This is a genomic window from Paenibacillus xylanexedens (assembly GCF_017874615.1).
Classification (GTDB): domain Bacteria; phylum Bacillota; class Bacilli; order Paenibacillales; family Paenibacillaceae; genus Paenibacillus; species Paenibacillus xylanexedens.
Map to the genome: position 1 here is coordinate 57672 of NZ_JAGIKV010000011.1, position 57671 is coordinate 115342.

At 44.5% G+C, this 57671-nt stretch carries 52 protein-coding genes, 1 pseudogene and 1 riboswitch (2 of these 54 cut by a window edge); of the genes and pseudogenes, 8 read left to right on the forward strand and 45 right to left on the reverse strand.

The features are described 5' to 3' along the window. The 3 genes from murB to J2Z28_RS15890 form a co-directional block, all read right to left on the reverse strand. Positions 1-287: the beginning of a UDP-N-acetylmuramate dehydrogenase gene (gene murB, locus J2Z28_RS15880; RefSeq protein ID WP_415841472.1), read on the reverse strand. It extends 622 nt beyond the left edge of the window; only the first 287 of its 909 coding nucleotides appear in the window; the start codon lies at positions 285-287; its stop codon lies beyond the left edge, outside the window. Between the two features lie 115 nt (positions 288-402). Then, complete coding sequence (locus tag J2Z28_RS15885; protein ID WP_211083210.1) at positions 403-2439, reverse strand: methyl-accepting chemotaxis protein; 2037 nt, start codon at positions 2437-2439, stop codon at positions 403-405. A gap of 234 nt (positions 2440-2673) precedes the next feature. After that, positions 2674-3654, reverse strand: a complete 981-nt coding sequence (locus tag J2Z28_RS15890; protein ID WP_211083211.1) for an SDR family NAD(P)-dependent oxidoreductase — start codon at positions 3652-3654, stop codon at positions 2674-2676. A 194-nt stretch (positions 3655-3848) separates the two neighbouring features. Here J2Z28_RS15890 and J2Z28_RS15895 point away from each other — a divergent pair, with 194 nt between their 5' ends. Then, a complete protein-coding gene (locus tag J2Z28_RS15895; RefSeq protein ID WP_074094996.1) occupies positions 3849-4523 on the forward strand; it encodes a class I SAM-dependent methyltransferase in 675 nt (224 codons plus the stop codon). A 68-nt stretch (positions 4524-4591) separates the two neighbouring features. Here J2Z28_RS15895 and J2Z28_RS15900 read toward each other — a convergent pair whose 3' ends face one another. The 5 genes from J2Z28_RS15900 to J2Z28_RS15920 all read right to left on the reverse strand — a co-directional run bounded on the left by J2Z28_RS15900 (position 4592) and on the right by J2Z28_RS15920 (position 11352). Then, entirely contained in the window at positions 4592-5995 is a 1404-nt protein-coding gene (locus J2Z28_RS15900) for an outer membrane protein assembly factor BamB family protein (protein WP_211083212.1), read from the reverse strand. Between the two features lie 191 nt (positions 5996-6186). After that, positions 6187-8238, reverse strand: a complete 2052-nt coding sequence (locus J2Z28_RS15905; protein ID WP_211083301.1) for a serine hydrolase domain-containing protein — start codon at positions 8236-8238, stop codon at positions 6187-6189. A gap of 110 nt (positions 8239-8348) precedes the next feature. Continuing rightward, positions 8349-9647: a GHKL domain-containing protein gene (locus tag J2Z28_RS15910; RefSeq protein ID WP_036670839.1), complete on the reverse strand. Its 1299-nt coding sequence runs from the start codon at positions 9645-9647 to the stop codon at positions 8349-8351. Between the two features lies 1 nt (position 9648). Then, positions 9649-10389 carry a LytR/AlgR family response regulator transcription factor gene (locus J2Z28_RS15915; protein ID WP_211083213.1) on the reverse strand — a complete coding sequence of 247 codons (741 nt, stop codon included), beginning with the start codon at positions 10387-10389 and terminating at the stop codon, positions 9649-9651. A 198-nt stretch (positions 10390-10587) separates the two neighbouring features. After that, on the reverse strand, positions 10588-11352 hold the full coding sequence (locus tag J2Z28_RS15920; RefSeq protein WP_244988334.1) for a YheC/YheD family protein: 765 nt from the start codon (positions 11350-11352) through the stop codon (positions 10588-10590). A gap of 202 nt (positions 11353-11554) precedes the next feature. Between J2Z28_RS15920 and J2Z28_RS15925 the strand changes: the two genes are divergently transcribed. Beyond that, complete coding sequence (locus tag J2Z28_RS15925) at positions 11555-12364, forward strand: DUF6492 family protein (protein WP_211083215.1); 810 nt, start codon at positions 11555-11557, stop codon at positions 12362-12364. 17 nt (positions 12365-12381) lie between these two features. Further along, positions 12382-13755, forward strand: coding sequence for a sugar phosphate nucleotidyltransferase (locus J2Z28_RS15930; RefSeq protein ID WP_211083216.1), 1374 nt, complete (start codon positions 12382-12384; stop codon positions 13753-13755). A gap of 106 nt (positions 13756-13861) precedes the next feature. Here the strand turns inward: J2Z28_RS15930 and J2Z28_RS15935 are convergent, their stop codons facing one another. From J2Z28_RS15935 to J2Z28_RS15955, 5 genes are all read right to left on the reverse strand, one after another. Beyond that, positions 13862-16672 carry a glycoside hydrolase family 2 TIM barrel-domain containing protein gene (locus J2Z28_RS15935; protein ID WP_211083217.1) on the reverse strand — a complete coding sequence of 937 codons (2811 nt, stop codon included), beginning with the start codon at positions 16670-16672 and terminating at the stop codon, positions 13862-13864. 186 nt (positions 16673-16858) lie between these two features. Then, positions 16859-17653, reverse strand: coding sequence for an SDR family NAD(P)-dependent oxidoreductase (locus J2Z28_RS15940; protein ID WP_211083218.1), 795 nt, complete (start codon positions 17651-17653; stop codon positions 16859-16861). Between the two features lie 130 nt (positions 17654-17783). Beyond that, a complete protein-coding gene (locus J2Z28_RS15945; RefSeq protein ID WP_211083219.1) occupies positions 17784-18782 on the reverse strand; it encodes a helix-turn-helix transcriptional regulator in 999 nt (332 codons plus the stop codon). A 192-nt stretch (positions 18783-18974) separates the two neighbouring features. Then, positions 18975-19547, reverse strand: a complete 573-nt coding sequence (locus tag J2Z28_RS15950; RefSeq protein ID WP_211083302.1) for an alpha/beta fold hydrolase — start codon at positions 19545-19547, stop codon at positions 18975-18977. Positions 19548-19734: 187 nt separating this feature from the next. Continuing rightward, positions 19735-20043: a hypothetical protein gene (locus J2Z28_RS15955; protein ID WP_211083220.1), complete on the reverse strand. Its 309-nt coding sequence runs from the start codon at positions 20041-20043 to the stop codon at positions 19735-19737. A 163-nt stretch (positions 20044-20206) separates the two neighbouring features. Between J2Z28_RS15955 and J2Z28_RS15960 the strand changes: the two genes are divergently transcribed. Then, the gene (locus J2Z28_RS15960) at positions 20207-21439 is read left to right on the forward strand and encodes a GAF domain-containing sensor histidine kinase (protein ID WP_211083221.1); all 1233 of its coding nucleotides are present in this window, start codon (positions 20207-20209) and stop codon (positions 21437-21439) included. Next, complete coding sequence (locus J2Z28_RS15965; RefSeq protein ID WP_211083308.1) at positions 21440-21625, forward strand: hypothetical protein; 186 nt, start codon at positions 21440-21442, stop codon at positions 21623-21625. Positions 21626-21791: 166 nt separating this feature from the next. Here J2Z28_RS15965 and J2Z28_RS15970 read toward each other — a convergent pair whose 3' ends face one another. Continuing rightward, positions 21792-22214, reverse strand: coding sequence for a hypothetical protein (locus J2Z28_RS15970; RefSeq protein WP_211083222.1), 423 nt, complete (start codon positions 22212-22214; stop codon positions 21792-21794). 265 nt (positions 22215-22479) lie between these two features. Between J2Z28_RS15970 and J2Z28_RS15975 the strand changes: the two genes are divergently transcribed. Then, positions 22480-23754: a stalk domain-containing protein gene (locus J2Z28_RS15975; protein WP_211083223.1), complete on the forward strand. Its 1275-nt coding sequence runs from the start codon at positions 22480-22482 to the stop codon at positions 23752-23754. Positions 23755-23840: 86 nt separating this feature from the next. Here the strand turns inward: J2Z28_RS15975 and J2Z28_RS15980 are convergent, their stop codons facing one another. The 9 genes from J2Z28_RS15980 to J2Z28_RS16020 all read right to left on the reverse strand — a co-directional run bounded on the left by J2Z28_RS15980 (position 23841) and on the right by J2Z28_RS16020 (position 33244). After that, the gene (locus J2Z28_RS15980; protein ID WP_211083224.1) at positions 23841-24059 is read right to left on the reverse strand and encodes a hypothetical protein; all 219 of its coding nucleotides are present in this window, start codon (positions 24057-24059) and stop codon (positions 23841-23843) included. A 43-nt stretch (positions 24060-24102) separates the two neighbouring features. Further along, positions 24103-25278, reverse strand: a complete 1176-nt coding sequence (locus J2Z28_RS15985; protein ID WP_211083225.1) for a Ger(x)C family spore germination protein — start codon at positions 25276-25278, stop codon at positions 24103-24105. Between the two features lie 30 nt (positions 25279-25308). Continuing rightward, a complete protein-coding gene (locus J2Z28_RS15990; protein WP_211083226.1) occupies positions 25309-26412 on the reverse strand; it encodes a GerAB/ArcD/ProY family transporter in 1104 nt (367 codons plus the stop codon). A gap of 40 nt (positions 26413-26452) precedes the next feature. Then, complete coding sequence (locus J2Z28_RS15995) at positions 26453-27862, reverse strand: spore germination protein (RefSeq protein ID WP_017688596.1); 1410 nt, start codon at positions 27860-27862, stop codon at positions 26453-26455. 199 nt (positions 27863-28061) lie between these two features. Beyond that, positions 28062-28943: a carbohydrate ABC transporter permease gene (locus J2Z28_RS16000; protein WP_017688597.1), complete on the reverse strand. Its 882-nt coding sequence runs from the start codon at positions 28941-28943 to the stop codon at positions 28062-28064. A gap of 15 nt (positions 28944-28958) precedes the next feature. Further along, positions 28959-29849, reverse strand: a complete 891-nt coding sequence (locus J2Z28_RS16005) for a carbohydrate ABC transporter permease (protein WP_074094979.1) — start codon at positions 29847-29849, stop codon at positions 28959-28961. 46 nt (positions 29850-29895) lie between these two features. Then, entirely contained in the window at positions 29896-31161 is a 1266-nt protein-coding gene (locus J2Z28_RS16010; RefSeq protein ID WP_211083227.1) for an ABC transporter substrate-binding protein, read from the reverse strand. 85 nt (positions 31162-31246) lie between these two features. Further along, the gene (locus J2Z28_RS16015) at positions 31247-32131 is read right to left on the reverse strand and encodes an AraC family transcriptional regulator (RefSeq protein ID WP_211083228.1); all 885 of its coding nucleotides are present in this window, start codon (positions 32129-32131) and stop codon (positions 31247-31249) included. A gap of 117 nt (positions 32132-32248) precedes the next feature. Then, entirely contained in the window at positions 32249-33244 is a 996-nt protein-coding gene (locus J2Z28_RS16020) for a LacI family DNA-binding transcriptional regulator (protein WP_211083229.1), read from the reverse strand. Between the two features lie 164 nt (positions 33245-33408). Between J2Z28_RS16020 and J2Z28_RS16025 the strand changes: the two genes are divergently transcribed. Continuing rightward, the gene (locus J2Z28_RS16025; protein WP_211083230.1) at positions 33409-33834 is read left to right on the forward strand and encodes a MaoC family dehydratase; all 426 of its coding nucleotides are present in this window, start codon (positions 33409-33411) and stop codon (positions 33832-33834) included. Positions 33835-33902: 68 nt separating this feature from the next. On the opposite strand, the gene J2Z28_RS16030 is transcribed toward J2Z28_RS16025, so the two are convergent. The 13 genes and pseudogenes from J2Z28_RS16030 to J2Z28_RS16090 form a co-directional block, all read right to left on the reverse strand. Next, a complete protein-coding gene (locus tag J2Z28_RS16030) occupies positions 33903-35093 on the reverse strand; it encodes an aminotransferase-like domain-containing protein (RefSeq protein ID WP_076317962.1) in 1191 nt (396 codons plus the stop codon). Positions 35094-35271: 178 nt separating this feature from the next. Further along, on the reverse strand, positions 35272-36420 hold the full coding sequence (locus tag J2Z28_RS16035; RefSeq protein WP_211083231.1) for an NAD(P)/FAD-dependent oxidoreductase: 1149 nt from the start codon (positions 36418-36420) through the stop codon (positions 35272-35274). A gap of 6 nt (positions 36421-36426) precedes the next feature. Then, positions 36427-37146, reverse strand: coding sequence for a methyltransferase domain-containing protein (locus tag J2Z28_RS16040; RefSeq protein WP_017688605.1), 720 nt, complete (start codon positions 37144-37146; stop codon positions 36427-36429). After that, entirely contained in the window at positions 37133-38290 is a 1158-nt protein-coding gene (locus J2Z28_RS16045; protein ID WP_211083232.1) for a type III polyketide synthase, read from the reverse strand. Before J2Z28_RS16045 ends, J2Z28_RS16040 begins: the two co-directional genes overlap by 14 nt. 243 nt (positions 38291-38533) lie before the next feature. Continuing rightward, positions 38534-39415, reverse strand: coding sequence for an alpha/beta hydrolase (locus J2Z28_RS16050; RefSeq protein ID WP_211083233.1), 882 nt, complete (start codon positions 39413-39415; stop codon positions 38534-38536). 163 nt (positions 39416-39578) lie between these two features. Next, positions 39579-40271: a hypothetical protein gene (locus J2Z28_RS16055; protein ID WP_211083234.1), complete on the reverse strand. Its 693-nt coding sequence runs from the start codon at positions 40269-40271 to the stop codon at positions 39579-39581. A 29-nt stretch (positions 40272-40300) separates the two neighbouring features. After that, complete coding sequence (locus J2Z28_RS16060; RefSeq protein WP_211083235.1) at positions 40301-40654, reverse strand: MmcQ/YjbR family DNA-binding protein; 354 nt, start codon at positions 40652-40654, stop codon at positions 40301-40303. Between the two features lie 142 nt (positions 40655-40796). Then, a complete protein-coding gene (locus J2Z28_RS16065; RefSeq protein WP_211083236.1) occupies positions 40797-42203 on the reverse strand; it encodes a DEAD/DEAH box helicase in 1407 nt (468 codons plus the stop codon). Between the two features lie 117 nt (positions 42204-42320). After that, a complete protein-coding gene (locus J2Z28_RS16070) occupies positions 42321-42635 on the reverse strand; it encodes a DMT family transporter (RefSeq protein ID WP_211083237.1) in 315 nt (104 codons plus the stop codon). Beyond that, positions 42635-42973, reverse strand: coding sequence for a DMT family transporter (locus J2Z28_RS16075; protein WP_036608190.1), 339 nt, complete (start codon positions 42971-42973; stop codon positions 42635-42637). The genes J2Z28_RS16070 and J2Z28_RS16075 overlap by 1 nt, the downstream gene beginning before the upstream one ends. A gap of 102 nt (positions 42974-43075) precedes the next feature. After that, positions 43076-43176, reverse strand: a riboswitch (guanidine-I (ykkC/yxkD leader). A 69-nt stretch (positions 43177-43245) separates the two neighbouring features. Further along, complete coding sequence (locus J2Z28_RS16080; RefSeq protein ID WP_211083238.1) at positions 43246-43875, reverse strand: pentapeptide repeat-containing protein; 630 nt, start codon at positions 43873-43875, stop codon at positions 43246-43248. Continuing rightward, complete coding sequence (locus J2Z28_RS16085) at positions 43872-44651, reverse strand: class I SAM-dependent methyltransferase (protein ID WP_211083239.1); 780 nt, start codon at positions 44649-44651, stop codon at positions 43872-43874. The genes J2Z28_RS16080 and J2Z28_RS16085 overlap by 4 nt, the downstream gene beginning before the upstream one ends. 187 nt (positions 44652-44838) lie before the next feature. Further along, positions 44839-45051: pseudogene (locus tag J2Z28_RS16090) on the reverse strand (aldo/keto reductase); the annotation flags it as partial. 347 nt (positions 45052-45398) lie between these two features. On the opposite strand from J2Z28_RS16090, the gene J2Z28_RS16095 reads away from it, so the two are divergent. Further along, positions 45399-45719: an AraC family transcriptional regulator gene (locus J2Z28_RS16095; protein WP_342357510.1), complete on the forward strand. Its 321-nt coding sequence runs from the start codon at positions 45399-45401 to the stop codon at positions 45717-45719. An 80-nt stretch (positions 45720-45799) separates the two neighbouring features. Here J2Z28_RS16095 and J2Z28_RS16100 read toward each other — a convergent pair whose 3' ends face one another. From J2Z28_RS16100 to J2Z28_RS16140, 9 genes are all read right to left on the reverse strand, one after another. Continuing rightward, entirely contained in the window at positions 45800-46879 is a 1080-nt protein-coding gene (locus J2Z28_RS16100; RefSeq protein WP_211083241.1) for a threonine aldolase family protein, read from the reverse strand. Further along, on the reverse strand, positions 46876-47298 hold the full coding sequence (locus tag J2Z28_RS16105) for a MarR family winged helix-turn-helix transcriptional regulator (RefSeq protein WP_036670809.1): 423 nt from the start codon (positions 47296-47298) through the stop codon (positions 46876-46878). The genes J2Z28_RS16100 and J2Z28_RS16105 overlap by 4 nt, the downstream gene beginning before the upstream one ends. Before the next feature lie 457 nt (positions 47299-47755). Next, the gene (locus J2Z28_RS16110) at positions 47756-49474 is read right to left on the reverse strand and encodes an ABC transporter ATP-binding protein (protein WP_211083242.1); all 1719 of its coding nucleotides are present in this window, start codon (positions 49472-49474) and stop codon (positions 47756-47758) included. 2 nt (positions 49475-49476) lie between these two features. Beyond that, positions 49477-49845 (reverse strand): hypothetical protein, encoded by a 369-nt coding sequence (locus J2Z28_RS16115; protein WP_211083243.1) that lies wholly within the window; start codon positions 49843-49845, stop codon positions 49477-49479. Between the two features lie 175 nt (positions 49846-50020). Next, positions 50021-50962, reverse strand: a complete 942-nt coding sequence (locus J2Z28_RS16120) for an alpha/beta hydrolase (RefSeq protein ID WP_211083244.1) — start codon at positions 50960-50962, stop codon at positions 50021-50023. Between the two features lie 57 nt (positions 50963-51019). Then, positions 51020-53146 carry a serine hydrolase domain-containing protein gene (locus J2Z28_RS16125; protein WP_211083303.1) on the reverse strand — a complete coding sequence of 709 codons (2127 nt, stop codon included), beginning with the start codon at positions 53144-53146 and terminating at the stop codon, positions 51020-51022. Between the two features lie 195 nt (positions 53147-53341). Continuing rightward, positions 53342-54703: a sensor histidine kinase gene (locus tag J2Z28_RS16130; RefSeq protein ID WP_211083245.1), complete on the reverse strand. Its 1362-nt coding sequence runs from the start codon at positions 54701-54703 to the stop codon at positions 53342-53344. Continuing rightward, a complete protein-coding gene (locus J2Z28_RS16135; protein WP_047842858.1) occupies positions 54700-55374 on the reverse strand; it encodes a response regulator transcription factor in 675 nt (224 codons plus the stop codon). Before J2Z28_RS16135 ends, J2Z28_RS16130 begins: the two co-directional genes overlap by 4 nt. A gap of 281 nt (positions 55375-55655) precedes the next feature. After that, a protein-coding gene (locus J2Z28_RS16140) for a serine hydrolase domain-containing protein (RefSeq protein ID WP_211083246.1) crosses the window boundary here: on the reverse strand, positions 55656-57671 show its 3' portion. 72 nt of this gene lie beyond the right edge of the window; only the last 2016 of its 2088 coding nucleotides appear in the window; its start codon lies beyond the right edge, outside the window; its stop codon occupies positions 55656-55658.

A 57671-nucleotide genomic window follows, 5' to 3' on the forward strand; every position in this document is an offset into this window, starting at 1 on the left:
TCACTCACTTTAATTTGATCGAAGTGGCTAAGAGAAATCGTTACTCCCCGGATGCCCCCGTCTTTAATAATGACGTTTGAGCCTTTTCCAATGACCGTCAGAGGTAACTGATGTAAGTTGGCAATTTCCACGATTTTAGTGATTTCGTCTATCGTTGTTGGATGGATGAGAATATCTGCGTTGCCACCTATTTTAATAAACGTGTGATTTTTTAGTGGTTCATTGAATTTCACTTTTTCCAAAGGTATCTGATGCTCAAAAATATTCATGATTTTCTCTCCCTGAATTCATAAAGAAATGATTGCACCATCGCGAAAATGAGATGCTCCTTCTTTATTATATGCTAAATAGGAGATTTTGTTTGAATTTATGTTGTTTTCATTATAATTAATCGCATTCTCTTTAGATTTTGAACTTTTCCGTGAGTTCCTGAAGACGTGATGCCATCCGGGCCAGATAAGAAGAAGATGAGCTGATCTCCTGCATGGAAGCAAGCTGTTGCTCTGTTGCCGCAGATACCGTCTGTGCTCCTTCCGCCGTTTCCCGGGAAACATGAGAAATGTCCTCGATTTTCGCCACCACATGGGAGGTTTCTTGAACGATATCATCGGCCATGGTGGACACTTCGTTGGCTTTGCTGTTCACCGTATCCACGGACAAGGTGATTTCGTCAAAGAGCTGGCCCGCCGTATTCATCACGTTCATCCCTTTGGAAACTTCACCAATCGCCTCAACCATGGATTGATCCGCATGCTGGATTCCTTCGTTAATGCTGCCAATTAGTGTGGTGACTTGCTTCGCTGAATCAGCAGCTTGCTCCGCGAGTGCACCTACTTCTCTGGCTACAACAGCAAAGCCTTTACCATGCTCACCTGCACGTGCAGCTTCAATGGACGCATTCAAAGCCAGTAAATTGGTCTGACGGGAGATGTCCGAGATCACCTTAATGATTTGCCCGATCTCCAACGAAGTCTGAACCAGATGGTTAATGCCATCCGACACACGGTTGACGGAATGGTGGATGGTTCCCATTTGCGTCACAGCGCCATTTATAGCCTGTCCACCTTCCTTGGATTTCTCCGCAACCTGTTCTGTAGCTATAGCTGTTGCTGAGGCGTTATTGGCGATATGACCGATTTGCTCAGCCACATGATGAATAGTACGCAGACTTTCTTCAACCAGCACGACCTGTCTATCAGTGCCTTCCGCCATCTGTTCAATCGTTGCAGCAATATGCCCTGTTGCCGTAGCACTTTGACCGGCATTAGCAGATAACTGTTCCGAAGCGGCGACCAGTTGATTAGACGAATTTTTCACCTCGGATACAATGGAATTCAGGGAACCGACCATAAGGTTGAAGGCATCCCCCAACTGGCCCAATTCGTCATTGGAATGAATGGCTGCGATTCGGCTCAAATCTCCCCGACTGACTTCCCCGGATACATCATTTAATGTTTTGAGCGGTTTGGTGATCGAACGCACGATCAAAATCGTCATGCCTATACCTAGCAGGGCAAACACGGCGATGACCATTAATGTATTGTTCCAGATGGGTTTGGCTGCTTGCACGACCTCGATCGGTGAGCGATCCCCTGCGATTTTCCAGCCCGTAAGCTGATTGGTAATATAGACAAGCTTACGAGTCTCTCCTTCTCCTTCAGGAGAGCTTTGCTCAATTTGCCCGGAGTCACCCTCAAACATCGTTGTCCCGGGTCCTCCGTCACCTTGAGAGTTGTCTTGTTCTGCATCGGAAGAAGAGTTGAGCGGTGCTGCATCACCAATTTTCGCATCCTCACCCTGAGAACCTTCAGTACCCCACGGCGGATTTACAATCATGGAGCCATTCGCACTAAAAATGATAACAAAACCGTTATCTCCAATTTTGATCTTGCCTACAGTCTCTTGCAAAGCGCTTAAATCTAGGGTTACGGCGACGACTGACTTGCTGTCACTGGACGCTTTCGCTAAAGTCATTACCGTGTTACCCGACTGCTTCGAAGTGAACGGCTCTGTCAGAACAACCTGTCCTGGAACAGCAATCGCCTTCGTATAAAATTCGCTCTCCAGAGGTTTATCGTTGTCTGGCTGGCTCTGACTGGAAGAAGCATACACATGCTGTCCGTCGCTCTTAACGAAAATAGCTGATTCGACCTCCGAATGGTTATTGGTATAGGCTTTTAATGCGGCTTCAGGATTCGTAGATGTAATGGATTCGGCTAAGAGACCCACATCTGATTGTTTAGCTTGTATGTACTGGTTGACCATGCTGCTAACGAGTGATATGTCTGTGTCGGCCATGTTGGCTAGTTGTGTATCTACTTGCTGTTTGGCGGTAAGATAGGCGAATCCTCCGATAACCAGACTGGGAAGCAACAATACGATTAAAAATGATGCTACCAGACGGTTCCTGACCGTACCGATTTTTTTCTTGAATTTCATAGGCGTTTCTCCTTATGTATGATGTATCGTAGCTTATCCTCTATTAAACATGAAATAGATGAGAGTAGGATTAATTTCAACTTAAAGATATATGAAAATTTTTCATGAAAATAAATATTTCCTTTCAAAAAATAAACAAAAAAAACGCCTTACGGAACCAGCATCTGGGCTGGATGAACACCGCAAGGCGTTTCTCATGCAATATCGTTATCTCGTGGACAAGTAACTACATGATTATGAGAGTTCTATGTCTGTTTGAGTCAGTTTGGCCGATAGCTCCCATAAACGAATAGCTTGCTCGGGGTCGATAGCATACTTCTTGACCCCATAGAAACCTCCATCCTCGGGAGCCAATTCACTAATGTCACAATCCTCACAATAGACACCGCCTTTTCTCTCAAGCTGAGGTGAAGTTGCTGCCCAGACTTGCGTCGCTGCACCCTGCTCAGGTGTTTTGAACGCAGGATTGGCCACTTGTCCAGATTCATCAATCCAGCCCAGAGCAATCATTTCCTCTTTGGGCATATGACGCTGTAGTGGTGTCATAATTCCGCCTGGATGAACGGAGAAAGCCCGTATTCCGTGCTCTGCACCTCGACGATCCAGCTCAAGGCTGAATAAAATCGTTGCTGTTTTGGACTGTCCATAGGCAGGGAATTTTTCATAGCCATGTTCAAATTGGATGTCATCCCAACGAATCGGTGAGAAATGATGTCCCGCTGATGCCAAGGAAACAACACGTGCTCCCCCCTGACTAGTGAGTGCTGGCCATAACAGATTAGTCAGGGTAAAGTGGCCCAGATGATTTGTTGCAAATTGAGCTTCCCAGCCAGGACCAACCCGCGTTTCCGGGCAAGCCATGATGCCCGCATTAAGAATCAACATGTCAATGTTCCGATCACTCGCCAGAAACCGCTCGGCAAAAGCACGAACGCTGGATAAATCAGCGAGGTCCAATGCATCTATTTCAACACCTTCCAGACCAGAAAGTGCTTCCTTCGCAACCGCTGGACGACGTGCAGTCACCACTACACGGGCTCCCGCATTAACAAGCGCACGTGTCGTCTCCAACCCGAGGCCGGAATATCCACCCGTTACAATAGCAAGCTGTCCTGACAAGTCCAGATCTCTCAATACATCCTCCGCTGTACTGTTATGGTTGAAGCCAGAGCCTATTTTATGTTGTAAAGTTCTAATATTATTTTCCTGTGTCATTCTCTTCATCTCCTTGGCAATATTTCTTCTTCAAAGTCTACACCCTAGAGCGTACTCTAAGTCAAATCGGTTATTACCCATGGCAGAGACTCGGAACCCATAGGTCCAACCTATGAGTTTATCCATAATCAGTATTTCCCTTGATGCCTTTAAGTTTGTAAAATATGGAGAAAACCTCAAGGAGTGATGAGCACATGGAATTCTCAGTAAAGCAGCTGTTTGATAAGGTAGCCCAAGATTATGATGTGCAGCGAAAGCAGCTTATCCCTTGTTTTGATGATTTTTATGGAATGGCTCTGGATCTAATGAAAAGCCCGCTCGATTCTCCACGTATTCTTGATCTGGGTGCAGGAACGGGACTGCTCTCCGGATTGGTCCTGCAAAAGTATCCCAACGCGCGATTAACCCTGATCGATATTAGTGATCAAATGCTCGAAGGAGCACGTCGAAGATTTGCTGATGCAAACCAAGTACAGTATGTGATCGGGGATTACTCCAAGTACGATTTCACCAGTTCCTACGATATGATTATTTCCTCCCTGTCTATTCACCATCTGCCCCACGCTGACAAGAAAAAGGTGTTTGACTCTGTACACAAGTTGTTAGAGCCAGGTGGATGCTTCATCAACGCAGATCAAGTTCAGGGAAGAACCCCCGATACGGACACGTATTACCGCCAGCGCTGGTTAGAAGCGATTCATCAAAGTGGTTTGTCTGAGGAAGCCATCTCGGCTTCAATAGAAAGACGCAAGGTGGATATCAATGCCACGCTGGAGGATCAATTGGTGTGGTTGGAGGAAGCGGGGTTTCGCGTGGCAGATTGCATGTACAAATACTTGGACTTTGCAGTGTTTTATGCGCAAAAATAAAAAAAGACCGGATTATGGGCAGCTATGCCGTAATCCAGTCTTCTCACATATTTTTCATCTTAAATCACTTATTTCAGCGATGCTGGCAGCTTAACGCCGAGAAGTTTGCCTTCGGTTTGGATGATGATCATTCCGTTTGTCTTTAACGTCGTGTTATGCAGATCTCCACCGGTGGAGACGCGGAAGACCGACTGACCCGACATCATGTTGAGGACAAGCAGGGTGCCGTTACGTTGCGCTCGATACATTCCTTTACCGTAAACATCAATCTGAGAGACGGGGGCATCACCATGCCACTGGACCTCTTGACCATTAGCCAGCTTGATGCCTGTAAGTTCTCCCGTGTTTCCGTTTTTGAAGATCAACCTTTCCTGTGTAACGCCAAGCCATACCATATTTTCGCCGTAAGGACGGTGAAAAGTTCGAAGTGGCGCGGTTCCCGGATTGCTTGAGGTCAACGGATACTCCGCTATCGCATCGCCTTGTAGAATGTATAGTTTGTCTTTATTGGAAAATATCCCTCCATACCCATTCACATACGGTGGATCCCCCGGCATGGTCCACTTATACTCCTGACTTCCTTTCAACACACCGGTCTTCAAGTTGTACGCATTAACTTTCCATTTGCGTTCTGGTGAAGACTCGTCATTTTCCAAAATCGAAGAATAGTAGTCCGCTGAGTATACAAGACCGTCTTTAATCTGAATAGCTTCCCCCTGACCAAAATGACCCCATAGCTTCTTGCCCGTTTTCTTGTCATATGCATTAAGCTGTAAGGATGTAAGTGCCCCTTGGACAAAAAAGGTTCTCAGCACCACACCATTAGATTCTCTCAGATACTCAGTACCATTACCTTCACCTAATGGTTCATCTGCTTCCCAGCGCAGTTTGCCTGACTGGATATCCAGTGCGAACGTTGTACTCCCCTTAATCACGTAGAGGGTATCCACCGTTGGAATCAGAGCTTCCGTACGGTTATACGTATCAATCCAGGTGGATGTACCTGACTGCCATATTGCTTTGCCTGTCTTCGCATTCAAGGCATATGGCTTGTGATCAATGGTCAGTCCGTAGAGAATCCCGCTTTGATAGGTAATATAAGGAGTCAGGTCTTTGGCGTAAGTCCACAGCCGTTTACCTGTTGTCGCATCAAGTGCAATCAACTTCGATCCAGCAAACGTGAATACTTTGCCTTCTTCTGCGATGGCATTAACTCCAACATACGTCTCGTTCATATTCAGATAGTTATCTACTTTTGCTGTCCAAGAAGGTTTCAGTTCAGGTACAGTGATTCGTTGATACGAATACCAGTTACGGATGGATACATCCGATGCTTCAGCATGTGCCTGCGATGGCAACACGCCGATAACGCCGTGAACCATCAGCATTCCGGCAGTAATGCCTGCAATGATGGGTCTTCCTGCTCTTCTTTTCCATTCCTTATTCATTTGACGTTTATGTATATTGACCATGGTAAATCCTCCTGTTATTAAAATCCTGAGATATAACTACATAAACATAACGTGTGATAAGTCCAAATAGTTACCGGATTGTTAAATTATTCAAAGGAAATATCAAAAAAAGCCGCCACCAGGCGACTTCTTGATAACTGTATTTTTTCGGAGATAAGTTGCGAACGTGACTCATTAATGAAGTTTCTGCTTTACTTTAGTTGGATCTGGAATACATCACCGGAGTCCCCACCAAAAACGATAAAACCACTTTTCGGGAGTTTCGTCGATTCCTGATTGGTTGCTACAGAGAAGTCAACCATTTCCCCTTTATCATTATACACTGCATAACCTCCGGTCTTGGGAGAATCCACCGTGATGGATTTGTTACCCGAGCGAGCGTCGATCGCATACCACCGGGCTTGACCGTTTGCCGGAATAGTCGTAATTCCTTTTTTTCCACCAAAGATTGGAGTAATCGCTTCCTCGGCAATGTATTCCTGCCCATCCTGGAGAAGAATCTCGGCGCCATTCTTTGTGTAAAATTGCAGATCAAACGCGTCTCTTCCGTTCATTACAGGGATCTCGGCGATATTCTCTGCGTTGTTTGCATCCATGATTTGCGTGCCATTAGCATAGCCATTTTTGGCATCAACAGACAGGTTCTTGATCAGCATCGATGGAAGCAGATAAAAGATCGATGTTATTTTTTCATCCAATGCGTAATATTTCGAGCCGTCACGAGCTGTCCATTTCTCTTTCGTTGCTGCGTCAAGCGCATTATGATCCAGTTTTTGATAATCATACGTGTTCATTACCGTTTGACCTATGCCGGGTAACGTTATCATACCCTGAACTTTAACATATACCTTGTCATTACGTTCCTTCACAAAACTAGCTTTCACACTGCCATCCGCACTTGTAAAATATTCGTCGCCTGTGTACACATATTTCTGCTCTGGAATAATTCCACCCAGCAAAGCAGGCAGTTGCATCTCACCATCCTTAATCGTTATATCCAATGTCTCTCCTACCGTACCATAGAGACCGGAGTACGCGCTTAATTCTGTTGGCATCTTCACTTTGTCGGGTGATGAGAAGGTCTGATCGGGTTTAACCTTGTCAATGATGCCTTGATCCGCCAGAACTTCCAGCAGCACTTTGCTGGCAAACATCTGATTGTAGATGGAAGATCCGCCAGATGATAGAACCGCCATTGAAATATCATGTTCAGGTATAGTGATTAACACGGCATGGTACAACATGGTATCCCCACCTTTGGCAAGCGCGGTAACCCCATAATCGCTGAAAGGTGCAAGGTCAACCGAATCCCATCCCAAGCCATAATTGATCGTATTTTGCTCATCAGATACCCATATGCCCTTACGATATTCATGAGATTGCATGGCCTTCACAGCAGATTCGGACAGAATATCCGGTCTGTTCCCCATTAAAACCTCTCCGAATTGACTCAATTCTTCTGCCGTAGAGTACACTCCGCCTGTGCCGATAATGTTGGCATTTTCGGTAGGCATCTTCATCTCAAGTGTAGGCCAATAGGTTTCGGATAATTGCGCTCTGTCAAAGGAATCTAGTGGTGTCTTCGTTGATTCCAACTTCAACGGCTCGCTGATGAACTTGGCGATATATTCGCTGTAGCTTAATCCACTCACCCGTTCAACCAGGATTTCAAGCAATTGAAAACCGTCATTGGCGTAGACGGAGTATGCACCAGGTTTGGATTTCAGTTTTTCGGACTGAAGTTTGAGCAATAACTCATCATGATTGCGGGTGTCATTATCTTCAAACAACATGCTGTTTCCATAATGTGTACCGTAAAGACCGGATGAATGATTCATCAACATGCGCGGTGTGATTTGAGTATAGCGCGCATCTGCCATTTTAAAGTCCTTGATATACGAAGTAAGCGGCTCATCCAGATCTATTTTACCGGAATCAACCAGCTTCATGGCGGCTGCCGTAACAACCATTTTGCTAACCGAGCCTATGCCATACATGCTATCCTTGTCTATTGGCTTCTGTGATGCCTTATCGTGCAGTCCGACACTATCTGATAAAATATATTCCCCTTCATCCATGATAGCATATTGCACACTGGTGACACCGTAGTTTTGCACCATCTCCTTGGCGATCTGCTCCGCCCGTGCCTCAATCGTACCGCTGTTATTCGCCTCTGCTCTGACATCTGCCAGCGGTGTAATTACAAGCACCGCTGTACATAAAAAACTAATTAGTTTCTTCATCATATGTCCTCCCTCAAATGTTCTTATGAATGAATTCATCATATCCGGGAAGAGACTGATCAAACGCAAACGGACCCTGAATGGAAAAAAACAACCCCTGAACGGCAGGTTCAGGGATTGTCGGTGTGGAACGGAAGCACGACCATGTTGTTAAATTTCCGATGCTGATGCTCAATACTCATATGTCCACCATATTTCTCGCACATTCGCGATATATTGGTTAGACCGATCCCATGATACTCCGGATTGGGCTTGTCACTTTTCAAGTCAACGATCGGTTGCTCCACATGATTCATAATCTGGATGACCAGTGTAGATGATGTGGAGTGAATGGCAATCAGGATATATCGATCCTCAGCCTGTCTAACCTTCTTGGAGGCCTCAATTGCGTTATCGAGCATGTTACCCAGCACCACACACAGATCGTACCGATCGATCTGGATATGCTGCGAGTGGAGCTGGATTTTGGTGTCGATTTTGATCCCGTTTGCCTGCCCCATAGCCAAGGTATTTGTAACGAGTGCATCAATGACCAGATTACCGGAGTTCACCCGCTGGTACGCACCTTCAATGGTATTTAATGTTGACTTGATATGGTCACCTGCCGCTGCCAGTTCGTTACGCTGGATACATTCATCAATATACAGAAATTGCTGATTGATATCATGGATGATGGATTTAATGTTTTTGAAACTGTGAACGGTTTTCTCATAGTTGGCATCCTGGTAGTCCATCTGACGCTGTAACTGGGTATTTTCATGCGCAAGCTGTACCTTTTCCACCATGTTATCGAATACATATACAATGAACACGTTGAGAAATAGCGAGCCTAGTACAGAAAAGACGTAGAATATGTTTTTTTCACTATATATGGAGGCCACATTGATCTGATAGATCGTAATAATGGGTACGATAAGAAACAGCAAATAATAACGATAATGCACGGCAAAACTTCTGCGTTTAGCCACTAAACGTACAATTTGAATAACAATAAACATGATACTGCAACCAACCAGCATTACCTTGGAAAGAATCCAGTGGTTTTCTCCGTTGAACTGTTCCCATGAAATGAATTCTGTGGATTCCAAAACTCCGAGGATATATACGGCTATTGTATTCGCCATCGTAATCAGAACCGCATACAGGATGGTAAAAACAAGCTTGATTTTGAACTCCACTTCATAGGATTGTGCCAGACTGAAGATTAATAGCAGAGCAACAGCAGTAGAAATGATATCAGAGAAGGAAGAGACCAAATAAAAATAACCCAACATGAGAAATACCATGAAATAGATCGCTCTGCGCGGCTTTCGTCTGGACTTGCCCAACACAGAATCAAAATAAAAATTCGCCTGAAATGCCATAAGTAAGGTCACAAAAATGATGGAAAAGATCATATAGGTACCCATATCATTGAATCCTCATGATCATATATTTGGTGTAAGCATCCTTGATTTCTTTGACCTTGGATCGACCTATGGGCAGTTCCGTTCCATTCAACATAACGACCTGGGTACCGGAAAACTTCTGAACATGCATCAGGTTGATGATAATCGAGCGATGAATCTGCAAGAAACCATGGTCTTTCAAACCGCTAGCGTAGCTGGATAAAATGCCTTTGGTCTCATGTACATTTTCCTGTGTCACAAAATTCAACTTGTTCTTGATCGTTAAACTTTTGACGACCTCAATCCAGAGAATATCATCATATTTCAGCAGCAATTCATCATAGTCTGATTTGATTAGTACATACTTTTTGTCCAATGCCTGAAAATATTGACACAGCTTAATCATCTTTTCCTCGAAAACTTGCGGCTGGATTGGCTTGATCAGATATTGAAAGGTGATGACATCAAAGCTCTCCACCATATATTCCGGGTAACTGGTCAGAAACATAATCTGTACATCCAGAAACTTCATGTTCCTGATCTCTTTAGCGGTCTGAATCCCGTTCATTCCGCCCATCTCCACATCCAAGATGAGAATATTGAATGTATCCCCAACCTCTCTGTAGTGTGAGAGCAGTTGTTCACCAGATGTGAATAGGCTAATTTGAAAATCAAAATTGGTTTTTAGAGATAAGGAGACCAGCATCGTTTTCACACGTTCTCGTTGCTGCTCCTCATCATCACAGATTGCAATATTGAACATGGGGGGACATCCGCCTTTCATCGACATCGACTCTGAATTTCACTCTCGAATATACTATTTTAGCATAGGTTTCGGAGTCGAATGGGGATGAAATGCATTATTCCGACCCTAAAACGCAGATCAACAAAAAAAGTCGCCACATTGGCGACTCTTGAGCTTGAAACCTTCTCCAGCCATTCCTATGAAAAGTCCGGTCTGTTATTTTGTTTTTTTGGGGAAAGCATGGCGGTAATACCGTATTACCTTGCGATACATCGTCTTGTCCTTTAATTGATTGAATATATATGGGTCAGGTTTGACATTCACTTCAATAATCCAGGGTTTCAGACTGTGGTCAAGGCCGATATCTACACCGATTTGCATTAGATACGGGTACTTTTTTTTCATATGACGAGCTATGCGCAGGCTAAGCTCATTCATCTCTTGAACCAGTTCATTCCTGCGTTTGGTGGATGCATGTGATTTTAGCAGCTTGTGAATATCCATCGGTGTACCACCACTATGATAATTGGTTACGATTTTCTTTGGATGACCCAGTCGGCCGATGATTCCAGTAGCTTCCCAATGTTTGGTCGGGCTTAGCTGTATCATGACACGGATGTCAAAACGTCTGTTATTGTGCTTAAGCAGATGGATTCCTCTCTGAATCAGATAACTTCTTTTATTCACCAGACGAGTCAGACTGTTATAAAACGATTCAAAGCTGTCAAACGTCAGGCGTTTTTGCTCAATCTGATAGACAAAATGTTGATGACTTTCCATCTCGGCCTTAATAACACCCATCCCGAAAGTACCTCTCTCGGGTTTGACATAGACCATTCCATATTTGCTGATCATGGATTTCAGATTCGTCTTATTATATTTCTGTGTGTCGGGGATAAACGGTTTAATTAATTCATTATTAATGATCAATTTTGTTTTTAACCACTTGCTTCTTAACGGCTGCAACTTATCAACTCCCATGTCGTAAACTCTCCCTTCAGCAACCGCATCAAAGCCTGCTGTTTGATCAAGATCCTGCAAGCATTATATGTAATACCGATAAAGGAACCCTCAACAAAAGCCCCTATTCGTAAAAATGTATATTTGCACATGCCCTGACCAAAACACTTTTGCACACATACCATATAATGAGTCATCACGATTTGTGCAAGGAGTTGAGAAGATGTCTGTCCAGCCTGGAATCCGGTTGAACAATGCGCCTAAGATTGATGTTCTTATACCAGCGATCGAGAAAGATTTGGCTACCCTTCCCCTCGTCATCGATAACATTCGCCGTTATGTAAAACATCCCATTGGAAGCATATATATTGTTTCTCCGGTCAGCACCAAGATCAGAAAACTCTGTTCCCTTAAAAACTGCATTTTTGTTAATGAGCGATCCGTCCTGCCTATAACCAAAAACGACATACACTACCAGTCCTCCCGATGGAATCGGTCAGGCTGGTTATATCAGCAGTTGCTCAAAATGAACGGAGATTCCATTGTGAAGGCAAAGTACTTTCTAGTCATGGATGCAGATACCGTACTGATTAAACCTCATTCATTTCTTGTAGAAGGCAAAACAGTCTTTTACTGCCGTGACTGGAGCCAGCCGGAATATTTCAAAACCTACCGCAAGTTGTTAGGCATGAAAGCTCCGCGTCCCCGCTCTTTTGTCACCCATTATATGCTGTTCGACAAATCGAAACTCGCTGCCTTAAAACAGAAAATTGAAGCGGTTCATAAACTGCCATGGTACAAAGCCATCATCTCCAATATCAATAAGAAAAAGCAGTTTGGTTTCTCCGAGTATGAAACGTATGCCAATTTTATGTATACGAAAAACCCAGGCAGCATGATCCTTAGAAGTTCCAAGAATAAAAGTCTGAATGTGAACGCTTCTTCGTTAAAAGAGCAACAAATCCGCAATCTGGCTCTTAAATATCGTTCTCTTTCCTTTCATAAACGGAAAATCTATAGTAAAGCTCCCTGAGCTTAAGGAGGAAGCCCATGCATATCGTAATGCTGTGCGGCGGCTCTGGCAAAAGGCTCTGGCCGTTATCCAATGAGCTTCGCTCCAAGCTGTTCATAGATATACTTCCATCACCCGCTGGAGGTAGGGAATCCATGATCAGCAGAGTATGCCGCCAGCTTGACAGTTCATCCCTAACGGATTCAACACTCATTATTTCACATCAAGATCAGGCTAATATTACGGCACGACATACTCAAGGCAAAATACCAGTCATTGGGGAACCTTATAAACGAGGCACTTTTACTGCGGCGGCCTTAGCGACGTTATATCTGCAATCCTTCCGAATGGCCAAAGATGACGATGTGATCTGTATCGCACCAGCTGATGTGTTCGCAGGTGAAGATTTTTTCAGCAACTTCCAATTACTGCCGGATATACTGAAACACTCTCAAGCCGATATCGCTTTAATTGGGACAAGGCCTACACATGCTTCAGAACAGTATGGATACATCCTGCCGGGTGGGGAAGAACGTAATGCTTATGCGCCCATAACACAATTTATAGAAAAACCCGAAGCCTCCATTGCTGAAACGCTGCTACAACGTGGGGCACTATGGAACTGCGGTGTGTACGCGTTCACCATCGCGTTTATGATATCCCATATTAAAAAAATGGGGCTTCCGGTTCATTATGATCAAATGTTGTCCCTGTATGAAGCGTTGCCTGAACGGAGTTTTGACAAGCATGTTGCAGAAAAGGCACAGCGAGCCGTAGTCCTGCCTTATGAGGGAGTATGGCAGGATATCGGAAGCTGGGATACGCTGTGCGCACAGTTAGATACCCATGTAATAGGACACGGTGGAATCTCGGGTTCTTCCTCCGATTCCTATATTATTAACGAGCTTCCCTACCCCATCCAAGTCATTGGCGTGCCAGGTATTATCGCTGCCGCAAGTCCGGATGGCATTCTCATTGCCAACAAAAATAATTCAAATGAAATTAAAGCGCAATTGGGTAACTTGCCATTAAAACCGATGTATGGTGAAGCAACCTGGGGCAGTTATCGTGTCATTGAGAGTTCGTTAGACGATGAGAATACAACAGTAACCACATTAAACATAACGGTTTTACCGGGCAAACATATCGGGTTGAACTGGCATAGAACTGGGTGTAGAGCATGGACCGTGCTTGCAGGCAGTGGGCAAGTGCTTGTCAACGGAAAGGTCATGCAAGTGAGTATGGGCAATCAGTTCGCGATTACCAAGGAGAGTCTCTTTTCTATTCTGGCTGAAACCAGGATGGTGATCCTTGAGGTCCGGATCGGAGTAACAGAGGATAAAGACAACATACTTTTTGAAGAAGAAGATTGGAATGTAATCCTAAAAAGTGCAGGTTCATCTAACGCTTAATGGGAGAATGAACCGATTCAATCTGCATGTCTTATAGCCCCTTCCATTCGCGGAAGGGGCTCATTGGCATAATTAAAGGAAACCTGACACTTCTTCTCCCTACATCTTAGTTAAACAACTTGCGAAGTTCCTCTACTTCCAGACGTGCAACTGGCTGGTAAGCGGAACTTTGTACATAACGCTGGAAGCTGTATAACAACTGTCTGCCCTCCAATGTAGTCATCAGACGCTCCAGATTCAGCGCTCCCATCAGCACTCTCCCCTTCCGGACCCGACACTCCATCAACAGGCCGAGCTTGTGGTTTCGCTCAAAATTGTCAATGGTCTGCACGATCGGATTCAAGTCTTTATCCAACTCATCCAAGATGATCGATGACGACTCGGACACGATGCTCCACCACGGATAAGTTGAGTGCTCCTCTGTGACAAAATGTTCGAAGGCCGGATGATCCTGTTGAATTAACAAGCCCATTGTGCCCACAGGAACTTCTCTTTTCATATTCTCCGAGATGGATCGGAACATAGGGTAAGACCAGAAATCGGTGCTATAGAAACCTTGAATCGCATGTTGAATCTGGTCGGGATTTGGGAAAAGCATGATATCCTCTCCCTGCTCTAGCAACACCAGCGCTGCTTCGGAGAGTTCGGTAAAGAGATTCAAACCGCTCAGGTCCACGTCCAGTTGGCTCGGGTAGGCCCAAAGGTCATAGGACTTACGGATATCCGTACCTGGAATGGACAGTAACAGTTCCATCTTGGTCATCTTGGAGACTATTGGGATATGCATACAGAGATTTGTGATACTCACATAATGTTCTCCATGGAATGATGGAAGGTCTGCTTTTCCTTCTGCAAGGGTGGAATCCTCACCATGTAGCTCCCACTTCAGATGAAGTCCGTCCAATGCCTGTCTGCGGAAGTAACTTAATTCAATGCGTGCTTCGAACAATTCACCCGCTTGATAATTATATTTGGGGAATCTCGCCAACAACACAGCGTCGGAACAAAACGTTCTCCACTCCTCAGGTGTAATCATGCCTTTGGAATCCATGAATGCGTCCAGTACACCCACCAGCGCTGTTCCCTGACCACTGAAATCCTGAAGATCCAGCAGCTGGAACCCGGCTAGTTGCTGCGAACGAAAAGCAGCTTCCAGTTCTTCCTTGTAACATGCGACCGCGAGTTTACCAGAGGCTCTGAAGTATGCTTCCGCCAGATGTCCCAGTCCTTTGGCATTCAGACGCTCTCGAAATACTTCGAAATTCTTGGCTTTGAGAGAACCCGTATACTTGTTGATCTCCTCAAAATTAGGAAACGTGGCGTACTGTCCAATTTCATGCGAGATGATTGGTACGTGTGAGACAAGTTGATCACTTCCAGCTTCGGCCTGCACCGTTTTGGAACCTGTCCCATACTGAATCTGAATCTCTTTGTCCCCAGTCTGACCAGAAGGGTCAGCATCGCTGCCTTGCTCAGGTACAATGTTTGAATCGTAATCTTTCAATGTATTTGGCAGATCGGTCTGCACGTGACCGAGCGGAGCATCACACATCGCATATGAACCTCTGAACAGGCGCTCTTTGGAGAAACGAACCCCGCAGAAGAATTCACTTTCCTCCAGAATATCCGGCACAAACTGAAAGTTATTCGAACCTTCGGTGTATAGATGACGATGATCATATGCTTTGTATGCCTTCAGGATCGAATTCAATCTGTCCTTGCTTCCCCATAGTTCATTCCCCATGGACATCATGACAAACGAAGGATGATTACCAAAAGCACGCAGCATCGCAAATCCTTCGCTAATCAAGTAATCCTGCTCTGCTTGATTATGCCCATCCGAAGATTCATCCGTAATGGTTCCCCAGAACGGAAGCTCAGGCTCCATGTAGATGCCGAGCAGATCCGCTGCAATAAAAGCAGCCTCCGGAGGACAACAGGTATGGAAACGGTAGTGATTGATACCGTAGGACTTGGAGATAGCGAGAATACGAACCCATTCATCCACATCTGTTGGCGCGTATCCCGTGAGCGGAAAGATTAGCCCGTCATGTTTGCCTCGAAGAAACGTTTTGCGACCATTAATGGTGAATTTGTCTCCAGCAGCCCGGAATTCCCGTAATCCCGCCCATACTTCGGTGGAATCCAGCACTTCGCCGTCCTGATCTTGCAGATGAATATGAAGTTGGTACAGGTTAGGTTCATCATCACTCCATAACATCGCATCTTCGCCAATCTTGTACGTCAGCTGGATCTCATGCGAATCCGGTATGAATGTCTGCTCCTCCGTCGTATACACCGGGTCTGCACTGACAGCAACAGCTGACACCACGGTTTGCACTCCTTGCAGGTCACCAACAAGTGCTGCCTTGATCTCGAAAGATCGAGTCGCAAGATCGGGATAGACCTGAACATTATCCAGGAAAACACGCTCGAAAAATTGAAGTTCCAATTTCCCAGTGATGCCGTTCCAATTCGTCTGCGTGTCTTCGGATGTAAGGTGGCCACCTTTGGTTGGATAATTGGTATTGTCCACTCGAATGTTAATTGTATGAGTCCCAGTGGTTAGCCCTCCCTCAATCTTATAACGGTGAGGTGTGTTCAGACTGTTTTGTGTTCCGCATTCCACCCCATCGATCCAAACTGTGGTTACTCGTGTTCGTTCCAGATGCAAGAAGCAACGTTTGCCAGCCAAGTGTTCGGGAATTTCAATCTCTCGTGAAAACCAGGCATAACCCTCAAATAAGTACTCAACCGTCAGCGCACCGATTAACACATTCTCGTTTTTCTTGCCCTTGGCCGCATGAGATGTAGTATTTGGCAATGTAATAACGTCTGAGAAATTCAGACCACGTTCCACCTTATGTTCATCGAGTTGGAGTTTCCATATGCCTTCCAGATTTATTGCAGCTATCATGATAGTGTCCCCTTTTAGATTCAACTAATCGATAAAAGTAATCGCTTCCAATAAACAGAAATCGTTTTCGAAAATCATACCTGTATTATAAACTCGATTGACGCCCTCGCATAGATCATTTACAAATAAAAAAGTCGCCAATGCTGGCGACATCTTATGGATACATATCCTGTATCCTCAAAAATTTTAAAATATGGTGGGAACCATGCCCCCGTCCATTCGGATGGGAGAACCTCTGAAGGCTGAAGCATATGGGCTGCATACAAATGCTGCGAGTCTGCCTATTTCACTTGGCTTGATGAATCGCTGTAATTCAGACTGAGGCAGATTGGTCTTCATAAAATCTTTCTCTTTTTCCTCGAAAGTCAACGTCTCATTAAGGTATATGCCCTCAATGATTTCTTGTACGTTTTCGGACAGTGTTGGCCCTGGCAGGATCGTATTGATCGTAACCTCGGTCCCCGCTGTCAGTTTGGACAAACTTTTGGATAATGACAGCAGCATTGACTTGGTCATGCAATACTGGGGCATCTGGCCTGAGGGCATAAGGGCTTCTTCACTTGCGATGAAAATAATACGCCCGTCATTGTTCTTCACCATTTTAGGTAAATAAAATTGAGACAAGCCATTGGCAGCGAGTACATTCGTACGGAAATATTTCTCCCACACTTCATCATTTACGTCTTCATAACTCATGATTTCATATATACCCATGCTATTGATTAATATATCAACCTCAGGAAATTTCTCGAATAAAGCTTGGCGTTGCTCCAGATCCACAAGATCAGCCGTGGCATTTTGCAGAGAGGTCTCCGGAAAAGTGGACTTGATTTCACGAACTGTTCGTTCTACCTCTTCATCATTGCGTCCATTAATCAGAACATGAACACCTTCTCGAGCGAGTTCTATAGCAATCGCTTTGCCGATCCCTTTTGTTGATCCTGTAACTAAGGCTGTTTTCTCTTTTAGTCCCATATCCATGCTGCATTTCTCCTTCTTGATTACAACTATCCGGCAGCCGTTTCTTGAACATTGCCAACAGCTTCATGCACCGGATAGATATAATATTACGCAGTCTGAAGGGCCTCGTAACTAGCACTTTGCGCCAGAATTATTGCCTTACACGCCAATTTGAAGGTGTATCCCCTTCCCAGGTCTTGAAAGCACGATAGAACGAATTCTGGTCTTCATATCCAACCAGAAATGCCACTTCTTTGATATCGAGCGAAGGATCTGCAAGGTACGCTCGGGCCTGCTCACGTCTGGCTTCGGTTAATAACTGCTTGAAGTTTGTGTTCTCCTCCGTCAGTCGCCGCTGCAAGGTACGATCACTCATGCGAAGCTCTTTGGCGACCGTCTGGATGTCAGGGCGCTTTCCTGTGAGGCTGCGTTTCATAATCCATTTGACCACTTCAGTAACGGAACGATTGCTCTCTTGTTCGTCCAGCGACCGATCCAGAGCCGGGGTCAGAATCTCCAGTAACTCCTCGTTATACGATAGAAATGGAAGACTCAGATCTTTCCGTTCTAGCGTCAGCCGATTATAGTTAGAATTCGTATCAACTCGGCAGCCGAAGTAAGCCTCAAGGGTGGCTACGTCACCCATCGGTTGGGAGAACTCAACCCTTTTGGCAGTCAAAGGTTGTCCTGTGCCCCTCCGTCCAAGTTCGATCAGAAATGCCAGCGTAATACCAACCAGTAATGGCGGACCTTGTTGCTCCTTATGTAACCATTCGAGTTCAATGATACATTCCTCCCCTGCTTCGGTAATCTGCAAGCTTTCGGGAGGACACATTTGCTTGTAACGCACCATGCGATTCAACGCATCACGATAATCACGAGCATGGTACATCGCCAGTACAGGCGGAGGATACTTCGATATTTCATATCCGGTTGCAAGTTTGATGATGCCCTCGGCCGTGTCCCCATTGAGATCAGAGTAGGCCTGCCAGATTGCGAAGTAGTGAGATTGGGTCACTACAGGTTTATTGATTGTCTCAAGAGATAGTTGTGCTGTACGAGCGATGTCGTCAGCACCAATTCCTAATTGTTGTAATCCAGCCCAAAAGCCTGGATGAACCTTAATTCGATCATTCGGTTGAAATTGCATGTACACAGACTCCTTTAACTTGTTCCATTTTTATTCTGATTTCTAATTATAGAATGGATGTACCTATTTTTGAATCTTACCTCAGTGAGCCATTTTCGGGTAATACGAAAACACGACTGCCCATGAATGGTCAGTCGTGTTCAAGTCAATCATTCAGTATATTTTGAAAGAATGCACATTTTGTATGTTCAGCTACTCATTCAACGCAGTTTTGATCAGGGCATTCACCCGTGAGTTAAACAGCAGACCAATATGGGATACGAGGGAAACCGAAACGTTGTTCGCCCCGTTCAACCGCGAAAGTGCCGGGGACACAATCGTGTCACTGGTGGAATAGATCGAAGTCACCTTTATTCCACTCGGAGCTGTCGTTGTGGTCAATCGATTAGCCCCGCCAAGGGTAATCAATTTATCCACTTTGGAAGCGCCTCCACGGTTAAGTATGTAATAGAGACTATTAGCTCCACCCATGCTATGAGCTATAATATTCACTTTCGTGTGACCCGTTTGGTTTAGAACATCATCTACGAATCGACTAATTGCTGCGGAGTTCAACAGCTGGTTTCCTTGTTTGCTAGGAAGGTCAATCGCGAATAATTCGTCTCTTGTCCACCCTTGGCTACGCAAATAACTCTCAATTGCTGTAAAATTGCTATCTGAACCGGTCAATCCATGTACCAATACAATGGGTGTACGTGCCGTAGCTGCAGAAGCCTTTGAACTCGATCCTATTCCAGTTATTGATAAGGCAAGGATCATACTCATGAACACAACTAGTATTAATTTGGTCTTTTTCACTTCATTCACTCTCCTGTAAAATGTTTTATATTCCATATATTACAATCTAACATATGGAATATAAATGAACCTTTAGTCTCATTTTTACAGGAATGTCTAAAATAGACTACAACTAACATGATAACATTTTAATCAAACTCTAGTTCTCTACTTCTTATCCTTCAACGATATCTGCACGTAGTTCCGTTGCAATCTCAATCATTTTGGGTACAATAGCTTCGTTAGAAATAGCTACATACAGATCCCCCATGTACAAACGAAAAGCAATCTGTGCACCCTCAAGGTCCCACATAAAAAAGTCCCCTTCGATGGTCATGGTGCTCTCAGCTCCTACAATGTTAAGAACCGGTGAATAGGTAAAATCGGGTTGGGATTCGAAGTAGAGTTTGCACTCTTCCAGCGAGATGGATTGCTCGGCATTACTATCTTGCATGGATCGGGTAATTCGAAAACGCTGATTCATTGATTTGCCTCCAAAACTTTATTAATATATACATGTTGCACAGCATTATATTTTCTCATTTCCGTCTCCCACTGTCAAAACCATACATGATCGATTCTTCAAATTCATATATAATGAATACAGTGCACAACGAATTTCTACAATCAGGAGGAGTCAAATCAATATGTTAAAAACAGAATTCATTGATGTACTATCCATTGTCTCACATAAATTATATGATTCGGCTGCTAATGTCATGGACACGGCAAGCAGGTTAATTCCTGCAAATACGTTCTGTATTGCGCAGTTGGATCATCTATCCACCAAAGTTCTAAACGTATATAATCGTGACAAACTAATTCTGGGTGAGGGGCTGGTCGTTGATAACGCCGAGTCATACTGTGCACTTGTGACTGAACATTCCGAAGGCCCGCTAGTAATCAATAATAATCTAACACATCCATTAACCAGACATATGGACGCAACCGAATTCGTAGGTGGGTGTTCATTTGTCGGTGTGCCTATACATAATGAGAACGGAGAAATCTACGGCTCCCTTTGCTCATTTGATCAGGATTTCTATTCCTATCAACAAAAGGACGTGGATCTGCTTCTCTCCTTGTCTTCATTTTTCACGAGACTTCTTGAGATGGAAACAACTCTGCGACAGTTAAAACAAGCGGAAGAGACCGCTGCAAAAGTGCTTGAAGAAAAGAAAAATCTGCTGGCCGTTCTCAGCCACGAAATCCGGACGCCAATGAATGGTGTTCTTGCAATGGCCAATCTGTTGCAATCGACCAGGCTGAGTGATGATCAATCGTTATATGTTAATGTCATTGAGTCGAGTGGTACCAGCCTTCTGTTGATGATGGATCAAATTCTGGACTACTCCAAAGCAGAAGCGGGTGCGATCTCTCTGGAGATCAAGCCCTATAGTGTCACTGAAACAGTTGAACATGTATTACAATTATTCTCTTCTGAAGCACAGAAAAAAAGAATTAGGTTGTACGCAGAATATAATATTAATGATCATCTGATGCTTATGGGCGATCAGCACAAAGTTCGTCAGATTCTAATCAATCTCGTTGGGAATGCGCTTAAATTTACGGAGAAAGGTGAAGTATGTATCTCTACTCAGGTATCTGCTGATACAGAAGGTACTCTCCATGCATCCTACGAAATAAAGGATACGGGCATCGGCATCCCGCAGGATCGTCAGGATCTGTTGTTCAAGTCCTATTCCCAGATTCATGGTAATTCAGGAAAGTATGGCGGAGCGGGGCTTGGCCTGTCCATCTGTAAACAACTCGCTGAATTAATGGGTGGCATTGTATGGCTTAAAGAGTCCAGTCACTTGGGCAGTCAGTTTGTCTTTAATATTTCTAGCGCTGCATCCACTGTCCATACAAATATCTGAATGATGAATATATTATTCTATGGTCTGGATGGTCTGCTTAACCCTGAAGTGATTGTCTTCACTGCCACTGACTTTAATCCACCGCTCATGCCCCAATTAACCTACACCGCATTTATCAGCACAAATCTGCTCGGAACTATTCGGGTTGGACCCGAAAGCTTCGATGGATTAGTCGTTTCAGATTAAAAAAACACGTGCAACCCCATACCTCTAATCGGTTTCCCGTAGATTAGAGGTATGGGGTTGTTTTTACGATTAACACAACTATTTTTAGAGAGAGCTAATTAATAGTACCCATTACCTCACCAATTTGATATTGATGAGGTATAAAGGTATTGAAGCGTTGTCCTTATTAATCAGAGACAACAAATCCATCAAAATTCTCGGGACCAACACGGATTGTACCCAACAAGTTGGAGCTTACAAAAGCAGTGTAGGTTAATTGTGGTAAAATCGGTGGATTGAAATCATCACCTGAGAATGTGATTACTTGTGGTGCCAGTACACTTAAATCAAATGTGGATGTAGCAGAATAAATAACCGGGTCCGTTGACAAGGTACCTCTTACAACGGTGATCGTTATTCCAACAAGAGCTAAAGGTAATTGTACAGAAACCGTCCCTTTAAATTGAACTCTGGGATTCGCTCCTGCTCCGGCAGTTTGCAGACCGATTTGGCCAAAGAGCTGTGGGGTGTTCAAGAATAATATTGGAATAGCTATTGAGTTGGCCAAACTGGCATTTTGTGATGTTCTTGCATCCAGAAATGTGCTCATTAATCTACCTCCTAATGTTGGGATAGGATAGTATATTCGTAGCGTGCTATTGTGTTTGGACTTCTTACCATTAGCTCAACAGAGTTTAATTTAATTTCACTATGGTCGGAAGAATCTATTAAACAGCGATATGATATATACGACTATATTCCAGACTCTTATATTGGAACGATATGAAAATTTTGTTATGCTACATATGTTAGATTACTAGATTCTGTTCAAAATATAATTCTACTATTATGTACGGAGTTGGAGGACACAAACGATGCTTATTAAACGTGTAGGAAAAATCGCTGCGGTTACTGTAATTGCTCTCTCTATTCTTGGAAGTACCCCCAATATCGGTGGAGCCTATGCTGCCCCGGCCATCTCAGTTCAATTGGATGATGTACCCCTGAAATTTGATGCAGCTCCACGAGTTGATAAAGGTGTCACTTACGTTCCGTTTCGGACAGTCGGGGAAGCCCTAGGTATCGATATTACCTGGAACAGCAAATCACAGACTGTAAAAGCAACGAACACTGTGAAAGGACAAACTACCGAGGTACTATTACAAGTTGGCAGCACCACAGCGACCGTAAATGAAAAAAAAGTTACACTTGCTGCAGCACCCGTTCAGCGGGAGGGCCGCGTACTTATTCCACTAAGTTCGTTCAGTAATCAATTCGGTGTACAAGTAAGCTGGAATCAAGCAACCAAGACGGTCTCCCTTGTCTCCCCACAACGTGAGATGCACCTGAGAGCCTTCTATGCATTGCAATCCTTTCAAGAAAAGGACCTTATTACTTCCATGAATTCCGTAGCCTTTGGCTGGAGCCGCATTGATCGTGAAGGTCAGTTTACGCTCCAAGGAGATGAGTGCCGCCTCCCTGCTGCTGCGGGTGATATTACACCGCAGTCCATCGTTGCTGATGCAGCAGATCAACAGATCCAACCACAGCTCATGGTGTATGCCTTAGATGGAAACGGAGAACTGACCAAAGTTCTGAGCGACAAGAGCCTGCGGCAGAAATCGATTGAAGGTATAACTGCTGCTGTCACAGAGCATGGTTTTGGCGGAGTTGTTCTGGATTTTGAAGGACTGGGCTTTAAACTGGATGCGGTAGAACAACAGAAGCTGCTCAATGCTTACGTGAAACAACTAAAGAGTTCCTTGCCCCAGGACACAGCTTTATCTCTGGCGGTACCACCGCTGAATAGTGCTTATAAAGGTTATGATTACAAATCACTTGCCTCTATTGCAGATGATCTTATTATTATGGCCTATCAGTATAATCCGATTGGCACCAAATCTCAGGTACCTGAGCCAAATAGTCTTGTGGATCAGGCGATTCAATTAGCCATACAGGCCGGTGTCCCAAAGAGCAAGCTTCTGCTCGGTATCAGTCTAAGCAGTGAAACGCCGTCCTCTGTTGATGATAAGCTGGGTCTCGCCAAACGTTATGACCTCAAAGGAGCCGCATTCTGGCGTCTGGGTCTGTTCCGTTCCTACAATACGAAAATGGAAGATGCCGTTAACGCTTCTGTGATCAAAGAGTAAACATTCTGACTGGATACAGCTAACTTAAATAAAAGAAGGACCGCGCCTCTGGTACGCAGAGACTCGGTCCTTCTTTCTCCATCATTTCACTTCATAAATTTATCCACACTTCCAAATACAAGCTTCACAAACTGGGTCGGTCCAGGCAACCGGGCCTGAAAGAGAAGAATGATCCCAATTACTGCCGCCACAGCAGTAATTCCCGCGGTCACTATTCTGGCTCGCTTCTCTTTGCTACTCTTCCACTCTCCATACACTATCGCAGTCGCCAGCATCAATATTCCAAGGATTGAGCCTAGTTTCATGCAATCACCTCTCTTCTCAGGCTTGTACAGGAGCCGATTTTGTTTAACTTTCGTCCTCATTAGGTATCCCTTGTGGTCCTGTTGATTTTCCGGTACGTACTACATGTGCATCTACGTTGACTTCCACGTCCATATCAGGATAGATGCTTTCCCAGTTCTTCACCTGCGCCTTCCATTGATTCGGATAATATCTGCGGAATTCAACTGCAAATTTGAAGAAATCGGAGCGCAGCTCTTTCTGGGACATGTCTAAAGCATCATGAGCCAAAGATGTGAGCTTAGCCGACCATTCCTTTTCCAGTTTAGTTAATACAGCGGGATCAGTCAGATTGGCATCCGTTGTATTTAACACCACTTCTCCCCTGGTTTGGATATCGACCTTCATACTCCACTGTTGGTTTACAATTCGCGGCTTCAAGGAAGTTTTATTTTCAATGAGTCTTATCGAGAAAGAACCCTCTAACGGCTCAAACTCAACAGGCATGATAATGTTGTCCAGTTCTTTTGCAAGTAGTAATACACCTACACTTAGTGGTTCTTTGACCGTCTTGACATAGCGATCCTTCTTATACAAGCTCAGACCTTTCACATATGGTGTGGTTGTCAGTTTATCCTGATCGGGCTCCGGGGGTAAGATTAACATGCGAGACAAAATGGCGGAACTGCTCGGACCTTCAATAGATTTAGCTAGTTCAAGCGCAGTAACACGTGTACCTAACTTCAGATTGGCCATTTCTCGCAACGACTCTGCAGAACTTCGCTCCAGAGGATCAAGTAAGGCAAGGATATCTTTCGCAGCCTTTTCGCTGGAAAAGACATATGCATGCTCCCTGAACTGAGGGTAACGCAGGAAGAAATCGATATACTCGCGAATACCGCGTTTGCCGGCTTGCTCACTAATGATTATGACTTCGCAGTGGCCCCAGAACATATTCCGGGGAACTTTACGTTGCAACCGATTCAATGCCTCGGCAATTGTACGTCCTTCCGCTGTTCGAATCATTGTAACCCCGCTTGGACTGCCTCCACTCCCACTGCTATCTCCTGCACTCGCCTTTCGCGGAATGAAAATCTGTGAAGTCAATTGTACTTTGCCATCTTCGTAATCTATACCTGTAGCCAGCACAATAGCCAAATCGTTAATTTCGATGCGATCCCAGCATCCACTCAAAAGCACACAACACAATATTGGCATTAGCAGTACTCTATATATTCGCAAGTGCTCCCCCCCCATCAATCAGGTGTTCGCTCAATTCTTTCTGAAATGTGTCCACCCTTTTTTCAGCCATGCGACACCGTAGATCATAGCCGGAAGGATTAATAAAATGCTGATCGTATACAAGTTAGCTGAAGGGCCAATCAGACTGGAAATACCGGAGCTGCCGGACACAACCCAATAAGCAAATACCATGCACAGAAATGAAAGTGGACCAACCACAGGTTTGTAGTCTCGCAAACCGAACCATTCCGCGGTTGATGTAGCAAAGATATATAGAAAAACGGAAATTTTAACGAAAATACCGAAAATCCAGATGGCAATAATAAGAGATTCGATATGTTGCAGAAAGTCCGCAATGGTTATGTATCTTGCTGCGATCATGACCGGAAATACAAATGTATCTGTCAAATCACCAATTAAAAACAGGCAAAACAGATTGGTAACTGTCATTGCAGTTGTTGTCAATACAAGGGAACCCAGCATGACCCGGGTTATTCGTTTTTTTTTATTCACATAAGGTAGCAGAAAAGCCAGCACGATATATTCACTAAACCATGCAGCAGGTGCAGCGGCCCCGGTAATAATAGGAATGGGCCCATTCTCCATGAAAGGAAACAGCTCGGCAGGATTCAGTTCACCAATCAACAATATAAAGATCAAAGCCAGCAGCACGATCAGCAGGGTAACAAACACCTGAGCGGTTCGTCCGACAACTTCGATCCCGAGTCTGACATTAATCGCACATACAACAACCATCGTACCCATCACAACAAACAAAGGTGTACGCGGAAGTGCATTATTGACAATGAATTCACCGTATTCCCGGATAATCAAGCCCGTCAGGTGGGGCAAAAAAGCGATATATATCAGGCCGAGTAACTTGCCCGGAATCCGACCAATAATCAATACACTGGATTGAATGAGTGTTTTTCCAGGGTACAGACGATCAAGTCCAACGGAAATACCAATGGCAGCCAACCCAACAATAGAACCTATAATTGGGGTCATCCACATGTCATGTCCTGCATAGTGCATTGTAATTCCAGGCACAGACAAGATAGCCGTCGCGAGAATGGCGGGAAAGACCATAAATGCCAATTGAGTCACCGATATTTTCCCTTTGTCAGTCAACATATGTAATCCCGCTCCCTTGTTTGCTTGAATGTAGATTGTTTTAGTGCGGTTTGTTCCTTGGGGATGGACGCCACCATACATCCTTAAGTTCCTTAGCCATCGTAGGTGCTACCGGTGAGAGATAAGGTGTTCCAAATGAACGAAGACTGCTCAGATGAATGACAACCAAGATGACTCCCAGCATGACACCCGTGAGTCCCAGCGTTCCTGCAAGAAACATCATGGGAAACCGTAGTAGACGGGTCGCGATGCTGGCAGCATAACGGGGTATCATGAAAGAAGCGATACCGGTAATCGCGACAATGATAATCATGGGGGCTGAGACAATTCCGGCACTCGTCGCAGCTTGCCCAATAATTAAGGCTCCCACGATACTGACCGCCGATCCAACCTGCTTCGGCAATCGGACACCAGCCTCACGCAATGCTTCAAAGGCGATTTCCATAATGAGTGCTTCCACCAGGGCAGGAAAAGGGATCTCTTCTCTAGCCCGAGCAATACTGAGAAGCAATACGGTAGGAATCATCTCCTGATGAAACGTAGTAATCGCTACATAAGCCGATGGAAGCAGCATGGATAAAACAAAAAAACTGTATCGCAGCCAGCGTACAAAAACACTCATGAACACATTTTGATAATAATCTTCGGGGGATTGTAACATAGAAAAAATGGTCACTGGTGCGATAAGGGTAAACGGCGTTCCGTCAACGAGAATAGCAAAACGACCTTCCAGCAAGTTGGAAACAACAACATCCGGGCGCTCCGTCGCAATCATCTGTGGAAATGGTGAATATCGCTGGTCGACAATGCCTTCTTCAATGTACTGACTCTCCAGTACGTCACGGAGCTTTAAATCGCCAAGTCGTGTCTCCACTTCCTTAACAAGTTTGGGATCAATAATCCCCTCCATGTATACAAGTGAAATGCTGGTGTTTGTACGATCTCCCATGTTACGTGTATGAATCTTTAATGCAGGTGTCTTGAGACGTTTGCGCAGTAATGACATATTCATGGTCAACGATTCTGTGAACCCATCCCGTGCACCACGCACGGTCGATTCAGCTAACGGTTCTTCCGTTGAACGATTTGCAGCTTGGTATAGAGGGTATGTAGTTCCGCCTATTGAACCATCCAGCAGTAATAGAGCTTCCCCCTCAAATATAGCCTGTACTGCCTGAGTGGTCGTTTCAACATGCTTAACAGAAGCCAGGGGAACTTGCGCTGCTTCGATCCCCATTTCCTGAAGGGGCGTTAGTACCTGTCGTTCCAGACGCTCTGTATCGCACACACCAACACAATATACGCATAACGCTGAAGTAAGACACGCCGTTTGGAATGTATGAAATACAACGTCCGAGCAACCCGCAAAAACAGAACGTAACATTTGTTGATCAACAGCAAGATGTCCGGTTAATGGTAGGTCCTGTTGTGTTATCGCTGATGTGTCCATGACGCCTCCCCTTTCCGTGAATGCTCCGTCCAGATATTCTCAGTTAAAGGTATCCTTTACTTATCAGATGGGATATATACGCAAAATATAGAATGCCAAAAAAGCCGCCCTCATGAGCGACTCTGATGATATAGAACGCTATTCATTCCTATGAATTCGTTGATCTTGCTCTTTGAAATTCCCTATTGTCAATTGATCACTATCCTTTCACAGCACCCAAAGCAACACTCCCAATAATCTGTTTGGAAAATACAGAGAATACAATAATAATAGGCAGGATTGAGATCGCTACTCCCAAATACAAGAGCCCATAATCCATCCCATAGTACCCCTGCACTAGCGCAACCAATACCGGAAGCGGATATTTATCCAGGGAGAAAAATAACACAAGCGGTGTCAGGAAATTATTCCATGATCCGATAAACGTGAATATGCCAAGGGCGGCGATCGCCGGCCCCAGAATAGGCAGTACAATCTGATTGAACGTCCGGAACTCACCGGCACTGTCCACCCGTGCAGATTCAATAATCTCATCCGGGATGCTGCTCTCCATGAACTGCTTGATAAAAAATACATTAAACGCGTTAGCCGCAGCAGGCAAAATAATTGCAGCATAGCTATCCAGAAGTCCCATCATGCTGAATAGTCGATATACGCCAATCAAAGCTAGTTGACCCGGTACCATCATGGTTGCTAACAAAAACAGGAACAACCCGTTTCGTCCTTTGAATTTAAATTTGGCAAATCCATACGCAGTTAAGGCCCCAATATACAGAGATAATACGGTCGATGTTCCTGCAATAAATATGCTGTTGGCAAACCCACGCCATATGTTGATTTTGGATACCATGTTCATATAGTTATCAACCAAGAATGATCCAGGGAGAAATGTAAACGTCGAAGCAATCGTTGCATTATTGTGTGTGGAATAGATGAGCATCAGATAGAATGGAATAATACAGAGTACGGCTAGACCAATCAGCAACAGATATATGATGATCTTGCCCGCCGTTAGTCGCCTTGTATTGGCATAATGTTGAATCGCTGCATTTGGTTGTTCCATTGATTTTGCAGTTTGCATGAAGAACTCCCCTCCCTATGAACGGCTCTTGCGCTTGGTCATGATGAAGGATGCAACAGACAACAATATGATAATGATGAACAGGCAAAATGCGATGGCAGCGCCATAACCAAAACGCGTGCTCTGGAATGCTACATTATAGAGATACATAATACTGGTCATGGCTGCCCGGTCAGGACCGCCAGTTCCATTGGTCAGCGTAAATGGCTGATCGAAAATCTGGATGCCCCCAATAATGGATGTAATCATCTGAAACAGAATAATTGGTCGGAGCATCGGCACGATAATATGAATGAAGATATGTTTCTTTTTCGCGCCATCCATCTGGGCAGCCTCCAGCAGAGAAGGGTCAATGCCCTGAAGACCAGCTAGGTAGATGACCATGGAATAGCCAAAGTATTGAAAAAACAAAATGGATGATACAATCAGACGCATAAACCAGGGATCATTTTTCCAGTTAATTGGATCTTGTATTATGCCGGTCTGCACCAAAAAATGATTCAGTCCGCCAGACTGCCAGTCAAAAATCAAACTGACAAGTAGTCCAAGTGATGCCGCCGTAACGATGTTGGGAAAAAAGTATACGGCTCTGAAAAAGTCCCGTCCTTTGAGCAGCTTATCATTCAGGATAAAAGCCAACACAAGTGAGATTGTGAGTTGTGGAACTACAGAAACGCCCCAGATGAATAACGTATTAAACAAGGTTTTGTAAAACAACGGGTCTTGTAATACGGCGACGTAGTTACCGATCCCTACAAAGTCAGGTGTCGTGATTCCATCAAAGTTGGTGAAACTGATGTAGAGTGAATATAAAATGGGATACAGCCCAAAAGTGGTGAAAATAATAAAAAACGGAGCAATGAAGTAGTAGCCGTAATGGTCCTTGCGAATCGTTTTGGCAAACATGTTCTATCCCCCCAGTTATCATCGGATGTGTATATTCAATCGCTTACTAATCCACTTCCAGCTCCGGAAATCTCAAGGTGACATCACGTTTGATTCGCTTTACGACTTCTTCCTTGGTCTGAATGTCCTTATTGAGATATAACTGGAGTACAATCTTGTAGATATCATTGTTAATCGTGGCATCATATTTGGTGCGTTCGTATACAGGTACCCGTTTTGCAGCCTCCGAGAAAAACTCGAAATGCTTCTGTCCTCCCAAATAAGACGATGAGAGAGACGGGGCAAGTTCATCATTCACAACCATGTTGCTGGTGAAATAATCCTGTTCTTTCGCTAACTCCGACAGAAAGTCGTGGTTAAAGTTATAGAACTCGATAAACTTCCAGGCCAGATCCTTTTTGTCACTTTTACTGTACATCGCTATATAAGTTCCGCCTGCACTAAACGCTGACGGTCCCTGAGCCAAGCCCCACATGCCTTCGGTATCCGGGGCGTTTGCCTTGAACGTATATTGCAGTGCCCAGGTTGCCCCGGGATAAAACATGACCTCTCCTTTTTGCATAGATGCAGCGTAACCTGCACTTCCATCTTCATACTCGGCAAGTACATTTCGCTCACGTGCTTCACGTACAAGATCGAGCACTTCCAAGTAAGTTGGATCGATGACAAGCTTGCCATCCTTCACCCAAGGTATACCATCATATGAATTCGATATAGCATTCCAATTCGCCAATGCATGTACTTTATTCCCGCTAAGTTGCTGTACCTTCTCTCCGATCTCGAAGATCTTCTCCCATGTATCGATCTGTGAACCCACCTGCTCAGGATCATCGGTGCCCAGATATTTTTTCGCCAAATCCCGACGATAGTAGATGCCCCCTGGTGTTCCCTGATAACCTATCGCTCTGACATTTCCCTCACTGTCCTGTTCATTAGCCTGAACAAAAGCATATTGTTCCTGGATAAGTTCATTGGCGTTATACGGCGAAGCTGATAGATTCTCCAGATATGGAACGTCAATCAGCTCTCGAATATTTGCATTTTCAATCATAAATACATCTGGAGCCTTCGAGGTTGTCTGTAGCGCAGATTTCAGCTTGGTGATATAGAAATTACCGGGGATGTTGACAAAGTTCACTTTGATGTCAGGATATTTCTGTTCGAATTTCTCGATGGCGTACCCTGCTTCATCCGTAAAACTCCACACGGTAATCTCCTGTTGCTTGGTTTGACTCGATGGACTGAACTGACAACCAGCTAACAACATCGCTGCACATACAAATACAATAGTTGGCTTAAACCACTTCTTCATAGGCCCCCTCCTTCAAAAAGGAAACGCTTACAATTTATTAGAGTATATTGATTTTGGAGAGGGCTTTCTCCACAAATATTGTGCATTACCCTCCATATTTTGTGATATTCGTACGATGTTTCTTACGAAATTCGGAGGGTGTGCAGTCATTATATTTTTTGAAAAGACGATTATAGGAGTTAACATTGTTAAATCCATGTCCGATCGCAATCTCCAGAATCGTATCCTGACGGAACAATAAGGCCCACTCGGATTTGATAATTCGAAAATGATTCAAGTATTCCATCAGTGTTACTCCCTTGATCTCTTTGAACAACTTGCAGACATGGAACTTGCTGAATTTAATATGTTCCGCCACCTGTTCCAGCTTAATGGGCTCAGCATAGTGCTCCTCCAGGTATTCACAGACCGATTCAAGGAATTCAAATTTTTTGGAAGAAGTACATGCCCATCCTGAAGATGAAGATTCATCGGTGGTAACCGGTACTTTGGTACGTAATAAAAGTATGATGAGATCATACAATCTGGATACCATTAACCATCGGTATCCCGGCTTCTGATTTTTCTTCTCGGTAATGATGTCATCTATATATTGAGTCAGATTGCTCTGACTTCCCGTATTCGAGGGGATAACTGTTGTTTTGTTGAAAAGTTGTCCGAGATCCTGAATTTCGGCTTCGGTCGTGAAACTCCCCGTTAACAATTCGAGTCGGAACAAGATAATGGTCAAATGTTCGGTCCCCGGCAAAAAGCAGTGCACATCCCCTGGTTTGACCAGCAGCACATCCCCTTTTTCCAACTCACATACGTGGTCGTTCACACCAATTCTGGCGCTCTTACCATTGACGAGAACCAGTTCAACCTCATCATGCCAGTGTGCAGCATAATTGAACTGATTTCCTGTATGAATTACCCGAATGGGAAAACCTTCTTGCATATGGCCTGTCTCCAAAAAAGTGGGTACGCCCATCGTATCAACCTCCATTTATTTCCAACGCAAAATATTCCTCGTCTTTATATTATGCATAAATGGCTACTCTCCTTTCTTTTTAAGAATTTAAAATTCTATAGAATGCAAAAAAACTCCTCAACTCAGGTTGAGGAGCCGAACAGAATCACGTTCCACGCATTGAATGTCCAGTGTATATAACGTCTCTACGATCTCTCCGTTCAGCAGTTGGAAGAGAACATGACCTGCAAGCTGGCCTGCATCCCTCTTCGGCTGACGAAATGTGGTCAGAGGTGGATTCATGTACTGAGATGCAGGTATATTGTCAAAGCCAATTACGGATAACTGCTCAGGTATTGAGATATTATGCTCCCTGAAGGCTTCCAAGCCGCCGATCGCCATTTCATCATTTGCAAAAAATACAGCGGATGGCAACTCTCCTTCAAGCAGTTTCTTGGCTGCATCGTACCCATCTTGCTTCATGTATTGTCCGCCAATTTTCCATTCGGGGTTCTCTTCAATGCCTGCCTCCTTCAAGGCTTTCAAATAACCTTGATAACGATGGAGATTACATTCCGATTGTGATGGGCCACTAATATAAGCTATAGTCCGATGCCCTTTATCGATCAGATAACGGGTAGCCAAGTAACCACCTTGCGTATCACTCATCAAAACCTTTACAATATGTTGAGCATCCAGATCCCGATCCATGACAACAATCGGAAACCCTGCTTCAGATGCTTCAATCAGCAACTGATCTTGAATATTCTGAGCGATAACAATAGCTCCGTCAATTCTTCGTTCACGAATGTAACGATGGGCTGTCGACTTCTCTCCACCCAACGAACTACATACGATCATATCGTATCCATGACTCATAACGACGGTTTCTATTCCATTCACCAAATCCGAGAAATACGGGCTGGACATGTCATGGACAATAATACCAATGGTTTGGGTACTATTTCGTTTTAATTCGGATGCAGGACCATGCCTAACGTAATTGAGTTGACTCGCTGCCTCAAGCACTCGGATTCTTGTCGGCTCACTTACATTCCCTTTATCGTTGAGTACGCAAGATACGGTCGAACTGGCTACACCAGCCATCCTAGCTACATCTTTAATCGTTGTCATCATATATACTCCTCAAAGACAGTTTCATCTGTTTAGTCCTTCATGGCAGTAACACAGCAATACACACGGGATAGTTCACTAGCATTTTAACACGTCAGTCCAATCATGTCTCTTAGCAAAACATCAACTACGATAAAACATATTAAAGAAACCGAGGTGCCTTCATGAGATTTAGTGAATATGTAATAGGTCAGCGCTACGAAACCACATCCTTGGCATTATCCAAGCGTGATATTATTGAGTTTGCCACAATCTATGACCCACAGTACATGCATTTGGATGAGGAAAAGGCCAAGCGAGGCCGATTCGGCAGTTTAATTGCTTCTGGCATGCAAACGATGAATATCTCCTTTAAATTATGGATTGAGGTCGGGGTCTATGGAGAACATGTCGTGGCGGGCACCGGAATGAATAACATTCAATTCCTGAAACCGGTCTTTCCGGATGATGAACTTCATGTCATTGCAGAAGTCATTGGACTGACTCCCAGACGAAAAGGAAATGGGATTGTTACGGTGCTGCTGAGTACTTTCAATCAGAAGAATCAAAAGGTATTTCAGGCAGAATTAAGTGCTTTAATCGATAATTAAGGACGAGAAAAAGCCCAAAAAAGCCGCCAATTGGCGGCTTTTCGTAAATATATCACATTGAAGCATTTTTAAGCGTTATACCCTTTCAATACCTGCCCCAAAATCTCTACACCCTTGACAATCTGTTCGTCTGACGGGGTTGAGAAATTAAGTCTGATGGCATTACAAGGGTCTTGCTCGTTCACCAGGAATGCATTTCCCGGTACAACCGCAACCCCTTGAGCTGCCGCTGTCTTGGCATAATCAAGCATGGGCACATGTGCTGGCAGATCACACCAGAGGAACAGTCCACCATCCGGTTGGGTGTAGGTAATGGACTCACCCATATGCTCTTGCAGCTTGTCCATCATCAATGTTGCTTTTCTCCGATAGACCTCACGAATACTGTTAATGTGCCCTGCGTAGTCATACTCTGTCATGAATTTGTATGCCAGAATCTGTGGAAGCATGGCTGTATGTACGTCTTCTCCCTGTTTGGCAACAACCATCTTCTCCACGACTTCATGTGGCGCTTGTACGAAACCAACGCGCAGTCCTGCCGACAAAATTTTGGAGAATGATCCAACATAGATGACCAGACCCTCATCATCCATAGACTTGATGGTTGGCACATCGTCTCCATTGAATCGAAGTTCTCCGTACGGGTTATCTTCCAAAATCATAACGCCATACTTCTTAGCCAGCTCGTATATGGCCTTACGTTTCGCAAGACTCGTTGTTACACCGGTAGGATTCTGGAAACTTGGGATCACGTAGATCATTTTCACATTAGGCTCCGTTTGCAGCGCCTGTTCCAGCTTCTCGATATCCATACCGTCCATCTCCATCGGAACACCTGCAAGCTTTGCACCGGATGCCCGGAAGGAGTTCAGGGAACCAATAAAGCTCGGGCTCTCACAGATAATCGTGTCCCCTTCATTACAGAACACTTTACAGGCCAGTTCAATCCCCTGCTGCGCTCCAGATACGATGAACAATTGATCGGATGGTTTACCTGTATCAAAACCTGTCTTCAAATGTTGAGTCAATGCTTCCCTGAGGGGGACATATCCTTCCGTAATCCCATATTGCAGAGCTGTGACCGGGTCATGCTCCAGAATGGATTGAGTGAATGTACGAATCGCCTCAATAGGAAAGGTTTCCGGAGCAGGATTTCCCGCAGAGAATGGAATCACATTTTGTCCCGAAGAAGCCTTCAGAATCTCACGAATAATGGATGGTTGCAGTGCTGCGATACGATTGGAAAATGAATAGTTCATCTTAAATAGTGCCTCCCGACATTTCATCTGAATTAACTCTCTATCATTACATTAAATTCTATTATACGAGCATTTCCCGAATTTCCAAACTGTCTCCACAAAATTAATGTCTGTACGCCAAAAAAGAGGCCGCCGTCAGCAACCTCTTTCGCATAAGTATTGAGCAAAATTTCGCCTATTAGCGCGCTGCGTTCATCTCGGATAACCGTGTGGCCTTCACAACATAAGCGGCTAGACCAGGGATCATCCGGGCCAGACCAGGATAGAATTTATTGGTCTTGGCAAAAGCCAGCTTTTGGATTCTTCTTGCGCGTCTGAGCAATTGGGTGAATTCACGGCTTGCTTCCAGCGTGTAATTACTCTGCCAATCGGCATGTTCAATGTCACCTTGCAGGTACTTGTCAGTCCACCTTGCACACAGGAGTGAGGAGCGAAGGGCAATGGACATTCCGTCTCCACATAAGGGTGGTATCATCAGCATGGCATCCCCAATATGCGGATATTGAGACCACGGCTCAGGAACGTTGGACAGATGCAGCGGTGCAATCGACACTTGCGTTCCATCTACAGGGTTTCCTTCGGCTAAACGGGCTGCCAAACTCACGTTTGTCAGGGATGCCGCCTGTAAAATATCGTTTACAGACTTGCCACTTCCCTGGACAGTATCCAGTGTCAACAATGCAGCGACATTCACATTGCCGTCCTCAATCGGGGAAATCCCCACATAACCTCCCTCGCAAAAATATAACTCTACCCGTGCTGGAATCTGGATACCGCTGAAGTGAGATTTAATACCAACATATACGGTTTGATCCCGCAGATCAGGTGCGGAAGCCATCCCACGCGGTTTCTTGGTCCCATGTGCTCCGATGACGGCTTTGGCTCTGTAGCTGATCTGCTCATTTCCTTGTTTCACCTGAACCTCATAACTGGCATCCTCAAGCTGCTCAATGCTCGTTATCGTCGCTTTAGTCACAATCTGAGCTCCGGCCTCCTGAGCCTTCTGATGCAAAATCTGGTCCAGCTCATATCGACTTATGCCATATGCGAATCCCGGCAGCGGTGCTTCGATCACTCCGCCTTGTGGCATAACGATTTTGGCATGATCCATGGGGCTGGGTTTCTTCGAATGGCCCAGAAGGTGAATGTCCAGAACCTCTAACATCTCCTTGGTTTCGGGTGACATGAACTCACCGCAGGTTTTGTGCCGCGGGAACTCCTGGCGATCCAGCAAAAGGGTCCGATGTCCTTTTCCTGCCAGTTGCATTGCACATGTACTGCCGGCAATTCCGGCTCCGATGACAATCACATCTATCGATTTCGACACGTAAGATCACCTACCTTTCGTGGGAATAACAACAGAGTAACGAAATAAGGGCTTCCATTCATAGGTCATCGTATCATGATTAAGACGTTGTTTAAGTTCCTTCCAATCCCTCCCTGTAAAACCTTTGGCTACGGAAAGAGGCCCATCATGACGAATGTACCGATTGCGCGAGATCATCCGTGTAGTAATCCAGACCGCCTTATAGGATACGGGATGGCGGTGAATATCATTAATGACGACACCGTATCTGGATGCTCTTAGCATATGAGAAACCATATCAACCAGCTGATCTCCGTCAAAATGATGTACAAACTGAGAGCCTGTCACGATATCTGCTGAAGCATCCGGCAGTTGTGTAAGATCGGCACGTTGTACCCGGACTCGGGGTTCGTCACGGAATAGTTGTCTCGCTTCCTCACATGCCTCTTCCGTCAGATCAACCAATGTAATCTCCAACTGAATGCCCTGACGATCCGCCCATTGCAGTAGTTTCTGGTTCACATCCCCTGAGCCTGCCCCCACATCCAGAAGAGTCAGCTTATCTGGCCTACCGACAGAGTTCCATAACTTCTCTACACCAGCCAAAGTTGGCCCAGGTGCTGCAAATATTTTGTTAAGACGTCTGAGATGTCTAAGCGCTTCACGCAGCTCCTCCCCTCCCAGAGAGAAGTCATCCATCAGTTCATCTTCCTTGGCTCGAATGGACAATGTTCTAAAAAAGGACATGATCGTGCTCCTCCATCACTGAAGATAATGAGGGTACATAAGTGAATTTCATCAGCTCTGCGGTGAGTCCCGGTCCAAATGCCATGGCTACACCATCTGTAGATGATTGATCCTGTAACTTCATGTCCTCACGCATCGCGTTCAGTACAAACAGAATGGTATTGGAAGATAAGTTACCATACGTTCTGAGGACATCCCTGCTATACTTCGTTTGCTCGTCTCGCAGCTTCATTACATTCTGCACAGAGTCCACAATCCCGCGTCCTCCCGGATGAATGGCCCATAGTTCAGGACGCTGTTCACTTTGCAATAAAAGACGCAGTTCCTCTTGCAGATGAACACCTAACAGCTTCGGAATACGTGGGGATAGATACAGGTCATACCCCAGATTCCCCACCTCCCAGGTCATATCTTCAGTCGAATCCGGAAGAAGCACAGAATAACCCGTTCCCAGACTCAAATAATTCTTGTGCTGAGGTTCTGGTGTGCCCACTACACAGGAAGAAGCAGCGTCTCCGAAGAATGAAGCTGCAAACAGCGCTTCCCGATCTTGTACGGGCTGAAAATGAATGGTGCACAACTCTACACAGACCACAAGGACCTGTGATCCGGGAGCTCCCTGCACGACATCTCGTGCCATCTGGATGGCTTTCAACCCTGCAGCACACCCCTGAAAGATCAGCGGCAGTCGATTAACTCGGGCAGACAAACCCAAATGACGGATGAGCATAACATCAAGACCCGGCAGATATTGACCGGTGCAGCTGACCGTGATGATATGTGTGATGCTCTTTGGAGATACGCCTGAATCCTCCAGGGCTTTCTCTGCCGCCTCAATCCCGAGTGGAAGCGCCTCTCGCTTGTATGTATTCATTCGTTCTTCGGTTGTCGGGATGTCTGATCGCTCACCAGAGGGCAGATAACGGCATTCTTCCAGTGAACCCAGATAGCTCGGTTCCACGGTATATCGTGTTTCAACACCACAGGACTTGAATATTCGCTTGGCAAAACGGGCCAAAGCTGGCCGATCTTGAAGAGAAGAAGCGATTAGTTCTGCAATATCTGACTGCGCTACGGGGTGAGCAGGTAGAGCCGTTCCCATGCCAAGAATCGCGATATCGGATGGACTGTTATATTGGTTCATAATAAACCTCCTGGTATTGGTCATTATTTCCTCTAATTTAACAACTCTTACCCTTAACGATATCGTTATAATCTCAATAAGGCTCCTAATCTAGTTTATTAACACATCCGCAAGCTCAGAAGCTTGGTTTCACCATGCCATTGAAGCAATTACACCAATGAACGAAAAAAAGCCGCCATTAGGCGACTTCAAGGTAACTATATTCCTTCTAAGCGTCATTCTGATTCTGTTTATTTGTTCTGTTTATTTGGAAAATGCTTCTCTGATCTTGTCACTCATTCGGTACCAGGCATCCTCAGCCATCTGGAGATCCCCAGAATGCGTAAATCCATGAGCGGCTCCCTCGTACTCCTTAAGAGTCACCTTCACACCGCTTGCTTCCAGCCTTGCTGCATATGTTCTTGCTTCTTGGGCCAGTGAATCTTTCTCCGCGGTAATGATCAATGCTTCTGGAAGTCCCTCTACTGATGTTGCGAGCACAGGTGAAGCCAACGGGTCTTGCGCATCTTCTGGCGTATCAAGGTACATGGCATTGAACGTTCTGGCGATATCGGCTGGAATGGCTTCTGCAAAACTCGGTTTCTCGGCCGGATCTGTAGCCACATCCAACACGGCATAATCCATAATTTGCAGAACAATTGGCAGCTCGCTACCTCGTTGCTGATTCAGTAAACACACTGCTGCAGCAAGATTACCACCAGCGCTATGTCCCCCAATAGCGAATAGAGACGGGTTAACCGAGAAGGATTGCGGGTTGGCGTGGACCCACTGTACAACGTCGTAACATTCATGGACCGCTGTTGGGAACTTGTGCTCTGGTGCAAGACTGTAATCGATATTAACGACCACACAATCAGATCGATCAGCAATCAAGCGACACCATGGATCATCCATCTCTGCTTGCCCCAAGATGAAACCACCCCCATGCATATTAAAGAAGACCGGCAGAGGCGCGAAATGGTCCCTATCCGGTGTATACACAAGTACACGTGTATCACCTTTAGTTGTAGGAATCATGACTTCTTTTACTGTGACCGCATACGTGGAACTGGGTTGAAGAGCTGCACCTGTACCGACGACATTTTGACGCATACGTTGTACCATTGCCAGTTGTTGTTGATCCATAGATATCACTCCTTAAGTTGATTGCCAATACGCCTTCTTCCGTTGTCACTTTAAGTATAGATGACACTCGTCTATTCCGTCATGTGCAATTCATTCGATATGTATTGATCAACATGCTGAAACGTGGACCAAAATTACCTTTCCCTGCCCTTGATCTTCAATGTTAACATTCAGTGCCAGGAGATCGGTTTGGATCCGTGCTTGTTTCCTTTTTTTTGTGGAACATCATCCAGACCCCCATCAAACAAAATAAAACGCTACACCCCATGCCAAACAAGCTACTGGTTTTTAATGCAAGAGGTGAGCCTTGCATGGTAAGTAATGTCGCTTGGGTCACCACGATGGATACCATCGCATCGGTGAAGTTAATCATTTTCAATGTAGATATAATCGGGTTATGGAGATGACGGTTCGCCCAGGTACCATACACGGCAAAAACCAACTTGGTAAAAGCGACTGTAGCTACGATATACACGATGATACCCTCATAAATGAAAGCATCGCCGATTAGATACATTCGCAGGCAGACCATCGAATAAGACGCGCCCAGTAAACAGAGGAACAGACCTCCGCGTTTATATACCGTAAGCTCTAATCTATATCTTTCTTCGGGAGAGTCCATCCTCTTGGTAACTGTATACTTATGAAGTACTTGGACTTTCGCCACACACAGAATCAGATAATATACAGCATTTGTAATGAACCATCCCGAAAGCAGATATATGCCCAGGATTAACTTGCCTATCCCTGTTACAGCATTGATAACAAGGGAAGCCACATTAAACAAGGCCGTTCGATCTTGTTTATTTCCAAGGTAATGGAACCAAATGGACTTCAAATATGTCTTCATTTTCATAGGATATTCATTCTGTTAGAAATGATGCCTCACTCTTCGGTCAGAGAATCCCGAACTCTTTTTGGAAGGGATTTAATAACCATATCATAAGAGTGATCGATCATGACGTAGACATCCTCATCGGACAAGGAACCATCCAGCGTAATGGTATTCCAGTGTTTTTTGTTCATATGATATCCCGGTCGAACTGCTTCATGCTGCTCTCTCAGGTTCTCTGCAATAATGGGATCACATTTTAAGTTCAAGCGACAGTTCTCTTTGTTTTCAAAAATAAGCGCAAACATCTTACCCGCAACCTTAATCGCGACTGGATCAGGTCCGAATGGATAATCCTTGGTCGCACCTTTTTTCTTCAAACTGTATTTAATCATCGTATCCTTCAAGTTATTACCTCCCTTTCACCAATGGACGATATAATGATACCGAATGTAAGTTCGTATGTAAATAAGCTCGTTGCACATAAAAGCACATAACAAAACCTCCTCCAAATGAATGGAGAAGGCTTTATCTGGATTTATTTAACTCTTAATTGGCTCTATCATTCCTAGTTTTGCTGCTGCGGCTGAATGAGCCATGGTTAGATTTACTGCTACTGCTGTTTGATCTACTGCTATTGGGTCTGCCGTCGTTTGAACGACTACTGTTTGATTTACCACTCTTGGCAAACCATTCGGATTTGGGCTTGCGTGCCGGGTTAGCTTTGGACTTCGCCGGTTTGCCTGCAGCCGATTTGTTGAACGAAGGTTTACTGCCTGATGCTTTGCTGGTTTTATCAAACACAGGTACACCTGTCATTGGATACGGATGACCTTTCACTTCAGGAATCGTCTTTTTGATTACTTTCTCGATATCCTTCAGGAATGGAAGTTCATCCTTCTCGCAGAACGAGATGGCCATACCGCTTTTGCCTGCTCGGCCTGTACGTCCAATACGGTGAACATACGTTTCCGGAATGTTAGGCAGGTTAAAGTTAATGACATGTGAAAGTTCCTCTACGTCAATTCCTCTTGCCGCGATATCCGTCGCAACTAATACACGTGTTGCACCACTCTTGAAGTTGTTCAGTGCCCGTTGTCTCTCGTTCTGAGACTTGTTGCCATGAATAGCCTGTGCCGTAATATTCGCTTTGGCCAAATCACGTGTAACCCGGTCAGCGCCGCGCTTCGTGCGTGTGAACACCAATGCCGTGACGATGGATTTATCCTCCAAAATTTGGTTCAACATATGTTGCTTCTTGCCGTTCTCCAACAAATAAATAGACTGCTCAATGCGGTCTACCGTTGAAGATACCGGTGTGATTTCTACTTTGACTGGATCAACCAGCAGGGTTTTAACCATTTTGGTGATTTCAGGAGGCATCGTAGCTGAGAAGAACAGCGTCTGCTTTTTGTTCGGCATTTTGGCAATGATTCTTTTCACATCATGAATGAAGCCCATGTCTAACATCCGGTCTGCTTCATCCAAAACGAGAATCTCAACCATCTTCAGATCAATACGTTTCTGATTAATCAGATCGTTCAATCTGCCAGGTGTTGCGATAATAATATCTGCACCTTGATTCAACGCACGCTCTTGTACTTTTTGCGAAACGCCACCAACGATTGCCGTACAACGAATGTCCGTATACCGGCTATATACCTTGATGTTATCCGCGATCTGAATAGCCAGTTCTCGTGTTGGTGTCAAAATTAATGAGCGAATATGTCGTGTGGACTTCGATCCTTGCCCTTTGGATCTTTCGCTTAATAATTGAATGATCGGCACCGAAAATGCGGCCGTCTTGCCTGTTCCTGTCTGTGCACATCCCAGCAGATCTCTGCCAGCTAATACAGCTGGTATGGCCTGTTCCTGTATAGGGGTAGGATTAGTATAGTTTGCTTTGCTTAACCCTTCCATAATAGAGGGGATAATATTCAAGTCCTTAAATGTCATGTTGTCTCCTTCATTTACGCACATCTATCAATAAGACGCATCTTTTATTTCACACGTAACATATAAGGATACCATTAAAAACGTAATTTGTACATTATCTTTTTAAAATCACTTTGTTTAACTGACCAATTTAAGACCAACTGCCGATCCGAGCACCATAGCGATAAACAGAATTCTTAGGGCATTTCGAGGTTCTCCATAAAACACCATACCCAGAATGGCACCGCCGGAGGCTCCGATTCCCGTCCATATGGCATATGCTGTCCCCATCGGAAGAGTTTCCATTGCAATGGACAGGAACAGGAAGCTCAAACCAAACCCGCCTACCAATAGAACCAGTGAAATGAGATTACGGTCTTTGTGCAACTTGTTTATCATAAGCACTCCGATCATCTCAAATATACCTGCCAAGATAAGAAATACCCAGTTCATTATAGCTGCACCTCCTTATTCTTCTCTTTGCTCAGCATTTTAAGACCAATCACGCCGAGTAAAAGTACACCAATGAGTACCATTTTTCCGGTTTGAACAGTCGCATTAAACAGAACAATCTCTGCAAGTACCGTGCCAGCGGTACCCAGGCCAACGAATACGGCATATACGGTTCCCACAGGCAGTGTCCGCGAAGCTGCAATCATCAAGGAGAAACTAATGATAATTGCAACCAACGTAAACCCCCATTCCAGCAGACCACTGGCATGTTTCAATCCAATGACCCAACCCACTTCAAACAAAGCAGCAATCACAACCGACATCCACGTTTTATTCATTCTTGTAACACTCCTTCTCTACTACATTTTTTTGTACAGCCCGTAAGGTTCATTAGCGTAAAAACAAAAAAAGCCCGGGAAACAAACTGCATGTAGCAGTTCATCTCCCAGGCTTTTATCCCTCCGTGGCACAACCAACAGGTTGCGGGTTTTCTCTCGGACCAGACCGACACATACATCGCGGAACCCTAGAAAACCTGTTTTATTCTAATGTGTCTCCAATTATACACACTTCCACTATCTTGGCAACCCCTTATGTGTGATCACGCAATTTATTTGATAATCAAACCCATTAATCCTACAAATGTAGCGGCTTGATGTGGTGAAATCACACAACCGTTGAGATCTTCCATGGTCAGCACCAAGGAGTCAAATTCGCAATCGCTGAGATCCAAATCTTTCATTTTAGTTCCCGTTAAGGAAGCTTGGTCGATTTTACATTGACTGAACTCCATTTTTTGCAGTGCCAGATAGGCAAAGTCCGCACCAATCAAGGTACTTTCCGAGAAGGAGACCTGTTTCAGATGGGCAAAACGGAAATTGCTGTAGTCGCCTAGACCATGAAGGAAACTGACATTTTGCAAACGGCTATTGGAAAAATCCGTTCCGACAAACTTGCAATTATGCCATTCGATCCGGTGCATGAAGGCACCAGAGAGATTGACATTGGAGAAGTCACAGTGTTCGAACCGGACATCGGTGAACTCAAATTGTTCCAAGGTAGACTCCGAGATGGTCACATGTCTAAATACAACATTTTCAAAGGAAACCTTACTCGCTTCCTGTTGATCCAATGTAATATTCTCGATCAGTTTGTGTTTGTACTCCACTTTGGATTCCAGGAATGCAATCGTTTCCGGTTCGAGCAACTGCTCCTGAATCTTGGGTTTGTCCATTTTCATATCGTATTCCCCGATTCCTTAATAGCTACGACTCGCAGTCGGCTTCTGTCCAGATACCACTGTCCATCCCGCATCAGTTGTGGCTGTACTTTTTTCTCAACTGCTTCCATAATAACATCCTGTTCCGCAGCTGTGATACCAATGAATAAATACTCCGCGAAGCTGGTCAACCACTTTCTGGCACCTGGCTTGAACGGGGTAAATTGATCCACATGCTGAGCCAGACTAACTCGAAATCCGTGTTGCTCCAGAAGATTAGTATATTCGCCATTGGTCGGGTGATACCACGGATTCCGTCCTTCCCATTTGTATCCACGGGCATCCAGTTCTTCCTGTACCGCTGTAATTAATATAGCTGTGTTACCATTTGCAGCAAACTCAGCCACGAATCGCCCGCCCCTCTTGAGCGCTAACTGTATTGATCGTACTACAGCTGGAGCATCCTTTATCCAATGCAGAACGGCATGAGAGAAGACCGCATCAAACGGTTCTTCTGTCCGATAATGACAAGCATTTGCTACTTGAATATTCATATCAGGATATCTCTGTTTAGCTTGCCTAATCGTCTCTTCTGAAAAATCTATACCTGTTGGCAGCGCTCCTGCGGCTGCAATTTTGGCTGTCATCTCCCCATTGCCACAACCCACATCAAGAATACGTTCACCTTTGGATGGCTGGAGCAAGGATAAGATAGGTGTTTCCTGTAACGTAGCAAAAGGAGCGGAATGACCACTCGATGATTCGTTCGCTTGACCGGATGAATGTCTGTTATTCATAGATTATAATCTCCTTCTCAATTAAGGATCTAATGTATCCATAATAACTTCAATATAAGAGAACTGTCAATTCACTCATCAGATCACTATAAAAAAAGCCGCCGAATGGCGACTTTAACATTAAGAATTCGAATCAACTGAGATTTCCTGTTACAGGATGTGGTACATACGCTTCTTCGAGGAAACTGATCTCTTCCACAGTCAGCTTTACAGAAAGGGCTGCTATTGCATCCTCCAGATGATGAATTTTGTTCGCCAGGACAATCTCATCCCGACGAGCAAAGTCCTTCAATGCACGCCCAACAATTTCCTCACTGGTTCCATCCGAATAGAAATTGGCCGTATCGAAGAAATTAATACCAGCATCCAATGCTTTCTGGATGAACGGTCGACTCTGCTCATTTCACACTCTCCTTGAATTTGTTCTGTGAATGGATGTTGTCTCGACCTCTTCGATAACTAGCTCTAACCAGCATGTGAAGTATATCTCTCGATGTACGGAATTTTCTTCGAACTTGATCTGTGATTCGAGCCTGTCAATCAAAATTTGCCTCACATGGTTTGATAACCACTTCATCACCTTGTTCACCCAACTTTTCAAATAAACTTTAATCGCTTGGCTCTGTTAACATACTCTTAGTATGCCGAGTCATGGACTGCAAGCGGTATATCAATCGTCTTAATTGATTGCCTGATCCTCTCAGGCCCCTTTTTGGTTCTATACGGTAAGCTTTATAATATTACCTGATTGCTTCCATGAATCTCCCGGTCATCGGGCAGATTATCAAAGCATCCGCCGATGCACCCTACTTAAGTCTTAAGCTCGAATTCACACTGAACCAAATTCTCGAAGTATTGAACGAATGCAATATCAAGGTAACATTCAACGAGAACGCCAGACGAGCCATGTTTGTAGGTCAGATGGAATCGTCCATTCAGGACGCTGTACTCCGACTTGTTCGATTGCTGAAAACGCCGGGAGAGATTCCGTTTCTAGCTCCGTTGTATTCACTCTCTATCTCACAACTATCACACCAAAGGCAAACCAAAAAAGGACAACCACAATGAGTTGTCCTTTGTTCAGTATCAGAATTCTGCGTATTTATGAGAAGGAAATCGGAACTGTTCTCCTTAATTTTTGAACAAAATTAGACCAATGCTTCGACCCGCTCTGGCACGTGGATCTCTTCGTGCAATAATTGAGCGATTTCACGAGTCAGTGCATCCACATTCTCTTGACGAGTTGCCCAGCTGGTGCAGAATCGCACCGCACTGTGTGTAGCGTCAACCTTTTCCCAGAAGGAGAAGGTATAACCGCTGCGTAATTTCTCAAGCAAACGATCAGGCAGAATCGGAAACTGCTGGTTGGTTGGTGAATCGTACAGGAAGCGTACCCCCTGCTGTTCAAGTGAATCATGAATTCTCAAAGCCATATCTACGGCATGGCGAGAAATATCGAGATACAGACCGTCTTCAAACAACGTTTCAAATTGGATACCCAACAGTCTGCCTTTGGCAAGCAGGCCACCTTTTTGTTTGATCATATAACGAAAATCCGGTTTCAGCGCATCATTCAAGATGACAACCGCCTCTCCCATCAATGCGCCAATCTTGGTTCCCCCGATGTAAAATACATCGCACAAGCGTGCAAGATCAGCAAGTGTCATATCGCAATCGCGTGAAGCGAGTGCATATCCAAGACGTGCTCCATCCACGAAAAACGGAAGACCACATGCTCTGCTCACTGTATGCAATGCTTGCAGTTCTGCCTTGCTGTACATCGTTCCATTCTCCGTTGGCTGGGATATGTAGACCATGCCTGGTTGCACACAATGTTCCGGTGACGACTCATTCATATGCGCATCGTAGACGGCTCTAACCTGCTCAGGCGTGATCTTTCCGTCCTCGCTTGGAACTGTAAGCACCTTATGTCCCGTAGCTTCAATAGCTCCCGTCTCATGAACCGCAATATGTCCCGTGGTCGCAGCAATCACACCTTGATAAGGACGCAAAATAGATGCAATCACCGTTGTATTCGTCTGTGTACCGCCAACCAAGAAATGAACATCAGCTTGCTCATTGTCACAGGCCTGACGAATAAGCATTCTCGCCCGTTCGCAATGCTCATCCGTGCCATACCCGCTCGTCTGTTCCATATTAGTTTCCATCAGTCTTTGTAAAATTCGTTCATGCGCACCTTCGTTATAATCACATTCAAATCGTATCATCGTGTGGTCTCTCCTGCCTTCTTGTTCAACTTCTCTTGTATGTTCATCATGGAGGTGTATACCTCTTGAATCTCTTCTTCATTCAATTCTTGCATCAGCTTCAGGATCTGTTGATCGGATCGATCATTCAATTGGGCATACAGTTCCTCACCCTTGGCTGTCAGACGAATCAGACTGACCCGGCTGTCGGCCGCAGAATCCACTTTCACCAGCAGTCCTTCCTTGGACAGCTTGTTCACAATTCGGCTCATATAACTGCGATCAATGGTAAGTGTATCTACCAGATTGTTCGCAATACTCTCTCCCCGAATTCCAATCTCAATAATGACCCGCACTTCTGCAAACGAATACCCTGTCCCGAGAATATGCTTATCGAGTACACCAAGTATGTTGGTATAAAAACGGTTAAAACGTCGCATGTCAGCCAGTATATCTGGATTTATGTACTGAGAGTCGATGTCAAACCCTCCTTTTTAGTGGACATTGTCAACATTATAATAATCACGTTAGTGGACGTTGTCAACATTATATTTTGCATAGCATTTTATAACTTCATTTTTAATATCCATTCAATAAAAAAAGCCGCGCATATGCACGGCAAGGTTTACTTGATTTAGATACTTGATCCAGATACTTAGTCAGCCACTTAAGTTTCTATATAAATTGAACTAAACATTTACACAAAACGGAGAGGACAGAAAAAACCTGAAGAAGCGAAGCGTTCGCCTACAAGCTTTCTGCAAGAAAGCTAAATCGGAAGCATACGCTATCCCCGGATTTCCCCCTTTCTAGAAGGAATCAAAAAATCTGGGGATAACAGCGATCGGAAGGTTGTTCTGTCATCGGAATATCCAGTGTAAATTCAATTTATATGGATTAAGAGTGACTATATTGCACCTGATGAAGACGGCTGTATATGCCTCCAGCGGCGACCAATTCCTCATGGTTGCCCTGCTCAGCGATACCATCTGTGTTTACTACGATAATTCGATCTGCATTCTTGATAGTTGTCAGTCTGTGTGCAATCACAAGTGTAGTTCTACCCACCGACAACTCTGCGAGTGATTGCTGGATCAGTGCTTCCGTTTCCGTATCCAGCGCGGAGGTTGCCTCATCCAGAATAAGAATAGGCGGATTTTTCAAGAACATACGAGCAATAGATAACCGTTGCTTCTGTCCTCCGGATAGCTTGACTCCACGCTCGCCAATGACCGTATCCATGCCATCAGGTAACGTGAGAATCAGTTCCTCCAATGAGGCACGACGGGCGGCATCCCAGATTTGTTCATCCGTTGCACTCAGATCACCATAGGCAATATTCTCCTTAATGGTACCCGAGAACAAAAATACATCCTGTTGAACGATTCCGATATGCTTGCGCAAGGATTGAAGCTTAACGTTACGAATGTCGACGCCATCCACAGTGATACGTCCCTCTTCTACCTCGTAGAATCGGGGCAGCAGGCTGCAGATCGTCGTTTTGCCTGCACCCGAAGGACCAACAAAAGCAACCGTTTCCCCTGGTCGAACAGACAGACTGATATCACTTAGAATACGCCGACTGGATTCATATCCGAACGAGACGTTCTCGAAGCGAATATCACCCTTCACACTTTCGAATTCAACGGCGTTTTTGCTATCCGCAATCTCAGGTTCTGTATCAATGATCTCCAGATAACGCTTGAAACCAGCGATACCCTTTGGATAACTTTCTATGACGGCATTGATTTTCTCAATCGGGCGGAAGAAGATATTGGACAGAAGCAGGAAGGCCATAAAGTCACCCATATTGATTCTGCCATCGATATAAAACCAGGCTCCACTGATCATGACAAACACCGTAACCAGTCGCATCATCATATAACTGACCGAGATACTTTTCGCCATCGTTTTGTAGGCAAGCAGTTTGGTGTTACGGAAATTCTGATTGTCCACCGCAAAAAGTTCTTTCTCATGTTCTTCGTTGGCGAACGATTGCACAACACGCATACCGCCGACGTTATCCTCAATGCGCGCATTGAAATTGCCGACGTCTCCGAAGAGTCGCCGATACGTCTTTGTCATGCGGCCACCAAATACGATAATGACCCAAGCCATAATTGGGATAATGATAAAGGTAAGCAGCGCAAGCTCCAGATTAATGTTAGCCATCAACCAGAACGATCCGATTAATGTCATTACTGCGATGAATACATCTTCAGGTCCATGGTGAGCAACCTCGCCGATGTCGTTCAGATCATTCGTAAGATGACCAATTAAGTGGCCTGTTTTACGATTATCAAAGAAACGAAAGGACAGCTTCTGCAAGTGAGCGAACATCTTCTCACGCATGTTGGTCTCAATGTTAATGCCCAGCATATGTCCCCAATATGTAACGACATAGTTCAATACGGTATTAAGTGCATAGATGGATAACAGCACAACACAGGCAAGCATAATGAGAGGCCAATCCTGACCTGGCAACAATTCATTAATGAATTTGCTGACGGCAAGAGGGAAAGCCAACTCCAGAAGACCTGCGAGTACAGCGCATCCAAAATCAATCAAAAACAGTTTTTTATAGGGACGATAATACGAAAAAAAACGACGAATCATACTTATTCACTCTCCAGATCCTTATTGGGGTTTACATCTTCATTTTGCAGCTCGAATAGATGGATATACTCGTCGATGACCTGATCAATAGCTTTTAACTCCCCACTGATCATCGGGCGAATATGTTCGTACTCCTCCTGTCCAAGTTGTCGGACAAGCGTTGTTCTCCGATTCTGCATTTGTTCCAGAAATACAAGAATTCGGCCGCGACGGAATGTTTGTGCACCACGGCCCCGTTTTCCCTCATGTTCACCATGACCTCTTCCACGTCTGGAACGCTCACCACGTTGCTCATTGTCACTCATATCACGTCTCGGACGCTCTCCTTGATGTACACTTCCATCCATTTCTTCAATATGACGATCTCTCATTTGTGCCACCCCCATTACGTGTATACATATGTATACGACGCATTTATGTATACGATTGTATACGCGACAAAAAGAAGTGTCAACCTAAATTTTCCAATAGATAACGAAGTATGTATGTTCACCATCTGCTTAACAGAAAAAAGCCGCGATTTCGCGGCTTCTTTTGTTGGCGACACTATTTTATCTCACTCATAAACTTTCTATATTCTTGAACCATTTCTTTGGATCGGGTGTGATGCAAATAATGTTCTCCCTCAAATGTCATCACTTTTCCATGTACAGAATCTTTGACTTGCTCTTCATGTAATGGTATCCATCCTTCCGTTTCGGTATCATTCGCTTGTAAGAAGAAAATCACAGGAAGATCTTTGGGGAAGGACAAGTTCTCAGCTGCTTTGAAATTAGGACCAAAGTTTTCGCCTTCATTCAGGTTGTTCGAATTAAACGTATTTTTGAGTGAAAGTATTCTAATTTGTTCTCTGGTCTCATCATCAACATCGGGTGCAATCAGTTGATCAGGGGCCAGTTTCATTAACAATCGGTAGAATCCTGATTTTTTAAGCAGTTTGTACGTTTCGGTTGGAAATGGATCATCATTACCTCCCTGCGTTGGGACACTGCTCTCAATTCCGACAAATGAACTTACTTCGTTTGGATATTTGTTCACATAATCCAGGCCGTATATCCCTGAAATGGAGTGAGCCATGAGCGTGTAATTATGAATACCAAGTTGCTGTAACGCTTCATGAATTTCACTAACCATATTTTCAGTGGTACGCTCTTTTTCAGTAATGTCACTTAACCCATAACCGAAAGGCTCAATGACAACGACTTTGTAAAATGGAGATAGCTCATCGATAAGCGGTTTGAAATCAAGGGCTGGGGCAGGTGTTCCGTATCCAGGAAGCAATACCACCGTTTCTTTGCCTGTTCCTTGAATCAACACATTCATGTTTTTCCCGTCAACTGCTACAAACTGACCATAGGGTTTTATTTTCCCTTCTTCCGATTTGTTGCTAAATACATTAACAATAAAAACAGTGGCAATAAATAATGCAAAAGCGATAACGATGGCTCCGAATATTTTGAGCAAAATGATTAATATTTTTTTCATCATGATGGTTCTCTCCTGTTGAGTTCGTTTGGTGTTCAGCCGTTTGGAAATCCATTCATTTTATTTTTTTAATGAAATTTCGAATTTGGAACCAACCTCACCTGCAAATACAATACGGCCGTTTTCTGGTAAAACAACATTATTCTTACCGCTGACCACGGTGTGATTAATACAAATTCCGGTCTGGTCATAGACAGCAAAGGCTCCCTTTGCAGGCATCTTCACTGTCATGACTTTTCCTTTCGCAGTCGCTGGTACAGAAAACCATTTGGAATATCCATCTGCTTGAATGGTTGTTGCGGATCGTTTACCCGAATAGATTGGTTTCACCATTTCCTCACTGGCGTATACATAACCTGAAAATGTAAGATACTCTCCTCCGTTCTTTTTGGAGAAATGAACGTCCATCGTATCACGTCCGGCAGTACCCGGAATCTGCAATTGATTGGCTGCTTCGTTGGCTCCAATAATCTTATTATTGGACATATACCCCGGATTCTCTTTATTCAACTGAATAGGCAGGATCGATGTAGCATTAAGATAGAGCATTGATGTGTATTTCTCATTCACCAGATAATATTTTTTACCATCGCGCTTTGCCCATGCAGCGTTAATCTCCTTGGATAATTTATTGGCTTCAAGCTTCTCCCCATTATATTCTGAGAAAGCCAGCTGTCCGAGTCCTGGAACGGATATATAAGATCGTGACCACAAGTAGGTTTTCCCATTTTTCTCCACAACGAATTTCAACTTGTCTGTACCTTCGTTATTAACAAAAGTACCATCTGCTGTATATGTGTATTCTTGAGCCGGATTACTCGGAGCTGTAAGTGAAGATACAGTCATTTTTCCAGCCGTATTTATTTTGATCTTCATAACCGAATTATTGCCGCCATATATACCTGCATATTTGGATACTCCTTTAGGCATATTTGCCTTCACAGGTACGCCAAATGATTTTTCTGGCTTCCGTTGTGTAATGATGTCCTTTTCCTCAAGTGCGCTGAGTAATAATTCATTCGCAATGAAATTATTGGTTAAGCTTGACCCGCCTGAAGAGATAACGGCTGCAGCCATATTGTATTCCGGAAGTACCACTAATGAAGACTGATAAGATAACGTATCTCCACCTTTCATAACGGCCTTAATGCCGTACTCGTTGAATGGGAACAAGTTCACACTATCCCACCCCAACCCGTAAGACATCAGCGTATCGCTATCCTCTGGCCACATGCCTCTTTTATACTCTTCTTGCGCCATAGCTTCTACAGACTTACTGGAAAGAATACCATCAACTTCTCCCGTGAAGATTCTTGAAAATTTGACCAGATCTTCAGCGGTGGAATATAGACCTCCAGTACCGATGATATTATAATTCTCTTTTGGAAGTGGTCCCTCATAAAAAGGGGAATAGATTGCCGCCATGTCTGACGGATTAACCACATCCTGTGGTGTTTTGGTATGTTTCATATCCAAAGGCTCCGTGAAATACTTGTGTATAAATGCGGTATAACCAATGCCGCTCACTCTTTCGACCAGAATCTCAGCTAACGTAAAGCCATCGTTGCTGTAGACTGAGTATGCACCGGGATCTGCCTTCAGGTTTTGATTCGCCAATTGCTCCAGAAACGTATCATGTGAATACGTGTCATTATCTCCGTACAAGGTGGCATTGCTGGTTGAGGTGCCCAGAAGACCGGAGGAATGATTCAGCAACATACGGGGTGTAATCTGTTTGTATCGGGTATCTTTCATTTTAAAGTCAGGCATATAGTTCACAACAGGCGCATCCAAATCAATCTTGCCTTCGTCAACCAGCTTCATTACAGCGGCTGTAAGCATCATTTTACTGGTTGAACCAATGCCATAGACGGCGTTCGAAGTAAGAGGTAGCTTGTCGTTTATATCGTTCTTGCCCGTTTGACCGGACACCACAATCTCTCCACCATCGATGAGCGCATATTGCAGACTCGTCGTACCATATGTCTCGGTCAGTAATTTGGCTTTTTCGATCACGGCTTTCTTTGTTGTCTCATACGTAAGGTTGCTGTTGTTCATGGGAGCCGGTGCGGCCATTGCAGACATTGGGGCAAGTATCGTCAGCATGAGAGTCACAGCAGCTATAGTATTTCTCTTTCTTGCTCTCCTCACACTCATCTTCAGTTTTGTTACCTCTCTTAGTTTCATTCTTGCATCTACTCCTGTCTTCATCATTGTGTTAAGCCACCTTAACGTGGCCGCTAAAGACAATATAACAAACCAAGATGTCCCCCTAATGACTGCAGCATGAACGGAGGATGAACAGGCAAAAAAAGTTTGCATCATCATACGCAAGGAGGTTTATACAGGGTGTTTATAACCTAGTGAAAGCATGAAATCCAATCACTCTGTGGGTGTTGTGATTGGCAAGATGACTATGAAGGTCGTTCCTCGTCCATATTCGCTCTCCACCCGGATGTCCCCTTGATGAAGCGAGACGATCTGCTTTACAATAGCTAGTCCCATACCGCTTCCTTCATATTTCTGACTGTGGGAACGATCAGCTTTAAAGAAGCGGTCAAATATACGCTTTTGGTCTTCCGGGAGAATACCAATACCCGAATCCGTTATGCGGATCGTCACGTTCTTGATATTCTGTTTGATCCTGATGCTAATTCGGGCACCATCTTCGGAAAATTTGATGGCATTGCCGAAGATATTGATCCACACCTGATTTAACTGGTCATGATCGACCGTGATTTTGGTGGGCTGCAAATCAAGATCAAACTGAATGTTACGGGCCGACCATTGGGGTTGAATAGCGACGATTACTTGTCTGATCTGTTCATCCAGACTGAGCGTGGCGAGCCGCATTTGCAATGATTGAGATTCAAGCAAACTCAGCTTTAGCAGACTATCACTTATTTTGGACATTCGTGCAGTTTCAGTGATGATAATATCGAGATAATCGCTTCTTTCGTCATCCGGGAGGTCTACCTGCTTGAGCGCTATAGCAAAACCGGAAATGGAAGTGAGTGGAGACTGAACTTCATGGGACACGTTTGCTACGAATTCCCTGCGCATCTGCTCAAGCTGCTTTAGATCGTGCATCATTTCTTCGAAACTACGAGCCAGAGTACCTATCTCACCCTTTTGTTTAATATTAAGCTTGACATTGAAATCTCCGGCAGCTATAAGCCGGGTCGCTTCTGTCAATTTTTTGATCGGTCTCACCAGAAACATAGCCGCAATTAGTATCAATAGGCTCCCTGCTATTAACGAACAAATCATAAAAGTTAAAACAAACTTGATAAGAAATGAGGTGGAAGAGGAAGTGAGGGGCTCTACAAACATTGCTACGCTTCCCATTTCAGTTTTTATCGGCAATCCCAAGGAGAACGTATCGATCCCATTGACTTGGACGCTTTCCCCATCCAGCACTTTCTTCACTTGTTCTGTCGTCACTAGGAAAGGATGTTGTCCTTTAAGTTCTCCATAGGATTGGAATTGATCCGTTGCTTTATAGATTCGAATGTGATAGGAATTGAGTTGTTTCATTTCACTTATTAACATTTCTGCTTCATGTAACGGCAATGTCTCGTAGATGCGGACGATATCCTGGCCAAAGTCAAGCAAGGAGCCTTGTAAGTTTTCGTTTAATTTATCTTGAAATATCCAGGTTGTAGCAAGAAAAGAAAGGATTATGCCCCCGATCACAGAGACCAGAAAGGTCAGGACAACGCGTGTATACAAGGAACCGATCACTCCTGCACCTCAAGCCGGTAGCCAAGCCCGCGCACCGTTTCAATACGAAAATCGGAGATAGCCGCAAAACGTTCGCGTAGACGTTTAATATGCACGTCTATCGTTCGATCATCGCCAGTATAATTAATCCCCCAAACTTGCTGGATTATTTGCTCCCGCGTATAGACTTGTCCCGGTAATCCAGCAAGCTTATACAATAATTCGAACTCCTTAAGCGGCAAGGTGAACGACTCTGTACCCCTCATGACCTTATAAGTCTGCCGGTTCAGGATGACGTTGCCTAACTGGATGGTCTGCGTTAAACCTATACGGTATCGTTTCAACAGTGCCTTTACGCGAGCCATCAACTCAAGCGGATCGAATGGCTTCGTCATATAGTCATCTGTCCCAAGCTGAAATGCTTGTACTTTCTCCCAGGTCTCGTTTCTTGCCGTCAACATTAGTAACGGAAGATCCGGATTGGCTCTTCGAAGTTCCTCACATAATGCCCAACCGTCCATGACCGGCATCATAATATCAAGAATGACCAAATCGACTGGCGTGGAGGTATAGATAGCCAGGGCTTCCTTTCCGTCTGCGGCGTTTATGGTTGTAAATCCGTCGTTGCGCAAAAATAAACAGACAAGTTTGCGAATGTTCGCATCGTCGTCAGCAACCAATATCGTAGGCATCGTTTCCACTCTCCTAAAAAAGAATAATTCTTCAGTTGAGCAAGAGCGAAGAATTCTAACTGAAGTGACAAACTAATTATAGTTAAATTGAACAAAAGCAGCCGATTACTTTGATCGGCTGCCTTCTTAGTTTCGTTAAATTAACGTATCCCGTTAGCTCAATCATATGAACTCTGAGATAAACATTGGTGTAAAGTGCATTCTTAGTGATATCCTCTTTGCTTGAAGCGTAATAAATACTCACCCCTATACCTTCAGCATGCTACCTTACTAGAACTCGTCTATTTCAATGAAATTTCGAACTTGGAACCAACCTCACCTGCAAATACAATGCGGCCGTTCTCTGGTAAAACAACCTCATTCTCACCGCTGACTACGGTGTGATTAATACAAATACCCTTCTGATCATATACAGCAAAGGCGCCATTTGCAGGCATTTCCACCGTCATGACTTTTCCCTTCACCGCTGCCGGTATCGAAAACCATCTGGCATATCCATCTGCTTGAATCGTTACTAGAGATTGTTTACCCGAATAAAGTGGTTGTACCATTTCCTCACTGGCGTATATGCTACCAACGGCTGTAATGTACTCTACTCCGTTCTTTTCAGCAAAATAAATCTCCTTTGTATCACGTCCAGCCAGGCCAGGGATTTGCAGCTCAGTGACTGCTTCGTTTGCTCCAATAATCTTATTATTGGATATATACCCTGGGGTCTCTTTGTCCAAATGAATAGGGAGAATTGGTGCCGAATTGAGATAAACCGTTGATGTATATTTCTCATTCAGCAGGTAATATTTTTTACCTTCACGCTGCTCCCATGAGGCCGTTATATCCTGGGATAATTCATTAGCTTCCAGCTTCTCCATTTTATATTCGGAGAAAGCCAATTGTCCAAGTCCTGGCAAGGATATATAAGATTGATACCACAGATAAGTCCTTCCATTCTTCTCCTTAACAAATTTCAACTTTTCCGTGCCTTCATCGTTAACAAAAGTGCCATCTGCTGTATAGGTGTATTTTTGAGCCGGATCACTTGGAGCTGAAGGTGTGGATACAGTCATTTGTCCAGCAGTATTCATTTCGATCTTCTTAACTGAATTATTGCCGCCATATATACCTGCATTCGTGGCTATTTCTTTAGGTATATCTGCCTTCACAGGCACACCAAACGATTTTTCCGGCTTCCGTTCTGTGATGATCCCCTTTTTCTCAAGTGCGCTGAGTAATAATTCACTCGCAATGAACTGATCTTTGGCACTTGTCCCACCTGATGAGGTAACGGCTGCAGCCAGATTATATTCCGGCAGTACGACTAATGATGAGTGATACGATATGGTATCTCCACCTTTTGTTACTGCCTTGATACCGTATTCACTGAATGGGTACAGATTTACACTATCCCACCCTAAACCGTAAGATATAGACGTATCGCCATCCTCTGGCCACATGCCTTTTTTGTACTCTTCTTGCGCCATGGCTTCTACAGACTTATCGGTAAGAATGCCTTGGACCTCTCCCGTGAAGATTTGTGAAAACTTCGCAAGATCTTCAGCGGTGGAATAGATGCCTCCAGTAGCGATAACATTATAATTCTCTTGTGGAAGCTGACCCTCATACAATGGAGAATAGATTCCCGCCATTGCTGCCGTGTCAACCACATCCTGTGGTGTTTTGGTATGTTTCATGTCCAAAGGTTCCGTAAAATATTGGTGTATAAAAGCTGTAAAACTCATGCCGCTAACACGTTCAACCATAATCTCGGATAACGTAAAACCATCGTTACTATACACCGAAAACGCGCCGGGATCTGCCTTCAGGTTTTGACTCGCCAATTGGTTCAGAAACGTATCATGTGAGTACGTATCATTATCCCCGTACAATGTGGCATTACTGCCCGTGCCTCCCAGCAGACCGGAAGAATGATTCAACAGCATGCGTGGTGTGATTTGTTTGTAGCGATGATCTTTCATCTGAAAATCAGGTATATAGTTCACAACAGGCAGGTCCAAATCCACCTTGCCTTCTTCAACTAACTTCATAACAGAAGCTGTGAGGAACATTTTACTCGTTGATCCTATGCCATAGATCGTATCCGGCGTAAGAGGCACCTTGTTGTTTTTATCGTTTTTACCCGTCTGACCGGACACCACAATCTCGCCACCATCGATAAGGGCATATTGCAGGCTTGTGATTCCATGCTTCTCGGTGAGTAACTTGGCTTTCTCCATCACCGTTTTCTTGGTTGGTTCATACGTAAAATCACTGCTACTTGTAGCAGGCGCGCCCATTGCAGA

Excerpts from the sequence above, each read along its gene's own strand:
- J2Z28_RS15885 (WP_211083210.1), bottom strand. The coding sequence starts at position 2,439 with ATGAAATTCAAGAAAAAAATCGGTACGGTCAGGAACCGTCTGGTAGCA.
- J2Z28_RS15890 (WP_211083211.1), bottom strand. The coding sequence starts at position 3,654 with ATGACACAGGAAAATAATATTAGAACTTTACAACATAAAATAGGCTCT.
- J2Z28_RS15895 (WP_074094996.1), top strand. The coding sequence starts at position 3,849 with ATGGAATTCTCAGTAAAGCAGCTGTTTGATAAGGTAGCCCAAGATTAT.
- J2Z28_RS15900 (WP_211083212.1), bottom strand. The coding sequence starts at position 5,995 with ATGGTCAATATACATAAACGTCAAATGAATAAGGAATGGAAAAGAAGA.
- J2Z28_RS15905 (WP_211083301.1), bottom strand. The coding sequence starts at position 8,238 with ATGAAGAAACTAATTAGTTTTTTATGTACAGCGGTGCTTGTAATTACA.
- J2Z28_RS15910 (WP_036670839.1), bottom strand. The coding sequence starts at position 9,647 with ATGGGTACCTATATGATCTTTTCCATCATTTTTGTGACCTTACTTATG.
- J2Z28_RS15915 (WP_211083213.1), bottom strand. The coding sequence starts at position 10,389 with ATGTTCAATATTGCAATCTGTGATGATGAGGAGCAGCAACGAGAACGT.
- J2Z28_RS15920 (WP_244988334.1), bottom strand. The coding sequence starts at position 11,352 with ATGGGAGTTGATAAGTTGCAGCCGTTAAGAAGCAAGTGGTTAAAAACA.
- J2Z28_RS15925 (WP_211083215.1), top strand. The coding sequence starts at position 11,555 with ATGTCTGTCCAGCCTGGAATCCGGTTGAACAATGCGCCTAAGATTGAT.
- J2Z28_RS15930 (WP_211083216.1), top strand. The coding sequence starts at position 12,382 with ATGCATATCGTAATGCTGTGCGGCGGCTCTGGCAAAAGGCTCTGGCCG.
- J2Z28_RS15935 (WP_211083217.1), bottom strand. The coding sequence starts at position 16,672 with ATGATAGCTGCAATAAATCTGGAAGGCATATGGAAACTCCAACTCGAT.
- J2Z28_RS15940 (WP_211083218.1), bottom strand. The coding sequence starts at position 17,653 with ATGGATATGGGACTAAAAGAGAAAACAGCCTTAGTTACAGGATCAACA.
- J2Z28_RS15945 (WP_211083219.1), bottom strand. The coding sequence starts at position 18,782 with ATGCAATTTCAACCGAATGATCGAATTAAGGTTCATCCAGGCTTTTGG.
- J2Z28_RS15950 (WP_211083302.1), bottom strand. The coding sequence starts at position 19,547 with ATGAGTATGATCCTTGCCTTATCAATAACTGGAATAGGATCGAGTTCA.
- J2Z28_RS15955 (WP_211083220.1), bottom strand. The coding sequence starts at position 20,043 with ATGAATCAGCGTTTTCGAATTACCCGATCCATGCAAGATAGTAATGCC.
- J2Z28_RS15960 (WP_211083221.1), top strand. The coding sequence starts at position 20,207 with ATGTTAAAAACAGAATTCATTGATGTACTATCCATTGTCTCACATAAA.
- J2Z28_RS15965 (WP_211083308.1), top strand. The coding sequence starts at position 21,440 with ATGATGAATATATTATTCTATGGTCTGGATGGTCTGCTTAACCCTGAA.
- J2Z28_RS15970 (WP_211083222.1), bottom strand. The coding sequence starts at position 22,214 with ATGAGCACATTTCTGGATGCAAGAACATCACAAAATGCCAGTTTGGCC.
- J2Z28_RS15975 (WP_211083223.1), top strand. The coding sequence starts at position 22,480 with ATGCTTATTAAACGTGTAGGAAAAATCGCTGCGGTTACTGTAATTGCT.
- J2Z28_RS15980 (WP_211083224.1), bottom strand. The coding sequence starts at position 24,059 with ATGAAACTAGGCTCAATCCTTGGAATATTGATGCTGGCGACTGCGATA.
- J2Z28_RS15990 (WP_211083226.1), bottom strand. The coding sequence starts at position 26,412 with ATGTTGACTGACAAAGGGAAAATATCGGTGACTCAATTGGCATTTATG.
- J2Z28_RS15995 (WP_017688596.1), bottom strand. The coding sequence starts at position 27,862 with ATGGACACATCAGCGATAACACAACAGGACCTACCATTAACCGGACAT.
- J2Z28_RS16000 (WP_017688597.1), bottom strand. The coding sequence starts at position 28,943 with ATGCAAACTGCAAAATCAATGGAACAACCAAATGCAGCGATTCAACAT.
- J2Z28_RS16005 (WP_074094979.1), bottom strand. The coding sequence starts at position 29,849 with ATGTTTGCCAAAACGATTCGCAAGGACCATTACGGCTACTACTTCATT.
- J2Z28_RS16010 (WP_211083227.1), bottom strand. The coding sequence starts at position 31,161 with ATGAAGAAGTGGTTTAAGCCAACTATTGTATTTGTATGTGCAGCGATG.
- J2Z28_RS16015 (WP_211083228.1), bottom strand. The coding sequence starts at position 32,131 with ATGGGCGTACCCACTTTTTTGGAGACAGGCCATATGCAAGAAGGTTTT.
- J2Z28_RS16020 (WP_211083229.1), bottom strand. The coding sequence starts at position 33,244 with ATGACAACGATTAAAGATGTAGCTAGGATGGCTGGTGTAGCCAGTTCG.
- J2Z28_RS16025 (WP_211083230.1), top strand. The coding sequence starts at position 33,409 with ATGAGATTTAGTGAATATGTAATAGGTCAGCGCTACGAAACCACATCC.
- J2Z28_RS16030 (WP_076317962.1), bottom strand. The coding sequence starts at position 35,093 with ATGAACTATTCATTTTCCAATCGTATCGCAGCACTGCAACCATCCATT.
- J2Z28_RS16040 (WP_017688605.1), bottom strand. The coding sequence starts at position 37,146 with ATGTCCTTTTTTAGAACATTGTCCATTCGAGCCAAGGAAGATGAACTG.
- J2Z28_RS16045 (WP_211083232.1), bottom strand. The coding sequence starts at position 38,290 with ATGAACCAATATAACAGTCCATCCGATATCGCGATTCTTGGCATGGGA.
- J2Z28_RS16050 (WP_211083233.1), bottom strand. The coding sequence starts at position 39,415 with ATGGATCAACAACAACTGGCAATGGTACAACGTATGCGTCAAAATGTC.
- J2Z28_RS16055 (WP_211083234.1), bottom strand. The coding sequence starts at position 40,271 with ATGAAAATGAAGACATATTTGAAGTCCATTTGGTTCCATTACCTTGGA.
- J2Z28_RS16065 (WP_211083236.1), bottom strand. The coding sequence starts at position 42,203 with ATGACATTTAAGGACTTGAATATTATCCCCTCTATTATGGAAGGGTTA.
- J2Z28_RS16070 (WP_211083237.1), bottom strand. The coding sequence starts at position 42,635 with ATGAACTGGGTATTTCTTATCTTGGCAGGTATATTTGAGATGATCGGA.
- J2Z28_RS16075 (WP_036608190.1), bottom strand. The coding sequence starts at position 42,973 with ATGAATAAAACGTGGATGTCGGTTGTGATTGCTGCTTTGTTTGAAGTG.
- J2Z28_RS16080 (WP_211083238.1), bottom strand. The coding sequence starts at position 43,875 with ATGAAAATGGACAAACCCAAGATTCAGGAGCAGTTGCTCGAACCGGAA.
- J2Z28_RS16085 (WP_211083239.1), bottom strand. The coding sequence starts at position 44,651 with ATGAATAACAGACATTCATCCGGTCAAGCGAACGAATCATCGAGTGGT.
- J2Z28_RS16100 (WP_211083241.1), bottom strand. The coding sequence starts at position 46,879 with ATGATACGATTTGAATGTGATTATAACGAAGGTGCGCATGAACGAATT.
- J2Z28_RS16105 (WP_036670809.1), bottom strand. The coding sequence starts at position 47,298 with ATGCGACGTTTTAACCGTTTTTATACCAACATACTTGGTGTACTCGAT.
- J2Z28_RS16110 (WP_211083242.1), bottom strand. The coding sequence starts at position 49,474 with ATGATTCGTCGTTTTTTTTCGTATTATCGTCCCTATAAAAAACTGTTT.
- J2Z28_RS16115 (WP_211083243.1), bottom strand. The coding sequence starts at position 49,845 with ATGAGAGATCGTCATATTGAAGAAATGGATGGAAGTGTACATCAAGGA.
- J2Z28_RS16120 (WP_211083244.1), bottom strand. The coding sequence starts at position 50,962 with ATGATGAAAAAAATATTAATCATTTTGCTCAAAATATTCGGAGCCATC.
- J2Z28_RS16125 (WP_211083303.1), bottom strand. The coding sequence starts at position 53,146 with ATGAAACTAAGAGAGGTAACAAAACTGAAGATGAGTGTGAGGAGAGCA.
- J2Z28_RS16135 (WP_047842858.1), bottom strand. The coding sequence starts at position 55,374 with ATGCCTACGATATTGGTTGCTGACGACGATGCGAACATTCGCAAACTT.